This is a genomic window from Delftia sp. UME58, assembly GCF_014170385.1.
GTDB lineage: Bacteria > Pseudomonadota > Gammaproteobacteria > Burkholderiales > Burkholderiaceae_C > Comamonas > Comamonas acidovorans.
Genome location: NZ_LZZV01000055.1, coordinates 340,047 through 396,269 on the forward strand (window position 1 = coordinate 340,047; position 56,223 = coordinate 396,269).

Sequence of the window (56,223 nt, forward strand, 5' to 3'; positions counted from 1 at the left end):
CGCCGGGCGCCTGCAGCCCGGCACGGCCACCGGCGCCAAGGCCGCCGTGCAATGCCTGGACGACCTTCACGCCGCAGCCCTGCAGGGCAACCCCGCTGCGTGGCGCGAGGCCTGGAAGGCGCTGGACGCCGGGCTCATCGCCCGCCTGCTGGAGCGCGTACGCGCAGGCCACCCGCTCACGCTGACGCTGTGCGGCGAACGCCATGCCATCGCGTGGAGCAGCCGCCCGCCGCGCTGGCTGGACAGGCTGACGGGCCTCTTCGGCCCCCGCGCCCTGCCCGATCTGGGCCGCATGCTCTGACACATTTCCCATGAAAATCATCCCCCGCGAGATCCCTGCACAGCAGGCCTCGGCACTGCGCCAGGCCGGCGTCCACCCGCTGCTGGCCCAGCTCTACGCCGCGCGCGGCGTGTGCTCCGCCGACGAACTGGAAGACACGCCTGCGCGCCTGCTGCCACCCTCGGGCCTGCTGGGCATGGAGGCCGCCGTGCGGCTGCTGGCCGACGCCATAGAGCGCGGCCTGCGCCTGTGCATCGTGGCCGACTACGACTGCGACGGCGCCACTGCCTGCGCCGTGGGCTGGCGCGGCCTGCGCATGCTGGGCGCGGCCCACGTCAGCTACCTGGTGCCCGACCGCGTGGTGGACGGCTACGGCCTGACGCCGCCCATCGCACGCCGCGTCAAGGAAACCGGCGCCGAGGTGATGGTCACCGTGGACAACGGCATTGCCAGCGTCGAAGGCGTGGCCGAGGCCAAGGCCCTGGGCCTGCAGGTGGTCGTCACCGACCACCACCTGCCCGGCAACCACCTGCCGCTGGCCGATGCCATCGTCAACCCCAACCAGCCCGGCTGCAGCTTCGAGAGCAAGTCCATGGCCGGCGTCGGCGTGATGTTCTACGTGCTGCTGGCCCTGCGCGCCGAGCTGCGCACGCGCGGCCGCTTCGACAAGGCCAGCCAGCCCCGGCTGGAGGCCCTGCTGCCCCTGGTCGCCCTGGGCACCGTGGCCGACGTGGTCCGGCTGGACGCCAACAACCGCCGCCTGGTCGCCCTGGGCCTGAAGCAGATCCGCCGTGGCCAGATGCAGCCGGGCCTGCTGGCCCTGTTCGAGGCCGCTGGCCGCAAGGCCTTTGCGGCCACCACCTTCGACTTCGGCTTTGCCCTGGGCCCGCGCATCAATGCCGCAGGCCGGCTGTCCGACATGACCATCGGCATCGAGTGCCTGACCACGGACGATGCGGGCCGCGCCGCCAACCTGGCGCAGATGCTGGACGCCATCAACCGCGAACGCCGCGAATTGGAAGGCGGCATGCGAGAGCAGGCCCTGCTCATGGCCGAAGGCCTGTGCGAGGACGGCATGACGCCGCCGGCCGCCATCAGCGTGTTCGACCCGGATTTCCACGAGGGCGTGGTCGGCATCGTGGCCTCGCGCATCAAGGACCGCATGCACCGGCCCAGCTTCGTCTTCGCGGCCAGCGGCGCGCCGGGGCACGAGCATGAACTCAAGGGCTCGGGCCGCTCCATTCCGGGCTTTCACCTGCGCGACGCGCTGGACCTCGTATCCAAGCGCCACCCCGGCCTGCTGCTGCGCTTTGGCGGCCACGCCATGGCGGCCGGCTGCACCATTGCCGAGGCCGGTTTCGCGGTATTCGAGAAGGCCCTGGCCCAGGTGGCCCAGGAATGGCTGGACGCAGCCACGCTGACGCGCCGTATCGAAACCGACGGCCCGCTGGACCCGGATTTCCGCAAACCCGAAATGGTCGAGCAACTCAATCTCGCGGTCTGGGGACAAGGCTTTGCACCACCGACCTTCAGCGAACAGCTGGAAGTATTGTCACAGCGCCTGGTCGGTGAAAAGCACCTGAAACTGCAATTGCGCCATCAGGGCGAAACCGTGGACGGCATCTGGTTCGGCCATACCGACCCGCTGCCGCCATCGGCCTGCATTGCCTTTCGCATGGATATCAATGAATGGCGCGGAGAGCGCAAGGTTCAGTTCCTGATAGAGGGCGTGCATTCGGATGCGTCCTAGACGTCATTGCGGCGATTCAAACCACAGTCAGGTACCATCCCCGGCTTTGCAACAAATTATTGCAAATTCATTCCAATAAACGGGGAAACCATTCATGACTTCTCGCATCTGGCCATGCGCGGCCATTGCCATCACCTTGGCCGCAGGCCTTTCCGGCTGCTCCACCACCGAGCAATCGCGCACGCTTGAAACAGCCAAGCCCGCTTCTGCATCCAGCCCCTATCAAGGCCCGCGCAGCCCCATTTCCGTGGGCAAATTCGACAACCGCTCCAGCTTTCAACGCGGCATTTTCTCGGACGGCGTCGATCGTCTCGGCGGCCAGGCCAGGACCATCTTGGTAACCCATCTGCAGCAAAGCGGCCGATTCAGCGTGCTGGACCGCGACAACATGTCCGAGACCCGCCAGGAAGCGGGCTTCAACAGGCAGGAGCAGTCGATCAAGGGTGCGACCTATGTCGTGACCGGCGACGTGAGCGAATTCGGCCGCAAGGTGGTCGGGGACCGCCAGTTCTTCGGCGTGCTCGGCCGTGGCAAGGAGCAGGTGGCCTATGCCAAGGTCAGCCTGAACATCGTCAGGGTGCAGACCTCCGAAGTCGTCTATTCGGTGCAGGGTGCCGGCGAATACAGCCTGTCGAACCGCGAAATCGTGGGATTCGGCAGCACGGCCGGCTATGACTCCACGCTCAACGGAAAGGTACTGGATCTGGCCATCCGCGAAGCCGTGGACAAGCTGGCGGCCGGCATTGACAGCGGCGCATGGAAGCCCGCGCAATGAAGCGCCCCGTTCATTCGGCAACGGCCCTGGCCGCGCTGGCCGTTTGCGCCACGTTGGCCGGCTGCGCCGCGCCGCGCCAGCCGCTGTATGCCTGGAATGACTACCAGCCCCAGGTCTACCAGTACCTCAAGGACGACGGCAGTACCGGCGCCGAGGACCAACTGCTCAAGCTGGAAGAGACCCGCCTGAAGGTGCAGGCCGAGGGAAAGGCGCTGCCGCCCGGCTACCGCGCCCATATGGCCATGCTCTATTCCCGGACCGGCAACAACGAAAAGACGGTGGAGCAATTGGCCGAGGAAAAACATCATTTCCCCGAGTCCGCCATCTTCATGGACACGCTGCTGCAAACCTTCACGGCCCGCAAGAATTGACATGCGCCTGACCGACCACATCAAGACCCTGGCACTTGCCATGACCGTGGCGCTGACCGGGTGCGCCACCACCGCGCCCTATGACTATTCGGCGCTGCGGGCATCCAAGCCTGCCTCCATCCTGGTCATGCCTGCGCTGAACCAGTCCCCGGAAGTGAATGCACCGGCGGGCGTGCTGTCCCAGATCACGCTGCCGCTGGCCGAGGCCGGCTACTACGTTCTGCCCGTGGCTGTCACCGAGGAAATGTTCCGCCAGAACGGCATCGTCAGTGCCGACGACGCCCAGGAGCTGCCCGTGGCCAAGCTCAGGGAAATCTTTGGCGCCGATGCGGCCCTGTACCTGAACATCCGCAATTACGGCACCAGCTATGCGGTGATCAGCAGCGCCTCCGTGGTCACGCTGGAGGCCAGGCTGCTGGACCTGCGCACCGGCACCCAGCTGTGGGATGGCAGTGCCACGGCCTCCAGCGCCGAAGGACAAAGCTCAGGCGGCGGACTGGTCGGCATCCTGGTGACGGCACTGCTCAACCAGATCCTGGACACCATGAACGACCGCAGCGTGCAGATCGCCTCCATCGCCAACCAGCGCCTGCTGTCGCCCATGGCGCAGCGGGGACTGCTGCCAGGCCCGCGCTCGCCCGACTACGGCAAGCCGCGCAACTGACGAAGGCCTGCAGGCCGGCGCTGACTTGCACGCCGGCCTGCATCCCCGCTCCTCCCGCTCAGAAGGTCTCCCAGTCGTCATCCGCCCCGGCCTTGGCCGCTGTCCTGGCGGGTGCCTTCGCCACGGGCTGCTGGATCTGGGGCGCCGGTGCATTGCGCACGGCGGGCGCTGGACGTGCGGGTGCCGCAGGCGCAGGGCGCACCGCAGCAGTTGCACCGGTTGCACCGATAGATGCCGGCCGGCGTGCCGCTGCGGTGGCTGGCACCTGTGCCCTGGCCGGCGCCAGTGCGCTGCCCTCCTGCCCCAGCTTGAACACCGCCACCACCTCGGACAGGCGCCGCGCCTGGTCCTGCATGGCCAGCGCAGCCGCGCTGGATTCCTCGACCAGGGCCGCGTTCTGCTGGGTCATCTGGTCGAGCTGGGTCACGGCCTGGTTGACCTGGCCGATGCCGTCGCGCTGCTCGGTGGACGAGGCCGTGATCTCGCCGATGAGGTCGCTGACGCGGCGCACGCTGGAGACGATTTCCTCCATGGAACGCCCCGCCTGCTCCACCTGCTTCGAGCCCGACTGCACGTTGTCCACGCTGGTAGTGATCAGCAGCTTGATTTCCTTGGCGGCCTCGGCGCTGCGCTGGGCCAGCGAGCGAACCTCGCCCGCCACCACGGCAAAACCACGGCCCTGCTCGCCCGCGCGGGCCGCTTCCACGGCGGCGTTCAGCGCCAGGATATTGGTCTGAAAGGCAATGCCGTCGATCACGCCGATGATGTCGGCGATCTTGCGGCTGCTGTCCGTGATCTGCTGCATGCTGGTGACCACCTGGGCCACCACGGCACCGCCCTGCTCGGCCGCCTGTGCGGCCGTGGCCGCCAGCTGGTTGGCCTGGCGCGCCGTATCGGCCGACTGGGTGACGGTGGCCGTCAGCTCTTCCATGCTGGCAGCCGTCTCCTCCAGGTTGGCCGCTGTCTGCTCGGTGCGCGAGGACAGGTCCTGGTTGCCGCTGGCGATCTGGTTGGAGGCCGTGGACACGGACTCCACGCCAGAGCGCACTTCGCCCACCACGCCGCGCAGCCGCTGCGCCATGCCGTTGAGTGCGCCCAGCAGATGGCCCAGTTCATCGCCCCGGCTGCTTTGCACCGAGCCCGTGAGGTCGCCTGCGGCAATGCCGTCGGCCAGGGCCACGGCCTGGTCCAGCGGCCGCGTGATCGACCGCATGATGGCCACCCCCATGAGCAGGCCCAGGACCACGATGACCGCACTGGCCAGCGCGCCGATCCAGTACGCCTGGCGCCGATGGGCCACGCCTTCCTCGCGCCCCAGCTCGCTTTGGCGCTCCAGTTGCTGCACGAAGGCCTCCTGCGCGCTGTTGTAGCGCTCGGCTGCCGGGCGCAGCTGCTTTTCAACGATGTCGAACGTGGTGGCGAAATCGCTGGCCTTGCGCGCCTCCTGGGCTGCCGAGTTGGCCTTGAGCGTCTCGCGGCGCTCGGCCGCCACGGTGTCCAGCGCCTGCTTGGACTGCGTGCCCAGTTGCAGATCGCCCACCTGCTTTTGCAGCACGTTGATGCGCTCTATGCCCTTGCTCATCAACGCGCGCTGCTGCGCGGCCAGCGTCTCGTCGGGCGACATGGCCGCGACGATGGAACGCTCCACGCTCATCTGCGTCAGATGCCGCCACTCGCGCGCCAGCGTGGCGCCGCTTTGCGCGGTCATCACATCGGTGTTGATCTTCTCGTTGACCCCATGCAGATAGACCAGGATGCCGCCGTTGACCACCAGCATGCTCAACAGCAGTCCCAGCACCAGGGCCCACAGCTTCTGGGCGACCGTGATTTGATTCAAATTCATGGAAAAACCGATCTTTTTTATAACAATGCCGGAGCCAGGCCATGGCGCCCCTGCCGCCCATCGCTCCGGAAACCATTCTTGTCCACCCTTGACGGCGCCTGGCTGATCATCGTCATGCATCCGTCACTATTGAGCCCTGTTAACCCGCACTCAGGGAAGTCCCCCAGCCGCACTGCCCGGCTCGGAAAAGCACCGACACCTACAATGGACCGGTGCCCAAGTCCTATCTGAACGCCGATCTGCATAGCCACTCCGTGGTCTCGGATGGAACGCTGACGCCGGAGCAACTGGCCGAACGCGCCGCCTCCCGGGGCGTGCAGCTGTGGGCGCTGACCGACCATGACGAAGTCGGCGGCCAGCACCGCGCCGCCGCCGCTGCGCGCGCCTGCGGCATGGACTACCTGACGGGCGCCGAGATCTCGGTGAGCTTTGCAGGTGCCACCGTGCACATCGTGGGGCTGGGCTTTGACGCGGACGACCCCGCCCTGCTCGAAGGGCTGCACGCCACGCGCGACGGGCGCGGCCCACGCGCCCGCGAGATGGCCCGCCAGCTGGAGCTGGCCGGCATCGAAGGCAGCTACGAAGGCGCGCTGCGCTTCGCCGGCAATCCCGGCCTGATCTCACGCACCCATTTCGCACGCTTTCTCGTGGAATCCGGCCGCTGCCGCGACACGGGCGAGGTGTTCCGCCACTACCTGACCGAAGGCCATCCCGGCTACGTGCCCCACACCTGGGCCCGCCTGGCCGACGCCGTGCGCTGGATCACGCAGGCCGGCGGTGTGGCGGTGATCGCCCATCCGGCCCGCTACGCGCTCACCGCCAACGAGGAATACGCGCTGTTTTCCGAATTCAAGGCCCATGGCGGCCAGGGCGTCGAGGTCGTCACCGGCAGCCACCGGCCCAGCGAATACGCCATCTATGCCGACATGGCGCGCGAGTTCGGCCTGGCCGCATCGCGCGGCAGCGACTTCCACAGCCCCGAGGAATCGCACACCGATCTGGGCGACCTGCCCTACCTGCCGGGCCAGCTGACGCCGGTATGGGAATTGCTGGGCGAGCGCATACAGCTGGCCTGAGCCCCTCCCGCCAACAACGCACACCATGGTCCTACGCTTCGAAGCCCACCCCGACAATCCCCAGCCCCGTCTCATCAAGCAGGCCGCCGACATGCTGCGCCAGGGCGCCATCCTGGCCATTCCCACGGATTCCAGCTACGCGCTGGTCTGCCACCTGGACGACCGCCCTGCGGTGGAGCGGCTTCGCCGCATCCGGCAGATCAACGACAAGCACCATCTCACGCTGCTGTGCCGCGACCTGTCTGAACTGTCCAGCTATGCGCGCGTGGACAACCGCCAGTACCGCCTGCTCAAGCTGGCCACGCCGGGGCCGTACACCTTCATCCTGGAAGCCTCCAAGGAAGTGCCCAAGCGCCTGAGCCATCCCTCGCGCAAGACCATCGGCCTGCGCGTGCCGGACCGCAAGGGCACGCAGCTGCTGCTGGAGCAACTGGGCGAGCCGCTGATCGCCACCACGCTGATCCCGCCGGGCGAGACCGAGGCCTTGCACGACGCGGACGCCATCCTGGAGCGCTTTCCCCACGAGCTTGACGCCATCGTCGATGCAGGCGCCTGCCCTTCGGAGCCGACCACCGTGATTGACCTGGTTCCCATGGCCCTGGGCAATCCACCCACCGTGGTGCGGCAAGGCCGGGGCAGCCTGGAAGCCTTGGGCCTGGAGATGGCCTGAACACGGCCACACGCCGCCACACGCCGCACAAAAACAAACGCCGGACATGCCCGGCGTTTGTTCTTGGAAATTGCCGCAGGCAGCCGCTCAGTGCTGTGCCCACTCCAGCGGCCGGGCAGCGGGAACGGGAGCGCGCTGCACAGGCCTTGTCGCGGCTGCGGACAAGGCCGAGGCCGGCGCCATCGATGGCCTGTCCTGTATCGTCGGCGCACCAGTAACCGCAGCCTCCTGCGGTTCGTCGTCGAGCTTGAAGGCACCCACCGCCTGCTCCAGATCCTGGGCGCGCTCGCTCAACGCCGAAGCCGCACGCGAGGCCTGCTGCACCAGGGCGGCGTTCTCCTGGGTGGCGCTGTCCATGTGGCCCACGGCGGCGTTGACCTGGGCAATGCCCTCGCTTTGCTCGCGCAGCGCCTGCGACATTTCGCCCAGCAGGCCCGAGACCTGGCCCACGGCGCCGACAATCTCCTGCATGGTGGCGCCCGCCTGGTTGACCAGGCCCGCGCCGCTTTCCACCTGGCGCACGCTGGTGGTGATCAGTTCCTTGATCTGCTTGGCAGCCTCGGCCGAACGGCCGGCCAGGCTGCGCACCTCGCTGGCCACCACGGCAAAGCCCCGGCCCTGCTCGCCCGCACGTGCCGCCTCCACGGCCGCGTTCAGCGCCAGGATATTGGTCTGGAAGGCAATGCCTTCGATGACCTGGATGATGTCCACGATCTTGCGCGAGCTGCCGCTGATGGCCTCCATGGTCTGCACCACCTCGCCCACCACGGCCCCGCCGCGCCTGGCGGTGGACGAGGCATCGACGGCCAGGCCGCTGGCCGAATGCGCGCGGTCGGCGTTCTGGCGCACGGTGGCGGTGAGCTGTTCCATGCTGGCCGCCGTCTGGGCCAGCGCCGAGACCTGGGCCTCGGTGCGGCGCGACAGGTCGGAGTTGCCGGCGTCGATCTCGCCGGCAGACAGGCCGATGGAGTCCGTGGATTGCTTGATGCGGCCGACCAGCTCGGTCAGCGTGTCCTCCATGGTGCCCAGCGCGCCCAGCAGGCGGCCGAAGTCGCCCTGCAGCTCGGTAGAGAACTCCTGGCTCAGATCGCCGGCCGCCACCGTTTCGGCAATCAGGATGGCCTGGCCCAGCGGCTGCACGATGCCGCGCCGCAGGCTGAACCATGCCACCAGGGCCAGTGAGCAGACGGCCGCCCCCAGGCCCAGCACCCACCAGCGCGTGTGCACCAGCGCCTGCTCGGCCACCGTGGTCGCCCCTCCGGCCGCCAGCGCCTGTTCGGCCTGCCCCAGTGAAAACACCGTGACCGCCATCATCGTGAACACCAGCAGATTGATACCGCCGAACGCAATCACCAACCGCCAGCCTATCGGCAGCCTGCCCAAGCCCAGTACGCCCACGTGCCACCTCTTGTACATATGGCCCGAGGGCCTTGGTGAAAAACCTGTTGAGGAAACCATCTCATCGGTGTTTCATTTTGCAACACAGAACCGGGCATTGCCAATCTGCGGGAAACCACCATATCCACGCAGCCAGAGCGCAGCGCACGGGCTCTGGCGGCTGCCAGCGGCAAGGGTGGCCAGCGTCTGAGACAATGCCCGCCGTGGACATCTCCAACCTCATCCAGACCGTACTCATCTACGCCCTGCCCGTGCTCTTCGCGATCACGGTGCACGAGGCGGCCCATGGCTATGCCGCGCGCCACTTCGGCGACAACACGGCCGCCATGATGGGACGCATCACGCTCAACCCCATCAAGCACATCGACCCCATCGGCACCATCCTGATGCCGCTGCTGCTGTACTTCGCCACCTCGGGCGCCTTTCTGTTCGGCTACGCCAAGCCCGTGCCCGTGCGCTTCGACCAGTTGCGCAACCCCAAGCGCGACATGATCTGGGTGGCCCTGGCAGGCCCGGCCTCCAATTTCGTGCAGGCCCTGCTGTGGGGCGTGCTGCTGGTGGTTCTGGTGGGATCGGGCGTGGGCGAGCGCTTCTTCATTGAAATGTGCCGCGCCGGCATCCTGGTCAATCTGGTGATGTGGGCCTTCAACCTGTTTCCACTGCCGCCGCTGGACGGTGGCCGCATCCTGGTCGGCCTGCTGCCCTGGCGCCAGGCGCAGTGGGTGGCGCGCATCGAGCCCTGGGGCTTTTTCATCGTCATGGGCCTGGTCATCGCCGGCGTGGTCGGCAGCCTGTGGCTGCGCCCGCTGATGGACCTGGGCTACGCCGTGATCGACTTCGCGCTGACCCCGCTGATCGCGCTGCTGCGCTGAACGTGCCGCAGAACGGCCCAACGGCTGTCTCTGCGGCTCCCTGTTTTTCTCTCTTGCCTGTCGAAGTCTCCCGTCATGAGCACCATCCGTTTCCTCACCGGCATCACTCCCAGCGGAACCCCGCACCTCGGCAACTATGCCGGCATGCTGCGCCCGGCCATCGCGGCCAGCCGCTCGCGCGAGGTCGAGAACTTCTACTTCCTGGCCGACTACCACGCCCTGATCAAATGCCAGGACCCGGCACGCGTGCAGCGCTCCACCATCGAGATCGCGGCCAGCTGGCTGGCGGCCGGCCTGGACCCCGAGCATGTGACCTTCTACCGCCAGTCCGACATTCCCGAGATCCCCGAGCTGTGCTGGCTGCTGACCTGCGTGACCGGCAAGGGCCTGCTCAACCGCGCCCACGCCTACAAGGCGGCCGTGGACAAGAACCATGCGGACGGCACCGAGGCCGATGACGGCGTGACCGCCGGCCTGTTCATGTACCCCGTGCTCATGGCGGCCGACATCCTGGCCTTCAACGCGCACAAGGTGCCTGTGGGCCGCGACCAGGTCCAGCACATCGAGATGACCCGCGACATGGCCTCCAGCTTCAACCACATCTACGGCGGCGAGTTCTTCACGCTGCCAGAGGCGCAAGTCGAGGAGAACGTGGCCACGCTGCCCGGCCTGGATGGCCGCAAGATGAGCAAGAGCTACAACAACACCATCCCGCTGTTCTCCTCGCGCGAGCAGCTGCGCAAGCTCATCGGCAGCATCACCACCGACTCGCGCACGCCCGGCGAGCCCAAGGAAGTCGAGGGCTCGGCCCTGTTCCAGATCTACCAGGGCTTTGCCAGCGAAGAGGAAACCGGGGCGCTGCGCCGCCAGTACGCCGAAGGCATTGCCTGGGGCGATGCCAAGCAGCAGTTGTTCGAGCGCATCGACCGCGAGCTGGCACCCATGCGCGAGCGCTACGAGCACCTGGTGGCCCATCCTGCCGAGCTGGAGGACATCCTTCAGGCCGGCGCCGCCAAGGCCCGCCGCGAGACCCTGCCCCTGATCCGCGAACTGCGCTCGGCCGTCGGGCTGCGCAGCCTGGCACAGGCCCCCGTGGCCGCCAAGGCCAAGGCCGCCAGGCAGGCCCTGCCCCAGTTCAAGCAATACCGCGAAGCCGACGGCAAGTTCTACTTCAAGCTCGTCGCCGCCGACGGCCGGCTGCTGCTGCAAAGCCTGGGCTTCGACGCACCCAAGGAAGCCGGCCAGGCCATCGGCCAGTTGCAAAGGGAAGGCGAGGCGGCCCTGTCCGCACTGCAGCCCCGCCTGCAGCCCGCAGACCCCCAGTTGGTGCTGGCCGCCCTGCAACAACTGCGCGATGCCGCAGAGTAAGGGTAAGCTTCGCTTGAGAAACCGCCTATTTGCGGGCAGTCTTGCCCGCGGGCCCTGCGCCGGGATTGCGGCGCGTGCGTGAAAGGACATTTGGATGCGTATAGCTGCTCTGGACGATGATCCGCTGCAACTGGAGATGCTGCGTCAGGTCGCGCTGGAGACGGGCCACAGCTGCCACACCTACCAGACGGGCTCGGCCCTGCAACTGGAGCTTCGCCGCGAGAGCTTCGACCTGCTGATCGTGGACTGGCACCTTCCGGACATGGAAGGAACGGACCTGGTGCGATGGGCGCGCGGCCATGTCAGCCGCGAACTGCCCATCCTCATCATCACCCACCGCAGCGAAGAGGCCGACATCGTCGAGGGCCTGTCCTGCGGCGCCGACGACTTCATGGTCAAGCCCGTGCGCCATGGCGAGCTGCGCGCGCGCATGGCCGCCCTGTTGCGCCGCGCCTACCCGGTGAACACGCAAAGCGTGCTGGAGTTCGGACCCTACCGGTTCCTCACCACCACCAACAGCCTGGAAATGCACGGCCAGCCCATCGAAGTGACGCACCGCGAGTACACGCTGGCCCTGACCCTGTTCCAGAACCAGGGCCGCCTGCTGTCGCGCGAGCACTTGCGCGAAGCAGTGTGGGGGCACAACGCAGAAGTGCAGTCGCGCTCGCTGGACACGCATATCTCGCGCCTGCGTGCCCTGCTGAACCTGCGCGCCGGACAGCCCTATGCCATCAGTGCCGTGTACGGCTATGGCTATCGCCTCGATGTGCCCGACGCAGCCCTGCAGGCGCTGCAGCAGGCATCATGACCGTACGCATGGCTGCCACCCTGGGCAGGCCCGTATCACGGGCCTGCATGCTTGCCGCCCTCGGCCTGCTGGGCCTGGGCAGCGCACAGGCCCAGATCAAGCCCGTGGGCCGCAACGGCGACACGATGGCGCACCGGGTCGTCGCCGGCGACACGCTGGAGCAGCTGGCGGCGCGCTACCTGGGCGATGCCCGCCAGTGGACCGATCTGCAGCAGCACAACGGCGTGGCCAATCCCTACCGCCTGCGGCCTGGCTCCGTGCTGGAGATCCCCGTGCGCCTGCTGCGCGCCGCCGTGGCCTCCGTGGAATTCGTGCAGGGCGATGCGCGCAGCACGCGCCCGCTGGACCACCTGGCCGATACGCAAGGCGCGGCCGGAGACGATGCGAGCCAGCCCCTGCGCAAGGGACAGACGCTGCAGGAAGGCGAACGCCTGCAGTTGGCCCCGGACGCATTCGTCGCCGTACGCCTGGCCGATGGCTCCCTGGTGCGCGTGCAGTCGCAGTCCGATGTGGTGCTGCGCCAGATGCGCCGCAAGGGCCGTGCCGGCAGCCTGCAGTCCGTACTGGACCTGCGCGAGGGCGGCGTCGAGGCCTCGGTGCCGCCTGAACCCGCCAACGCCCAGCGCCGCTTCGAGATCCGCACGCCCGCTGCATCGACCAGCGTGCGCGGCACCCGTTTCCTGGTCCAGGCCGATGCCGCCGGCAGCACGGCGGCCGCCGTCGATGAGGGCACCGTCGCCGTGGGCTCCGACGCCTCGGGCGCAAACACTGGCGATGCGCTGCTGCGCCCGGGCCAGGGCGTGGCAGTTGCTGCCAATGGCAGCGTGGGCGAGCCCCGCCCCATGCTGGGTGCACCCGACATCACGGCGTGGCCCGCGCTGGCGGAAGACGCCAACTGGATCAGCCTGCCCCTGCCCGGCTTGCCGGGCGCCGTGCGCTACCAGTTGCAGCTGTCGCGCGATGCCGACATGACCCAGGTGCTGCGCAGCGCCAGTTTCCAGGCCACGGCATCGCCGCTGCGCCTGGCGGGTGTGGAGGACGGCGACTACGTGCTGTCCCTGCGCGGCATCGATGCCCAGGGCATTCCGGGCGCAGCCAGCCGCCGCGCCCTGCGCGTCAAGGCCCATCCCGTGCCGCCGCTGTATGAATCGCCGCAGGCCGACGCCACCGTGGGCCTGGGTCGCGCCAGCCTGCAATGCACCCAGGTCGTGGGCGCTGCGCGCTACCGCATCCAGGTCGTCTCTGCCGATGCGCAGGCCGGCTTTGCCGAGCCCGCCATCGATGCACGCGACCTGCACGACTGCGCACTGCCCGCCACCACGCTGGCACGCCTGCCGGCCGGACGCTATCTCTGGCGTGCCGCCAGCATTCGCACGCTGGCCGATGGCCAACCCGACCAGGGTCCGTTCGCCCCCGCCCAGACCATGCAACTGGCTGCCGTTCCTGCCCAGCCCTCGGCCAGCGCGCTGCAGTTGGGCGACGGCCCGGCCGAAGGCAGCCGCCAGATCCGCTGGAGCGGCGAGCCCGGCCAGCGCTACCACGTGATGGTGGCGCGCGACCAGGAGTTCACCGCGCCGCTGGTTGACCTCTGGACCGACCAGCCGCAATGGAGCACCGAGGACCTGCCCGCAGGCAGCTACTACCTGCGCCTGCAGATCGAGGATGCCAACGGCCTGCGCAGCGACTTCTCGGCCGCGCGCCAGTTCCGCACCGGCCGCTGGATCGTCGATGCCAGCGGCGAGATGATGCATTCGGGCAACGGAGAGCGCCTGCAGCGCCAGTAGCCGTGCCCGTTCATTCCCTGACCGCGCTTGTCCACCCTGCCGCCCCCGCCTGACAGCCCCGCCACGACGGCGCAGCCAGCGCCAGCGCGTGGCCGTGGACTGCGGCGGGACTGGCTGCTGCTGGCGGCGGGCCTGCTGTCCCTGGTGTTCTGGCTCGGCGGCGACGGGCAGCTGGACCGCATCAACGGCTTCGTCCAGGACACGGCCAGCTGGCTGCACCGGCCCAAGGCATCGCAGGACATCGTCATCGTCGCCATAGACGATGCCAGCATCGACGCCATTGGCCGCTGGCCCTGGCGCCGCGCTCTGCACGCCGGCCTGCTGGAACGCATCAGCCAGGCACCGCCGCGCGCCATAGGCCTGGACGTGATGCTCAGCGAGGAAGACCTGGACTACCCCGGCGACGACCTGCTGCTGGCGCGCGTTCTGCAGCGCAGCGGCCGCACCGTCTTGCCCGTGGCGCCAGGCAGCGGCCCGCTGCCGACCTTCGCACAGGCCGCAGCGGCGCTGGGCCATACCCAGCTGCCCGTGGACGCCGATGGCGCCGTGCGCAGCTTCCATGCCGTCGAAGGCAGTGCGCAGCAGCCCTGGTGGCACATGGCGCTGGCCCTGCATTGCGTGGGCGAGAACGGGCGCGCATGCGCCCGCCCGGAGCCCGTGCCGCCCATGGACCCCGACGCACCCTCCTGGCAGCGCCGCCAGCAGGAGATCATTGCCTTTGCACAGGCCGGGCCGGAGCAAGGCGCCAGGGACCGCTCGCCCTTCACCACCTATTCCTACATCGACGTGCTGCGCGGCCGCATTCCTGCGGCCGCATTCCGCGGCAAATACGTGCTCATCGGCACGACGGCCGCCGGACTGGGCAGCCGGTTCACCGCACCACTGGGCACCAGCGCGCGGCCCATCTCCAGCGTGGAGATGCTGGCCCACGTGCTCAACGGCAGCCTGCAGGGCTCTCATGCGCATCCCGCTTCGGCCACGCTCAACCGCGCGCTCAATGCGGCAGCCGTGCTGCTGGCCCTGCTGGCCCTGGCCTGGCTGGGCCCTTCCGGCGGCATGCTGGCCTGCGCGCTGCTGGCCCTGGCCTGCCTCTCGCTGGCCGGACTTGCGCCGCGCCTGTGGCAGGTGCAGACGGCCCCTGCAGCCGGCCTGCTGGGCCTGGCCCTGGCCTATCCGCTCTGGAGCTGGCTGCGCCTGCGCGCGGCCGCGCGCTTTCTGGCGCTGGAACTGCGCGACCTGCAGGGCCAGGGCCTGCCCACCGCGCTGCGCCTGGGCGGCGACCTGCTGGACCAGCGCATCGCGGCCGTGGAGCAGGCTTCGCGCCAACTGCGCGCCCTGCACCATTTCGTCAGCGAAAGCCTGCGCCAGCTGCCCTCGCCCACCTTTGTCTGCGACCGGCAGGGCCATGTGCTGCTGGCCAATGCCGCAGCCCACGCCTATGCGCGCAGCCTGGGGCATGGCCTCAGGGCCGGCGATGCCCTGCCTCGGCTGCTCGATGGCCTGCGGGTCCTGGACACGGCAGCCGGCGCATCCGCCGGCCAGCCCTTGCTCACGCACGAGGCGCTTGCCGCCCACGGTCTGCCGCCCAGCAGCGAGGGGCGCGACCCCATGGGACGCAGCCTGATGCTGCTGACCCAGACCTTCGAGGCACCTCCCACCACGGGCTGGCTGATCACCCTGGTCGATATCAGCGATCTGCGCAGCGCCCAGGCCCAGCGCGACCAGGCCATGCAGTTCATCTCGCACGACATCCGTGCGCCCGTGGCCTCCATCATCACCTTGCTGGAGATGCAGCGCGGCGCCGCACAGGCGCCCGACCTCGGCCTCCTGCTGCCGCGCATCGAAGGCTATGCCCAGGCCTCCCTGCAGCTGGCCGACGATTTCGTGCACCTGGCACGCGCCCAGCAGCAGGCGCTGCGCCGGGAACGGCTGGACCTGGGCCTGGTGCTGGACCAGGCCGTGGAAAGCTGCTGGGCCCAGGCCTCTGCGGCCCACGTGCAGCTGGAGTTCCACCTGCCCGAACATGAATGCCCCGTGCTGGGCGATGCGGGCATGCTCCACCGCGCGGCCGTCAACCTGATCGGCAACGCCATCAAATACGGAGCGCGTGCAGATCAGGCAAACCCCGCCACGGTGCAATGCCTGCTGCAGCAGGACGCAGGCCATTGCCGCCTCACCATCCGGGACCACGGGCCCGGCATGGATGGGCAGGCCGTCGCCCGGCTGAGCCAGCCGTTCGAGCGCCTGGACCATCACCGGCACCTCGACGGCGTGGGCCTGGGCCTGGCCTTCGTGCGCACCGTGGCCGCCCGCCATGGCGGGCGGCTTGAGATAGAAAGCATGCCCGGCCAGGGCAGCGCCTTCAGCGTCGTGCTGCCGAAAGCGCAACAGGCCTGACCTGACATCCCAGGGATACGGATGCGGAAAACGAAAAAGCCCTGAAGTCTTTCAACTTCAGGGCTTTGCGTTTTTTGGTGCGGCTGGCAGGAATCGAACCCACGACCCCTTGGTTCGTAGCCAAGTACTCTATCCAGCTGAGCTACAGCCGCAACGCTTCGCATTGTAGCAGCGGGTTTTGGGGCTCCCGGACAAAAGCGCCATATTTCTGCAAAAAAACCGGCAGCCGCATCCACCGGCAACCGGGCGATGGCCCGCCATGCGGCAGCCCTGCGCCCAGCAAAAAAGCCTGCCGCCCGGAAGGGCGGCAGGCTTTCCATACCAATGGATGGTAGGGCCTCCCAGAGTCGAACTGGGCACCAACGGATTATGAGTCCGCTGCTCTAACCAAGCATGAGCTAAGGCCCCTGATTCACCAAGGCAGCGCGTATGCACGCCATGGCAAACAACTATTGTAGGGCCTAACCTGCGGGACTCAGCGCTTGTGGCTCAGCGCGTTGCTGACCAGCTTGGAGGTGATGTCCACGATCTGGATCATGCGGTCGTAGTGCATGCGGGTGGGGCCGATCACGCCCAGCGTGCCCACCACCTTGCCGTCGAGCTCGTAGGGCGCGCTGACCACGGACAGCTCCTCGAAAGGCACGACCTGGCTTTCACCGCCGATGTAGATGCGCACGCCTTCCGCCTGGCTGGAAAAATCCAGCAGCCTGAGGATCTGGGTCTTTTGCTCGAACAGGTCGAAGGCGCGGCGCAGATTGCCCATGTCGCTGGAGAAATCGCTGACCGACAGCAGGTTGCGCTCGCCCGCGATGACCACGTCTTCCTGGGCGCTGGTCATGGCCTCCGTGCCGATGTTGACGGCCGCCTGCATGAGCGTGGCCACCTCGCCGCGCAGCAGCTCCACCTCGCCCTTGAGGCGCTCGCGCACCTCTTCCATGGCCAGGCCCGCGTAGTGGCTGTTGAGGAAGTTGGAGGCTTCGATCAGCTGCGAGGCCGAGTAGTCCACATCGGTGAAGATGACGCGGTTTTGCACGTCACCGTCGGGCGATACGATGATGACCAGAAAGCGCCGCTCCGACAGCCGCACGAATTCGATGTGCTTGAACACCGAGGTGCGGCGCGGTACCAGCACCACACCCACGAACTGGGAAAGGCTGGACAGCAGGTTGGCGGCGTTGGCGATGACTTTCTGCGGCTGCTCGGGCGCGAGTTCGGGCGTCACGATATCGGCACGGTCTGCGGTGAGCATGGTGTCCACGAACAGCCGGTAGCCCCGGGCGGTCGGAATGCGGCCCGCCGAGGTGTGCGGGCTGATGATCAACCCCAGGTCTTCGAGGTCAGCCATCACATTGCGTATCGTGGCAGGCGACAATTCAAGCCCCGACGCACGCGACAGGGTTCGCGAGCCCACAGGCTGGCCGTCAGCGATATAACGCTCGATCAGCGCTTTGAGCAACAACTTGGCACGTTCGTCGAGCATGTGATGATTTTAATGATGTAATTTGCCGGAAATGACGTCCACGTTTCGCCACGTTGCCTTGATCGGGAAGTACCACGCTCCCAGCGCAAGCGCCCCGTCCGAGAATGCCAGCAACGCGCTTGAGCGCATTGCGGACTTCCTCAGGCGCCAGGGCTGCGAAGTCGTGCTCGATACCCAATCGGCCCTGCACGCAGGGCTCACAGACTACCCCACCCTCGATGTCGATGGCCTGGGCAGGCATTGCGACCTGGGCCTGGTCGTCGGCGGCGACGGCACCATGCTCGGCGTGAGCCGGCACCTGGCGCAATACGGAACGCCCCTGATCGGGGTGAACCAGGGCCGCCTGGGCTTTGTCACCGACATCGCGCTGGAGGACTTCGAGGCCACGCTCACGCCCATGCTACAGGGCGAATACGAGGAGGACCTGCGCCCCCTGATGTGCGCCCGCGTGATCCGCGACGGCCAGTGCGTGTTCGAGGCCCTGGCCATGAACGACGTGGTGGTCAACCGCGGCGGCACCTCGGGCATGGTGGAGCTGCGCATCGAGGTGGGCGGCCGCTTTGTCTCCAACCAGCGCGCCGACGGCCTGATCGTGGCCACGCCCACGGGCTCCACGGCCTATGCGCTGTCCGCGGGCGGGCCGATGATGCATCCGTCCATCCCCGCCTGGGTGATGGCACCCATTGCGCCGCACAACCTGTCCAACCGCCCCATCGTGCTGTCCGATGCCAACGAGGTCACGATCGAGGTCGTGGCCGGGCGCGATGTCAGCGCCAATTTCGACATGCAGTCCCTGGCCTCGCTGCAGCACGGCGACCGTATCCTCGTGAGCCGCGCCCACCACAGTGTGCGCTTTCTGCACCCCAAGGGCTGGAATTACTTCGCCACGCTGCGCAAGAAACTGGGCTGGAACGAGGGAGGCGCCTGACCATGGCGCTCAAGCGCATCGTTCTGCGCGACTTCGTGATCGTGCAGGCCCTTGATCTGGACTGGCAGGCGGGCTTCACCGTGCTGACCGGGGAGACCGGCGCCGGCAAATCCATCCTGATCGACGCATTGCAGCTGGCCCTGGGCGCCCGCGCCGACGCCGACGTGGTGCGTGAAGGCTGCACCCAGGCCGATATCTGCGTGGAGTTCGACGGCTGCGCACGGCTGCGCCCCTGGCTGGAGGCCGCAGGCCTGGCCTGCGAGGACAGCGGCCTGCTGCTGCGGCGCACAGTGGACGCCCAGGGCCGCAGCCGCGCCTGGATCAACGGCACACCAGCCACGGCCACGCAGCTGCGTGCCCTGGGCGAGCAGCTCATCGACATCCACGGCCAGCATGCCTGGCAAAGCCTCACGCGGCCCGATGCGGCGCGCGCCCTGCTGGACGCCTATGCCGGCATCGACAGCCGCGAGGTCCAGGGCTGCTGGAGCCGTTGGTCCCAGGCCCGGCAGGCGCTGCAGCATGCGCAATCCGCCCAGGACAGCCTGCAGCGCGAGCGCGAGCGGCTGCAGTGGCAGATCACCGAACTCGACAAGCTGGCCCCGCAGGCCGACGAGTGGGACGACCTCAACGCCCAGCATACGCGCCTGTCCCATGCCCAGACGTTGATCGATGCGGCACAGACCACGCTGCAGATGCTGGAAGACGACGAGGCCGGCGTGATCAGCCCGCTGGGCCGCGCCAGCCATCTGATCCAGAACCAGGAGCACCTGGAGCCGGACTTCCAGAACATTGCAGACGTGCTGGCCTCATGCATGGCCCAGGCGCAGGATGCGCGCCATTCGCTGCAAAGCTATCTGCGCCGCGCCGACCTGGACCCCGAGCGCCTGGCCGAGCTCGATGAGCGCCTGTCGCTGTGGATGCAACTGGCGCGCCGCTACCGCCGCACGCCCGATGAATTGCCCGCGCTGCTGGCCGGATGGCGCCAGGAACTGCAGCAGCTGGACGCCGCCGTGGACATCGAGGCCCTGCATGCCGCCGAGCAATCGGCGCAGCAGCACTACCAGGCCAGCGCCCGGGTGCTGTCGCAGCAACGCGCCCTGGCCGCGCCGCGCCTGTCGCGCGCCATCACCCAGGCCATGCAGGGGCTGGGCATGGAAGGAGGCCTGTTCGAGGCCGCCCTGTCCACGGCCGACTCCCCCGGTGCCTTTGGCGTGGACAGCGTGGCCTTTCTGGTCGCCGGCCACCCGGGCGCCAGTCCCAAGCCGATTGCCAAGGTGGCCTCGGGCGGCGAGTTGTCGCGCATTTCGCTGGCGATTGCCGTGACCACCAGCGAACTGGGCGAGGCCGGCACGCTGATCTTCGACGAGGTGGACTCGGGCGTGGGCGGCGCCGTCGCCGAGACCGTGGGCCGCCTCATGCACGCACTGGGTCGATCGCGCCAGGTGCTGTCCGTCACCCATCTGCCGCAGGTTGCCGCCTGCGCCGACCAGCACTACCTGGTGGCCAAGCAGCGCGCAAGGCAAGGCACGCTCAGCACCGTGCAGCCGCTGGACAGCGCCGCACGCGAGGCCGAGCTGGCGCGCATGCTGGGTGGCGAGCGCCAGTCCGAAACCACGATGGCCCATGCCCGCGAAATGCTGGCCATGGCGCGCCAGGCACCCGCGCCCCGCCCGCCCCCGCGACGGGCCGGCCGGCAGCGGCCACCGGCCGATGCCGAACGCGCACGATCCAAGCCGGGACGTGCGGCCAACGGCGCGCGCAACACCAATGGAGGCTGATGCCATGTCGCTTGAGATCGTGCTGATCACCGGGATGTCCGGATCGGGCAAATCCGTCGCCCTGCATGCGCTGGAGGATGCCGGCTACTACTGCGTGGACAACCTACCCCCCGAGCTGCTGTCCGCCTTCGTCGAACTGGAGCATGGCCGCCACAGCAACAAGGTGGCCATCGCCATGGATGCGCGCAGCGCCGGCGGACTGCCCCACCTGCCCGGTCAGCTGGAACGGCTGCAGCGCCAGGGCGTCGTGCCCCACCTGGTCTTTCTGGACGCCACCACGGGCACCCTGGTGCGGCGCTTCTCCGAAACCCGGCGCCGCCACCCGCTGTCCCAGGGGCCGGTCGCCGAAGGCCGCCGCGCCCTGGTGCAGGACATAGAAAACGAGCGCGAGCTGCTGGGCGACCTGCGCGAGAAGTCGCATGTCATCGACACCAGCCACCTGCGCTCGTCCCAGCTGCAAAGCTATATCAAGGAGCTGATTGCGGCCCCGGTGGGCCAGATGACCCTGGTCTTCCAGTCCTTCGGCTTCAAGCACGGCCTGCCCTCGGATTCCGACTATGTGTTCGATGTGCGCATGCTGCCCAACCCGCACTACGAACCCCAGCTGCGCCCGCTGACCGGCATGGATGCACCCGTGGCCGAGTTCCTGCGCCAGCAGCCCGGCGTGGACCAGATGCGGCGCGACATCCAGCAGTTCCTGGAGTCCTGGCTGGACATGATGGCCAGCAACCACCGCAGCTATGTCACCGTGGCCATAGGCTGCACCGGGGGACAGCACCGCTCGGTCTTCCTGGTCGAGGAGCTGGCACGGCACTTCGCCCCGCGCTGGCCCACGCTGTGCCGGCACCGATCGCTGGACAGCCGGCCCACGCTCAAGCCTGCCGACTTGCTTGCGCACGACATCTGAGCGCCAGGCCCCGCCTCCGGAACACTGCGATGCAAGGCACGCCGTTGACGAATGCCCCCCGTGTGCTGCTTGTGGAGGACGACCCCGCCATCGCGCGCACCGTCTGCTATGCGCTGGAGCGTGACGGCATTGCCGTGCGCCACTGCCTGCAGCTGGCCGATGCACGCGCGCAATGGCAGGCGCAGCCGCCCGATGCCCTGCTGCTGGACGTGGGCCTGCCCGATGGCAACGGCCTGGACTGGTGCCGCGAGCTGCGCCAGGCCGGCGCCGTCGTGCCCCTGCTGGTGCTCAGCGCACGCGGCGAGGAAATGGACCGCGTACTGGGCCTGGAGCTGGGCGCCGATGACTACCTGACCAAGCCCTTCAGCCCGCGCGAGCTGGTGGCCCGCACCCGCGCCCTGCTGCGGCGCGCACAGCGCCTGCAACCCGCTGCAGCGACCAGCCCGACGCCCGCCGGCACCCTGTTCAGCATCGACCAGCAGGGCCAGCGCGTACGCATGCAGGGTGTGGCGCTGGATCTCACGCGGCGCGAGTACCAGCTGCTGCGCTGCCTGCTGGAGCGCCCCGGGCGCATCCTCAGCCGCGAGTTCCTGCTCGACAGCATCTGGGGCCAGGACAGCGACAGCACGGACCGCACCGTGGATACGCACGTCAAGACCCTGCGCGCCAAGCTGCGCGCCCAGGCGCCGCAGCAGGACTTCATCACCACCCACCGCGGCATGGGCTACAGCCTGACGCTGCCGGGCTGAGCCACCGCAGCACGCCATGCGCCTCGGACTGCGGCTGTTCTTCGCCTTTTTCGTCATCAACGGCCTGGCCGCATTCTTCGTGCTGCGCGTCTTCATGGTCGAGGTCAAGCCCAGCGTGCGCAAGGTGACCGAGGACACCCTGGTCGAGACCGCCTACGCCCTGGCCGCGCTGGCCAGCGACGACATGGCCAGCGGCGTGCTGCAGCAGCGCCCCGCCGACAGCCGCTTCGCGCACCACATGCAGGCCTATGCGAACCAGTCCGTCAAGGTCTGGATCTGGGACGCACGCAAGACCAGCCTGGACATGCGCGTCACCGTCACGGACCAGAAGGGCCTGGTGCTGTTCGACTCCGCCGGGCTGGACCAGGGCGCCGACTACTCGCGCTGGCGCGACGTGTACCGCACGCTGCGCGGCGAATACGGCGCACGCACCACGCGCGAGGTGCAGAACGACGAGGCCAGCAGCGTCATGTATGTCTCGGCACCCATCATGGTCGATGGCCGCGTGGCGGGCGTGCTCACCGCCTCCAAGCCCGCCCACTCGGTGCAGAAGATCGTGGACAGCGCGGAAAGCAAGATGCTGCGCGGCGGCCTGCTGTTCCTGCTGCTGTCGGCCGGCGTGGGCTTTGCCGTCACCTGGTGGCTGGTCATCCATGTGCGGCGCCTGCGCAGCTATGCCCAGCAGGTACAGGCTCCCACACTCAACGAGGCTGCCTCGCCCACCACGGCGCCCCCCATGCCCGAGGCCCCGCGCATGCCCGGCGAACTGGGCGAGCTGGCCCGCGCCATGGAGAACATGCGCAGCCGCCTGGAAGGGCGCGACTACATCGAAGGCTATGTGCGCGCCCTCACGCACGAGCTCAAGAGCCCCGTGGCTGCCATCCGTGGCGCAGGCGAGCTGCTGCAGGAAGACCTGCCATCGGCCGACCGCGAACTGTTCGCGCGCCAGGTGGTGGACCAGTGCCAGCGCCTGCAAAACCTCGTGGACCAGTTGCTGCGACTGAGCCAGCTGGAGCAGCGCCGCGCCCTGCACCCGCACACGGCCTGCAGCCTGCAGGCCTGTGCCGGGCAAGCCATGGCACAAGTGCACGGCGCAGCGCACCAACGCCGCATCCAGCTGGTGCTGCAAGGCCAGGACAGCAGCGGCCCCTGGGAGCAGGATCTGGTGGTGCTGGCCCTGAGCAACCTGCTCAGCAACGCCATCGACTTCGCCCCCGAGGGCAGCAGCATCCACGTGGACCTGGAGCCCGGCCGCGTCAGCGTGCGCGACCACGGCCCCGGCGTGCCCGAGGCCCTACTGGGCCGGCTGGGCGAGCGCTTTTTCACCACCCCCCGCCCCAACGGGGAGCGCAGCGGCACTGGACTGGGCCTGTCCATCGTGCTGCGCATCATGCTGCTGCACGGCGGCAGCATGCAGGCCACCAACGCCCAGCCCGGGCTGCGTGTCACGCTGAACTGGCCACTGCGGGCACACTGACGCCCACATACGCCCCCACACACACCCACATCGGCCCTGCGAATCCGACTTCACACCCGCTTCACACACTTCATTCCGGCCACACAGCCCCCGCCCAGACTGCGTCCACGATCAACGAACGGGATGTGGAATGAAGAACCGACTGCTTGCCAAAGGCGTGGCCCTGCTGGTCATGCTGGGCCTTTTGATGCTGGGCCTGGGCCTGATACACGACGTGGTGCGGGACCGCATACGCAACCGCGACAACGCCGTGCAGGGCGTGGTCGCCAGCCTGGCCGGCCGCCAGACGCTGATGGGCCCGGTGCTGGTGCAAAACTGCACCGAGACCACGGGCGTGGAAAAAGGCAGCAAGACCGAATGGACCACGCGCCAGTTCCAGCGCATGCTGCTGCCCGACCAACTGCGCCACCAGGCCACGGCGCGCATGGAAGAGCGCTCGCGCGGCCTGCACCAGGTCAGCACCTATGCCATGCAGGACAGCATCAGCGCCAGCTTCACGAACGCCGCCCAGTATCTGGAAAAGCCCTCCATCGAAACGGCTGCCAACCAGACCGTGCGCTGCGGCGCCCTGCGGGTGGCGCTGTCGCTCACCGATCCGCGCGGCATACGCTCGGCCACCATCGAAGCCGATGGCAAGAGCCTGGACGTGGGCCCCGGCACATCACTGGAGCGCTACTCGCAGGGCCTGCAGGCGGAACTGGCGCCGGCCCTGCTCAAGAAGGACGGGCCCCTTGAACTGAAGATCGCCCTGGAACTGGTGGGCACCGAAAAGCTGGCCTTCGTGCCGCTGGGCAGCCACAGCCAGGTCCAGTTGTCGGCCGACTGGCCCCATCCCTCGTTCGGTGGAAGCTTTCTGCCCAACCGGCGTGAGATCAGCGACAAGGGCTTCGAAGCCAGCTGGAACCTCTCGGCCCTGGCCTCGTCCGCACGCCAGGCCTTCACCGACCAGCAGCCGCTGTGCCAGCCCGGCCGCCGCGACATGGAGGAATACGCGGCCACCGCCCATACCCCCAACAGCGGCCCTTGCCTGGAATCGCTGGACACCGACTTCGTGGACCCCATCAACGCCTACTCGTTGAGCGACCGCGCCACCAAGTACGGCCTGCTCTTCGTTGTGCTGACCTTCGTGGCCGTCGGCCTGTTCGAGGTACTCAAGCAGCTGCGCGTGCATCCCATCCAGTACCTGCTGGTGGGATCGGCGCTGTGCAGCTTCTTCCTGCTGCTGATCAGCCTGTCGGAGCACATGGGATTTGCCAGCGCCTACGGCATTGCCGCCTCGGCCTGCGTGCTGCTGCTGGCCTACTACGCCAGCCACATCCTGGGCAGCCTGCGCCGCGGCCTGCCGTTTGCGGCGGGCATCGCCGCACTCTACGGCCTGCTGTACGTGCTGCTGCAACTGGAGCAAAGCGCGCTCATCGTGGGATCGATCGCGCTGTTCGCGGTGCTGGCCCTGATCATGGTCTGCACGCGGCATGTGGACTGGTATGCCTTCGGCCGGCAGGATGGCGACCGCGGAGGTGAAGACGCGGGCACCCCACCCACCGTGGGAGCGCTGCAGCCATGAGCACCATCACCGCCATCAGCGATATTCGCAGCCCGGACAATCAGGCGCTGGAGCGCCAGCGCTGCGAGCAGGCCTGGCAACAGGCCGTGCAAAGCGGGGACCGCCATGCCCTTGGCTCCCTGCGCCTGCACATTGCCGACGCCACCGCACGCGCCAGGCGCACGCCCGGCGCGCGGGAGCAATGGCTGGCCTGGATGCTGCTGCGATGCGCCCTGCTGCTGCCGCGCCGCAGGTTCTAGCCAGCCGGTCCGGCCGTGGCCTCAGCCCGCGAATTGCGCATCCAGCAGCTTGCGTACCGGGGCTGGCAGGCCCATGTCGGCCCAGGCCCCGGCATCGGCCCAGCAGCCCTGGCCGTCCGGCGTGGCGGCATCGATGCCGCCGCTCTGCACGCGCACGCGCACCGGATGCAGGTGCAGATCGCGGTGGGTGAGCACATGCAGGAAGGCGGGCAGATCGGTCCAGTCCAGGGGCTCCGTTCCCGGCCAATGCTGTGCCGCCGCCTGCTCCAGCGCCTCGCGCCCGTTGAACACGGGCGGCGCATAAAGCCCCGCCCATATGCCCTGCTGAGGACGGCGCTCCAGCCAGACGCGGCCTTGCCCGTCCACGGCGATCAGCAGCCACCAGGCCTCGGCACTGCGCTTGAGCTTGCGCGTTCGCACGGGATAGTTTTCGGGATTGCCAAAGCGCGCCGCGCGGCACTGCGGCTGCAGCGGGCAGACCAGGCAGCTGGGCTTGCGCGGCGTGCAGATGGTGGCGCCCAGGTCCATCAGGCCCTGGGTGTAGCGCGGCATGGCCTGCTGCAGGTCCTCGATGGGGCACAGCTGCTGGGCCAGGTCCCACAGTTCGCGCTCATTCCGGGCGACGGCCAGATCCGCATCGAAAGCCAGCACGCGCGTGAGCACGCGCCGCACGTTGGCGTCAAGGATGGGCACGCGCTCGGAAAAGCAAAAGGAGGCGATGGCGCCGGCCGTGGACCGACCTATGCCGGGCAGCGTGGCCAGATCCTCGGCCCTGCCGGGAAAGGCACCACCCCAGTCCTCGACCACGGCCTGGGCACAGCGGTGCAGGTTGCGCGCACGGCTGTAGTAGCCCAGGCCGCTCCACAGCGCCAGCACCGCGTCCTGCGGCGCGGCCGCCAGGCTGGCGACATCGGGGAAGGCATCGAGAAAGCGCTGGTAGTAGCCCAGCACGGTACTCACCTGGGTCTGCTGCAGCATGATTTCGGAAAGCCAGACGCGGTAGGGATCGCGCGTCTGCTGCCAGGGCAGGTGATTGCGTCCATGCGACGCCTGCCACTGCACGACGGGCGTGGCAATCGAGGGGAAAGTCAAGATATCAAGCAGTCAATGAGGTTTCCTGTGCCGCCCTCGCCAGGCCGGGGAAGGCGGGCGTCGGGGACAGGGGTTGCAGCAGTTCCATGGTGGACTGCCCCAGCTGCAGCTGCAAGGCCGTGAGCTGTTCGTCAGCGGTCTCGATCTCGGCAATGCGCTCCACCAGGCCCGAGGCCGCATTCTGGATGCGGTCCACCGCTTCGATGCGGCGGGCAAAGCTGCGCTTGCGCTCCTTCAATTGGGCATCCAGCTGGGCCGTGGCGGACTTGCTCCACATGTCCACGTCGTTGGCCGCAGACTCGAACACCGTGCGCAACCGCATCGCCAGCGCCTTGATCAGGCGCTGCGCAAACGCAGGATTGCTGCGCCTGAGCGCATGGCCCAGGCCCAGGTACTGGGTGTAGCTGGCCTCGATGCGCTGCAGGTCGCCGCCGAACTCGGCCAGCTCCAGCTGGGCCGGAGCCTGCAGCGAGAAGCCGAACTCGGCATTGAGTTCCTTGAAGGTCGCACCCAGCATGGACTGGATCTCTCCGGCCTGGGCCTGGGCCCGGGTTGCCACGGTGCGCAGGCGCTCGAAGGTTTCGGCATAGACCTTGCGGGCGCCCAGCTTCAGGCCGCGCTGCTCCAGCGCGTCCTTGAGATCGACCAGCTCCTGCTTGAGCGCGCTGGAGCCCAGCTGGCGGAAGATGTCGCGCAGCATGCGCATGTGCACCAGCCGCACGGCCTGGATCCTGGCGGCGCTGGCATCGAAATCCCGCTGCTCGCTCTCGATGCGGTGGCGCATGGAGGCGATGACGCTGGCATTCTTGCCGCGCAGGCTGCGCAGCTCGGCCATCTGGTCATCCAGGTCGCGGCGGCGGATGTTGAGCACGCGCTCCACCTCGACCTGCAACTGCTGCACATTGGCCCTGACGGCCGTCTGCAGCACCTTCTGGCGCTGGCCCATGATGCCCTCGGCCAGCATATTCTCGAAAACGGGCAGTCCGCTGGCCTGCAGCAGCGCATCGTTGCTGGAGACCTTGGCCACCAGGCCCTTTTGCGCCGACACGGGCAGCACCCTCTCCACAGGCAGGCCCAGCATCTGGGCCGACTCCTGGCGCTGGCGCTGCAGCTGGGACTGCACCTGCGACGCGGAACTCAGGCTGTCCCAGAGCGTGTCTATCTTGTTGAGCACCACGAGGCGGGAGTCGGCCAGCGCATGCTGGCCAGAAGCCACATCGGGCGGCAGCACATGGTCGCGCCAGATGGCCAGATCGGACTTGGTCACGCCGGTGTCGGCCGCCAGCACGAACACCACCGCATGGGCCTGGGGGATCAGGTTGACGGTCAGCTCGGGCTCGGCGCCCACGGCATTCAGGCCGGGCGTATCCAGAATCACCAGTCCCTGCTTGAGCAGCGGGTGGGGCATGTTGATCAGCGCATGGCGCCACATGGGCACCTCGACCAGGCCCTGGTCATCGACGAAGGGATTGCCGCCCTGGTCCTCGTCATGCCAAAAGCCCCAGGTCCGGGCCAGCTCCACGGAAACCTTGCGCACCTCGGCCACCTTGGCCAGCGTGTCGGCGATCTGCTGGGCATTGTTCACGTCGAGCGGCAGCTGCAGCCAGGCCTCGGGACGGGCGCGCCACTGGCCCAGGCTTTCCAGCGATTCGCGCGTATCGATGGGCAGCAGGCGCAGGCTGGGCTGCAGCTCGGCTTCCCAGCCCAGCTCGGCGGGGCACATGGTCGTGCGCCCGGCGCTGGCCGGCATGAGGCGGCGACCATAGTGGGCGAAGAAGACCGCATTGATCAGCTCGGACTTGCCGCGCGAGAACTCGGCCACGAAGGCCACCATGACCTTGTCGCCACGCACCTGGGCTTCCAGCCGCTGCAGCCGCTCCTGCACCGCGACATCCAGCAGCTCCTGGGACTGCAGCCATTCCCGCAGCGCATGCAATTGCTGCGCGAAGCCACGACGCCATGCGCCGTGCTGGTCGAACTGCTCGTTGAATGATGGTCCCACGTGTTTCCCCCGCCATTGCATCGCCAATGGCTGCCGATGCCTAGTGATCGCCTCGACATTGCGCCGCAAGCGTGCTGCCTGTTCTATTCAAAATATAGCACCGTCGCCCCGGTTTGCCTGCTGCGGCGTCCCAAGGCCGGCTCCTGGAGCGGGGGGATTAAGGGCAAAACATCTTTTATTTACAAATGAAACAATATTTCACCATCAATCCACCGAGATTGGTGCCTGAAATTTGCAGAAACAGGCGCTTTATGCAGATGCTTCGCGGGACCTCCCGCAATGCAACCGCAACAGGCGTTACGAGACGTTTGGAGTTCGCTCCGTTTTTTGGAGCAATCATCCCGCCTTCTGGCAGCGCGCGCAGAAGTAGGTGCTGCGCTGCCCCTGGCGCAGCATTTGCACAGGCGAGCCGCAATGCGTGCAAGGCAGGCCTTCTCGGCCATAGACCTTGGCCTGCAGTTGGAAGTGGCCGGCCATGCCGTCGGGCGCAGAGAAATCGCGCAGTGTCGTGCCGCCCTGCTCCACCGCCAGGGCCAGCACCCGGCGGATCTCCTCGAACAACCGGCGCACCTTGCGCGGCCCGACCTCGCAGGCCGGCTGCGTGGGCGCGATGCGTGCCATGAACAGCACCTCGGACGCATAGATATTGCCCACGCCCACGACCACGCTGCCGTTCAGCAGCAATTGCTTGATGGGCGTGCGGCTGGCCTTCAGGCCGGCCCGGAAGGTCTCGAACGAGAAACTGTCATCCAGTGGCTCCATCCCCAGATGGTCCAGCAGCCTGCGCGCCCAGGGATCGCTCTCGGCCGCCACATACATCACCGCACCAAAGCGCCGCGGATCGTGCAGCCGCAGCAGGCCCTTGCTGGTCTGCAGGTCGAAATGGTCATGCGTCCCTGCAGGCCCCAGCGGTGCTTCATGGGGGGCCACGAAACGCAGGCTGCCCGACATGCCCAGGTGCAGCATCAGCAGGCCCTCGCTCAGCTCCATCAGCAGATACTTGCCGCGCCGGCGCACGCCGCGCACATCGCGCCCGGCCAGCAGTTCGGGGGCAATGCCCAACGGCCAGCGCAAGGGCTTGCCCAAGGCCACGGATTCAATGCGCGCTCCGGCGATCTGCGCGGCAAAAGCGCGCCGCGTGACTTCTACTTCTGGCAATTCAGGCATGCGATCCGGGTTGTGCTGTAGTTGTGCGAAATGTGGTCTGGGCTTCGATTATTATGGTTCGATGGATCATCGCCTTCGCCTTCAGGGACTTGCCGTGGCAGCAGCCCTGGCCATGGGTTCCGCCACTGCCTGGGCACTCCCGGGCAAGACCGCAGCCACCATAGAGACGGAATCCCCCGAACCTCCCTCGTCGGCCGCCGCCTCCGCAGAGGACGATCGCGCCGCGCTCAATGCCGAGTTGTTCTACGAGATCCTGGTCGGCGAGATCGCCGCCAGCGAAGGCGCTCTGGGCGACGCCCAGGCCATGATGATGGAGGCCGCACGCACCAGTGGCAGCGAGCAGTTGTACCGGCGCGGCACCGAATTGGCACTGCAGTCGCGCTCCGGTGAACGCGCCCTGGCCAATGCCCGCGCCTGGCTCGACGCCTTCCCACAGTCCCGCGACGCCAACCGCTTCGTACTCCAGATCCTGGTGGCACTGAACCGCATCGCCGATACCGGCACCTATCTCAAGCGCGAGATCGAGGCCACGCCTGCGCCCTCCAAGCCCGCAACCTACCTGGGCATCACCCAACTCTACAACAACGCCAGCGACAAGGCGCTGGCGGCCGATGTGGTCGAGCAGGCCATGGCTGGCGAGACCGACAACCCCGCCAGCGGCCCCCTTGCCTGGGCCACCATCGGCCACATGCGCCTGGGCGCCGGGCAGAAGGCTGCCGCCATGCAGGCCGTGCAAAAGGCACAGGCGCTGACGCCCGATACCGGCCCCGTGGCCCTGCTGTCCATGGAGCTGCTGGAAGCCGGCTTGCCCGAGGCGGAGCCCATAGTCAAACGCTACCTGGCCAAGAACCCTTCGGCCCAGATGCGCATGGCCTATGCCCGCGTGCTGCTGGGGCAGCAGCGCATGGACGAGGCCCGCCAGCAGCTGGTCTCCATCACCGTGGATTCCCCCGAATACGCCGAAGCCTGGGCCACGCTGGCCGCGCTGCAGCTGCAATCCAACGACGTGGATGCAGCCCAGGCGTCCACCGAGCGCTTTGGCAAGCTCGTGCCGCAGATTCCCGCCGGTGTGGCGCGCAGTGCGGCCCAGTCCCAGTACTACCTGCTGCAGTCCCAGCTTGCAGAAAAGCAGGGCAAGTTCGCCGAGGCCGACGCCCTGCTGCGCCGCATCGACGACGCCCCCAACCTGTTGAGCGTGCAGGCGCGCCGCGCCGCCTTGCTCGCGCGCCAGGGCAAGCTCAAGGAAGCCCGCGCCCTCATCGAGGCCGTGCCCGCCAGCGGCCCCAGCCAGCAGCGGCTCAAGCGCCTGGCCGAGGTGCAGTTGCTGCGCGATGCCAATCAGAATGCCCAGGCCTACGCGCTGCAGGCAGAGCTGCAAAAGCAGGCTCCCGAAGACGCCGAGCTGGCCTACGACACGGCCTTGCTGGCGGAGCGTATCGGCAAATATGACGAAATGGAGCGGCTGCTGCGTGGCATCATCGCGCGCCAGCCCGATTTCCAGCACGCCTACAACGCGCTGGGCTACTCCTTCGCCGAACGCGGCATTCACCTGGACGAAGCCGAAAAGCTCGTCGGCAAGGCGCTGGAAATGTCGCCTGGCGACCCCTTCATCACCGACAGCCTTGCCTGGGTGAAATTCCGCCGGGGTGATCTGGACGAAGCCCTCAGGCTGCTCGAAGGCGCCTACGCATCCCGCCCCGACGTGGAGATCGCCGCACACCTGGGCGAAGTGCTCTGGGCCAAGGGCGATCGTGAACGCGCGCAGAAGATCTGGCGCCAGGGCCTGGCCACCAGCCCCGACAACACGACCCTGCGCGAAACCCTGCGCCGCCTGGGCGTCTCGCTTTGAGCCACCGCGCCGTGCCCGGCCTGCCGCATCCCACTTTTGCACGCCGGCAACTGTGCACCACGGCGGCCGCCGCCGCACTGCTGGCCCTGGCCGGCTGTGCCCTGCCCCCCCGCCAGCTGCAGGCCGACACAACCGCACCCGCCGCTGCAGGCCACTGGGCGGGCCGGCTGGCGCTGCAGGTGGAAGATGCGCAAAACCAATCCTTCAGCGCAGGCTTCGAGCTGCTGGGCACGCCCCAGCGCGGCGAGCTGCTGCTGTTCACACCCCTGGGCTCGACACTGGCGCGTCTGCTTTGGGAGCCGGGACAGGCAAGCCTGCAGCAAGGCGAGGAGCGCAAGACATCGGACTCGCTGCCGACACTGGTGCAGGAGCTGACGGGCAGCGATCTTCCCATTTCCGCCCTGTTCGACTGGCTGCAGGGCCGGGCCACCGCAGCCGCAGGCTGGCAGGTCGATCTCTCCCGCATGGAGCAGGGCCGCCTGTCCGCCCGGCGCCATGACCCGCAGCCGCCGGCTGCGCTGCGCATCGTGCTCGACACGCCCTGATTTCCGCCGGGCGCGCCTGCTCCATCCCCAGCTGCCGCCCCTGCCTCTTTTTCCTCATCCTCTCCAGCCCATGCGCTCGCTCCACGACGTGCCGGCTCCGGCCAAGCTCAACCTGTTCCTCCACATCACCGGTCGCCGCGCCGATGGCTATCACCTGCTGCAATCGGTCTTCATGCTGCTGGACTGGCATGACACGCTGCACTTCGACAGGCGCGGCGATGGCCGGATCAGCCGCGAGGACCTGTCGGGCATGGCCCTTCCTGCCGACGATCTCATCGTGCGGGCCGCACGGGCCCTGCAGCAGGCCACCGGCTGCAGCGCGGGCGTGCACATCGGCGTGGAAAAGCGCCTGCCGGCGCAGGCCGGAATGGGCGGCGGCTCGTCGGACGCGGCATCGACCCTCATCGCACTGAACCGCCTGTGGCAGTTGAACCTGACGCGGCGCGAGCTGCAGCGCATTGCACTGGACCTGGGCGCCGATGTGCCCTTCTTTCTGTGCGGCGGCTCCGCCTGGGTGGAAGGCATAGGCGAGCACATCAGGCCGCTGGAACAGGACCATGCCCTGCCGCCCCAGCGGTTCGTGGTGGTCAAGCCCGAGGCAGGGCTGGAGACCCTGTCCATCTTCCGCGACGCAACCCTCAAGCGCGATCATGCCCATGCTACAATCGAAGACTTTGCTGCAGATCACTATGGCTTTGGCCAAAACGACTTGCAGCCTGTCGCCGAAAGGCTGCAGCCTGAAGTGAAAAAAGCCATTGATTGGCTCAACTCATTCAAACTGCATGCTAGAATGACGGGCTCGGGAAGTGCAGTATTTGCACCACTGACGCAAACGATTGACTTAAAGGATGCCCCTGGCGCCTGGAGTGTCAGAGTTTGCGGCAATCTGCAGGCCCATCCTCTCAAGGATTGGCTGGAAGATGAAAGTTTATAGGCTGTCTGCCTGCGGCAGAAGGCCTGTGTAGGGGAGTCGCCAAGTTGGTAAAGGCACCGGATTTTGATTCCGGCATGCGAGGGTTCGAGTCCTTCCTCCCCTGCCAAACGTCTTTCGCGTCAAGGCAAACCCATCGTACTGGGGCGCTCAATGCATTCACATCATCCTGACATCATGGTCTTCACCGGCAATGCCAATCCTGGCATGGCCACTGAAATCGTTCAGCACCTCGGCACCACGCTGGGTGCAGCCGACGTGGGTCGCTTCTCCGATGGGGAAGTCGCCGTCGAGATCAAGCAGAACGTGCGTACGCGCGACGTCTTCGTCGTGCAATCCACCTGCGCACCGACCAACGACAACCTGATGGAACTGCTGGTCATGGTGGACGCGCTCAAGCGTGCATCGGCCGAGCGCATCTGCGCAGTGATTCCCTACTTCGGCTACGCCCGCCAGGACCGCCGCCCGCGCTCCACCCGCGTGCCGATCACGGCCAAGGTCGTGGCCAACATGCTGCAGGCCGTGGGCGTCGAGCGCGTCCTGACCATGGACCTGCACGCAGACCAGATCCAGGGCTTCTTCGACATCCCCGTGGACAACATCTATGCCACGCCGGTGCTGCTGGGCGATCTGCGCCAGAAGAACTACGAAGACCTGATCGTCGTCTCCCCTGACGTCGGCGGCGTGGTCCGCGCACGTGCGCTGGCCAAGCAGCTCGGTTGCGACCTGGCCATCATCGACAAGCGCCGCCCCAAGGCGAATGTCTCCGAAGTCATGCATGTCATCGGCGACATCGACGGCCGCAACTGCGTGATCATGGATGACATGATCGACACCGCCGGCACGCTGGTGAAGGCGGCCGAGGTGCTCAAGCAGCGCGGCGCCAAGAGTGTCTATGCCTACTGCACGCACCCGATCTTCTCGGGTCCGGCCATCGAGCGCATCGGCAACGGCAATGCCCTGGACGAGGTCGTGGTGACCAACACCATCCCCCTGAGCGCCGAAGCACAGGCCTGCGGGAAGATCCGCCAACTGTCCGTGGCCCCCCTGATCGCCCAGACGATCCAGCGGATTTCCACCGGCGATTCGGTGCTGAGCCTGTTCTCTGAATAAAATACCGGCCCCTGTGGTCGGAACCCAGCAAACCTCCTTCGGGAGGTTTGCGCGTTCCGGAGTGGTTTCAGGACCATCCCGGGACACCGCAAGAGCAGCCTGGCCCGCATCGGACAGGCGTTCTTTTATCAACGGATGAGGCTGGTCGCGGTCCATCCATCTAGGAGTTAGTTATGCAATTCGTCGCTTTTGAGCGCGCCAAGCAAGGTACGGGTGCGAGCCGCCGTCTGCGCAATTCGGGCAAGGCCCCTGGCATCGTCTACGGCGGTGCTGCCGAAGCCCAACTGATCGAAATCGATCACAACGCCCTGTGGCACGCCCTGAAGAAGGAAGTGTTCCACTCCAGCATCCTGGACATGGAAGTCAACGGCCAGACCTCCAAGGTCGTGCTGCGCGACGTGCAATTCCACCCCTACAAGCAGCTCATCCTGCACGTGGACTTCCAGCGCGTTGACGACAAGACCAAGGTTCACCTGAAGGTGCCGCTGCACTTCGAAGGCATGGAACAGTCCCAGGCCGTCAAGGTCGAGAACTGCACGATCACTCCCCTGGTCCATGAACTGGACGTGGTGTGCATGCCCGCCCAGCTGCCCGAGTTCATCACGGTGGACCTGAGCGGCCTGACCTCCAAGTCGACCCTGGGCCTGCAAAACGTCAAGCTGCCCAACGGTGTGAAGGCTGTGGTGCGCGGCTCCAACAAGAACCCGGCCCTGATCTCCATCAAGCTGCCCGAAGTGGCTCCTGATGCATCGGCAGCTCCCGCAGCAGCCCCGGCCGCTCCGGCCAAGAAGGGCAAGAAGTAATTCTTGGCTTTCCCTTGCGGCGGCTGCGGCTGCCGCAAACCTGCAAAAGGCCCACCTCGCGTGGGCCTTTTGCATGGGGGAGGACCCTCACCCGCCTGCTGCGACCGCCATGGAGATAATCGCCCGATGATCAAATTGTTTGTCGGCCTGGGCAACCCCGGGCCGGAGTATGAGGACACCCGCCACAACGCGGGCTTTTGGTGGATTGATGCGCTGGCGCGCGAACTCAAGGTCCATCTGGTGCCCGAGCGCAGCTACTTCGGCCTCATGGCCCGTGCCAGCGTGCGCGGCGAGAACGTCTGGCTGCTGCAGCCGCAGACCTTCATGAATCTGTCGGGCAAGTCGGTGGGTGCGCTGGCGCGCTTCTTCAAGATCCAGCCCGAGGAAGTCCTCGTGATCCATGACGAACTGGACTTCGAGCCCGGCCAGGTCAAGCTCAAGCGCGGCGGCAGCCACGGCGGCCACAACGGCCTGCGCGATATCCATGCCCAGCTGGGCTCGGCCGACTACTGGCGGCTGCGCATCGGCATAGGCCACCCGGGGCACAAGGCCGAAGTCGCCAACTGGGTGCTCAAGAAGCCCGCACCCGACCAGCGCCAGCTGATCGAGGACAGCATCGCCCATTCCCTCAAGGCCTGGCCCGAACTGCAGGCCGGCAACATGGACAAGGCAACCCTGCTGATCCACACCACCAAGCCGCCGCGCCCCAAGCCGGTGCGCCCGGCCACGGCCGAGAGCGACAAGGGCTGAACGTTCAGGAAGAAGCGGGAGCCCGGGACTGGAGGCGCAGGTACTTCTGCATCAGCGTCTCGCGGTCTTCCACATGGGCGGGATTCACGGGAATGCAGGCCACCGGGCAGATCTGCACGCACTGGGGCTCATCGAAATGGCCCACGCACTCCGTGCACTTGCTGTGCTCGATCTCGTAGTACTCCTCGCCCATGGAGATCGCATCGTTGGGGCACTCGGGCTCGCAGACATCGCAGTTGATGCATTCGTCGGTGATCATCAAAGCCATGGCAGGTCCCTCGCAAGTGCCAGCCACGCTCCGGGCCGGGCGGGCCCATGCGCCCCGAACGGGCCTTGCAGCAAGGTGGCATCAGTCATGCCGCCATTATCCTGTCCGCCACATAAGCATGGAGGCTGCACGGGCAAGCCCGGCGCCCTGAAATCGATGGCCGCGTCCCCGTCCATCGGAGCCCTGCCGCGTCAAAGGCCGCTATGCTGCGCGCATGGGCCGTGCGCAGTACCATTCGGGCCCCTCCAAGAACAACCCACCCACTCCGCCGACGTGACCGCCACCCACCCTGCCGAGGCCGATTGCCCATGAGCATCTTTCTGCTCAAGCGCCTGCTGATGCTGGCAGCCACGCTGCTGGGCGCATCGGCCGTGGTTTTCGGCGTGCTGGAGGTGCTGCCCGGCAATGCCGCCCAGACGCTGATGGGCCCCGATGCCGCACCCGAGGCGGTGCAGGCGCTGGCCGTGCAGCTGGGCCTGGACCAGCCGGCCTGGCAGCGCTACCTGCAGTGGCTGCAGGGACTGTTGCACGGCGACATGGGCCAGAGCTACGCCTACAGCACACCGGTCAGCGAGCTGGTGCTGGAGCGGCTGGCCGTCACCGTGCCGCTGGCCGTGATGGCCATGCTCATCACGACCGTGCTGGCACTGGCCGCCGGCATCTATGCCGCATCGCGCCACAACCGCTGGGGCGACCTGGGCGTCATGGGCCTGGCACAGGTCGGCATCGCCATCCCCAATTTCTGGTTTGCCATCCTGCTGATCCTGGTGTTCTCGGTGAAGCTGCAATGGTTTTCCGCCGGCGGCTTTCCCGGCTGGAGCGAAGCCGACGGCGGCGGCCCGCTGCAGGCACTGCAGGCGCTGCTGCTGCCGGCCATCTCGCTGGCCGTGGTGCAGGCGGCCATCCTGGCGCGCATCACGCGCTCGGCCGTGCTGGAGGTGCTGCGCGAAGACTTCGTGCGCACGGCCCGCGCCAAGGGCCTGTCGCGCCGCTCCGTGCTCTGGGGCCATGTGCTGCGCAACGCCATGATTCCCGTGCTCACGGTCATGGGCCTGCAGTTCGCCCAGTTGCTGGCCGGCACCATCGTGGTGGAGAACGTGTTCTACCTGCCGGGCCTGGGCCGGCTGATCTTCCAGTCCATCGCCAACCGCGACCTGATCGTGGTGCGCAACTGCGTGCTGCTGCTGGCAGCCATGGTGGTGGTCATCAACTTCATCGTGGACGTGCTGTACGCGGCCATTGATCCGCGCATCGAGGCCAGCGACGTATGAGCCAGCCGCACAGCCCTCCTTCTCCCTCGCCCTCCAACCCGCCACCGGGCCAACGGACCACGCGGGCCGTCACCCTGGGCGCGCCCGCCGGAACGGGCCGGCGCATGCTGGGCCACCGCAGCTTCCTGCTGGGAGCGGTGCTGACCGCGCTGCTGCTGCTCACGGCCCTGCTGTCTTTCTGGTGGACGCCGGGCTCTGCCTACGACATGGACATGGACGCCAAGCTGGCTGCACCGGGCGCCCTGCACTGGCTGGGCACCGACGCCTATGGGCGCGATGTGGCCTCGCTGCTGTTCCTGGGCGCGCGCAGCTCCATCCTGGTCGGCGTGATTGCCGTGGGCATCGGGCTGTCGATGGGCGTGACGCTGGGTCTGGTCGCGGCAGCCTGCAGGGGCTGGGTGGAAGAGGCCATCATGCGGCTGGCCGATTTCAGCTTTGCCTTTCCCGCGCTGCTGTCGGCCATCATGCTCACGGCCGTGTTCGGCGCAGGCATCGTCAATGCCATCATTGCCATCGGCATCTTCAACATTCCCACCTTCGCGCGCATCACGCGGGCATCGGCCAAGGCCGTGTGGGCGCGCGAATACGTGCTGGCCGCACGCGCCTGCGGCCATGGCCGCGCCAGCATCACCTGGCGCCATGTGCTGCCCAACATCCTGCCGGTGCTGGTGGTGCAGGCCACCATCCAGTTCGCGCTGGCCATTCTGGCCGAGGCCGCCCTGTCCTATCTGGGCCTGGGCACGCAGCCGCCCCAGGCCTCCTGGGGCCGCATGCTCAGCGAGGCGCAGACCCTCATGTTCCAGGCACCGCTGCTGGCCGTGTGGCCGGGCCTGGCCATTGCGCTGTCGGTGCTCGGGCTCAACCTGCTGGGCGACGGGCTGCGCGATCTGCTCGACCCGCGCCTGTCGCGTCAGCGCTGAGGAAGGCACGCGCCCATGCCCCTGCTCGAAGTCTCCGGCCTCACCATCACCTTGCAGACCCCGCGCGGCCGCGCGCGCGCCGTGCAGAACCTGGAGTTCATCCTGGAGCGCGGCGCCACGCTAGGCCTGATCGGCGAGTCGGGCTGCGGCAAGTCGCTGACCGCCCTGGCGCTGATGGGCCTGCTGCCAGAGCATGCGCAGGTGGACGGCAGCATCCAGCTCAACGGCAAGGAGCTGCTGGACATGGACGAGAACGCGCTGTGCCGCCTGCGCGGCAACCGCATGGCGATGGTGTTCCAGGAGCCCATGACGGCATTGAACCCCGTGCACGGCATCGGCCGCCAGGTGGCCGAGCCGCTGCGCCACCACCTGCGCCTGGGCCGCCAGGCCGCGCGCGCGCATGCGGTGGCACTGCTGGAGCGCGTGGGCATTGCCCGTGCGGCCCAGCGCTATGACGACTATCCGCACCAGTTCTCTGGCGGCCAGCGCCAGCGCATCACCATCGCCATGGCCCTGGCCTGCGGGCCAGATCTGCTGATTGCCGACGAACCCACGACGGCGCTGGACGTGACCGTTCAGCAGCAAATCCTGGACCTGCTGCAGGAACTGGTGGCCGAGCACTCCATGGCCCTGCTGCTGATCTCCCACGACCTGGGCGTGATCGCGCAGAACGTGGAGCAGTTGCTGGTCATGTACGGCGGCAGCGTGGTCGAAAGCGGCATGACCGAGGCCATCTTCGCGCGTCGCGCCCATCCCTATACGCGCGGCCTGTTCGCGGCCAGGCCCCAGCTGGACCTGTCCGCGGCGGGCAGCCTGCCTCCGGCCCGGCTGCCCACCATCGCCGGCACCGTGCCCGAGCTGGTGGACCTGCCGGCCGGCTGCGCCTTCGCGGGCCGCTGCAGCTTCACCGAGCCGGCCTGCCACAGCGAGCGCCCGCGCCCCCTGGTACTGGAGCGTCCGCAGCGGCCCACGCCCGCATCCCTGCAGGCCTGGGCCCAGCCGCACGTGGTGCGCTGCCGGCGCCCCGAGGCCATGGCACCGGGCCAGCCTGTACAGGCATGCGCATGACAGGACACCCCCTCCAGGCGCCACCGGTCCAGACGCCACCGGCCTCCGATGTACCCCTGCTGCAAGTGACAGGCCTGGCCCGCAGCTACCAGCTGCCGCGCCGGTCGCTGTGGCGCGCGCCGGAGCAGGTGCATGCGCTGCGCGGCGTGGATTTCACGCTGACGGCAGGGCGCAGCCTGGGCGTGGTCGGCGAGTCGGGTTCGGGCAAGTCCACGCTGGCGCGCCTGGTCATGGCATTGGACACGCCCAGCGCCGGCAGCGTGCGGCTGCTGGGCCAGGAGCTGCACAGGCTCGGCAACCAGGCCCTGCGCATGGCACGCCGCGACTTCCAGATGGTGTTCCAGGACCCCTACGGCTCGCTGGACCCGCGCATGACGGTGGAGCACATCGTCTGCGAACCCCTGCTCGCCCAGCCTGCGCCGCCCGAACGCAGCGCGCGGCGCGACCTGGCCCGCGCCACGCTGGAACAGGTCGGGCTGCGCGTACAGGATCTGGACAAGTACCCGCACGAGTTCTCCGGCGGCCAGCGCCAGCGCATCGCCATTGCACGTGCCCTGGTCACGCGGCCCCGCCTCATCGTGGCCGATGAGCCCGTGAGTGCGCTGGACGTCTCGGTGCAGGCCCAGGTGCTGAACCTGCTGCACGATCTGCAGCAGCAGCTGGGCCTGTCCTATCTGTTCATCAGCCACGACCTGGCCGTGGTCCAGCACCTGTGCGACGACGCCATCGTGCTGAGCGAGGGCCGCATCGTCGAGCGCGGAGCGCCGCGGCAGCTGTTCCACGCCCCGCAGCACCCGTATACGCAGGCCCTGGTCCGGGCCGTGCCGCGCATCGCCCTGCAGCACCGGGCCTGAAAGCTGACGGCCGCCCGCGCGGGCCAAGCACCCAGGGCCGCGCACCCGTGCGCCGTGGTGTAAAAACACTGCTGCAGGCCGCAGACAGCGGCCCGAGAACCATCTGCAAGAATTTCCGGAGACCTGTTCATGTTCAACCGCCGTTCCCTGCTGGCCAGCTCCGCTGCTGCCGGCCTGCCCCTGCTGATGCCCTGGCCTGCGCTGGCCCAGAGCCGCAAGGACAGCATCACGCTGGCGATGACGCTGGAGCCCCCGGGGCTGGACCCCACGGCCGGCGCCGCATCTTCCATCGGCGAGATCGTGCTCTACAACCTGTTCGAGACGCTGACCAAGATCAACCCGGACGGCAGCGTCTCGCCGCTGCTGGCCGAGAGCTGGGAGGTCTCGCCCGACCTCAAGACCTACACCTTCCGCCTGCGCAAGGGCGTGAGTTTTCAGAACGGCGAGCCCTGCAACGCCCACAGCGTGAAGTATTCCTTCGACCGGGCGGGCGACGACAAGAGCACCAACAAGGACAAGCGAACCTTCGCCGCCCTGTCCACGCGCGTGGTGGACGACCACACCGTGGTCGTGATCAACAAGGACATCGATCCCGACTTCCTCTTCGTGCTCGGCCAGGCGACTTCCATCATCGTCGAGCCCAAGAGCGCGGCCACCAACGCCACGCGCCCCGTGGGCACGGGGCCCTACCAGTTGGGCAACTGGAGCAAGGGCGCCTCGGTCACGCTCACGGCCTGGCCGCAGCACCGCATGGCCTCCGGCCTGCGCATTCGCCGCGCCAGCTTTCGCTTCATCTCCGACCCTGCGGCCCAGGTCGCTGCGCTGCTGGCTGGCGACGTCGACGCCTTTCCGCGCGTGACGCCGCGCAGCGTGGCCCAGTTCAAGGCCAACGGGCGCTTCCAGGTCGTGGTCAGCGGCTCGCGCGCCAAGACCATCCTGGCCATGAACAACGCACGCAAGCCCCTGGGCGATGCGCGCGTGCGCCGCGCCATCGCCGCGGCCATAGACCGCAAGGCCGTGATCGACGGCGCGGGTGACGGCTACGGCCTGCCCATCGGCAGCTACTACGTGCCCACGGCCTTTGGCTATGTGGACACCACGGGCATCAACCCCTTCGACGTGGAAAAGGCCAAGGCGCTGCTGGCCGAGGCCGGCGTCAAGACCCCGCTGGAGCTGACCATGACGCTGCCGCCCACGCCCTACGCGCGCCAGGGCGGCGAGGTGATTGCCGCGCAGCTGGCCAAGATCGGCATCCGCGCCAAGCTGCAGAACGTCGAATGGGCGCAGTGGCTGTCGGGCACCTACACCCTCAAGAACTACGACCTGACGCTGATCTCCCATGTCGAGCCCTTCGATCTGGGCAACTTCGCCAAGCCCGACTACTACTGGGGCTACGAGTCTGCCCAGTTCAACGAGCTGTACGACAAGATCAAGAACGCCTCGCGCCCCGCCGACCGCTCGCGCCTGCTGGGCGATGCCCAGCGCCTGCTGGCCCAGGATTGCGTGCACGCCTTCCTCTACACGCCGCAATGGGTCACCGTGGCCAACAAGAACCTGCGCGGACTGTGGAAGGACATGCCCATCTTCGTCAACGATCTCTCGGCACTGTCCTGGGCCGCCTGAGCCGCGCGCCGCCTGAACCGCGCACCGGCTGAGCCACAGGCGACAGGCGCGCCGGTGGCCCCGGGCCACACTGCGGCAGATCTGCCGCTGGAACCACCATCCTCGAGGAAGCCGCGATGACTGGAACGACACAGGCCCTGCACGACCTACCCGCCCATGCGCTGCTGCGCGCCTACCGGGAGCGCAGCCTCTCGCCCGTCGAGGTCATGCAAGAGCTGCTGGCCCATGTGCAGCGCTGGGAGCCGGCCCTGGGCGCCACCTACCTGCTGCGCCCCGAGGCCGCACTGGCCCAGGCACGCGCCAGCGAGGCCCGCTGGCTGCGCGGCGAGCCGGCAGGCCTGCTCGACGGCGTCCCCGCCACGGTCAAGGACAACATCGCCACGCGCGGCGACCCCACCCCCGTGGGCACGGCCGCCACGCCCCAGGTCGCCGCCCCGCTGGACGCACCGCCCGCAGCACGGCTGCGCGAGGCGGGCGCCATCCTCTTCGCCAAGACCACCATGCCCGACTACGGCATGCTGTCCTCGGGCCTGTCCTCGCTGCACGGCAACACCTTCAACCCCTGGGATCCGGACAAGACGCCGGGCGGCTCCAGCGCAGGCGCGGGCGCCGCTGCGGCGGCCGGCTACGGGCCGCTGCATGTGGGCACGGACATTGGCGGCTCCATCCGCCTGCCCGCAGGCTGGTGCGGCATCTTCGGCCTCAAGCCCAGCCTGGGCCGCGTGCCCATCGACCCGCCCTATACCGGCCGCTGCGCCGGCCCCATGACGCGCAGCGTGGCCGATGCCGCGCTGATGATGCAGGCGCTGTCCCTGCCCGATGCGCGCGACAGCATGGGACTGCCGCACCAGGACATTGCCTGGAGCGGCTTCGACATGGACCCCGCCCAGGTGCGCGGCCTGCGCATAGGCCTGCTGCTGGATGCCGGCTGCGGCCTGCCCCTGCAGCCCCGCGTGCGTGCCGTGGTGGAGCAGGCTGCGGCCTGGCTGGAATCGGCCGGCGCCCATATCGAGATCATCCAGCCCTGGCTCACCCGCGACATGCTCGACGGCCTCGACCATTTCTGGCGCATGCGCTCGCATGTGGAAATGCAGTCGCTGCCGGACGCCCAGCGCAGCGTGGTCCTGCCCTTCATCCGCGACTGGGCCGACAGTGCCCGGTCCATCACCGCCACCCAGCTGTTCGTGGCCAGCCAGCAATCGCACCTGCTGCGCGTGGCCACGGTGCGTGCCACGGCGGCCTTCGACTATGTGCTGTCGCCCGTGGCGCCCATCACGGCTTTCCCGGCACACCTGCCCAGCCCCACCAACGACCCGTTGCGACCGCTGGAGCACATTGCCTTCACCGTGCCCTACAACATGTCCGAGCAGCCCGCCGCGTCCGTGCCCTGCGGGCATGACGGGCAGCTGCCCATCGGCGTGCAGATCGCGGGCCGCCGCTTTGACGACCTGGGCGTGCTGCGGCTCAGCTGTGTGCTGGAGCAGCTGCGACCGCCGCAGCCTGCCTGGCCACAGCCCCTGCAGCCTGGCCAGGACGGTGGCGACAGCGAAGACGGGGCACGGGCGCGGGCAGCGTCGGCTACTCCAGCCTGATTCCCGCCTCCTTCACGATGCGCGCCCAGCGCGGCATGTCACGCGCCATGACGGAGGCCAGCTCCTCGGGCGTGCCGCCCACCGGGCGCAGCCCCATGGCTGCCAGGCGGCCGCTGAGTTCGGGCGAGGCCACGATGCGCCGCACCTCGGCCGAGAGCTTGTCCACGATGGGCCGGGGCGTTCCCGCCGCCACGAAGGTGGCAAACCAGCCATTGGCCTCGAAGCCCGCCAGCCCCAGCTCGGCAAAGGTGGGCACCTCGGGCAGCGCCGGATGGCGCTGCATGCCGGTGATGGCCAGGATGCGGATCTTGTCGGACTTCAGGTGCGCATTGGCCGAGGACACATCGATGAAGCCCGACGACAGCTGCCCGCCCAGCACATCGTTGACCAGCGGCGCCGCGCCCTTGTAGGGAATCAGCGCCAGATCCAGCCCGGCCCGGGCACGCAGCAGCTCGCCATGCATGTGCGAGGAAGTGCCGTTGCCGTAGTTGCCGTTGCTGTACTTGCCCGGATGGGCCTTGACCAGGGCGATGAACTCCTGCAGCGTCGTGGCCGGCACGTCGCGCGGCACCACGAACAGGTCCGAGGACAAGGCCACCTGCGATACGGGGGCAAAGTCCTTGAGCACGTCATAAGGCATCCTGGCGTACAGCGCCGGCGACTGGATCATGGCCGTGATGCCCAGCAGCAGCGTATGGCCGTCGGGCGCCGACTTGGCCACCACATCGTTGCCGATGATGCCGCTGGAGCCCGGCCGGTTCTCCACCACCACCGGCTGGCCCCAGGCCTGGCTCAGTTGCTGGGCAATGATGCGGCCGATGATGTCCGTGCCGCCACCCGCCGGATAGGGAATCACCATGCGCAGCGGCCTGGACGGATAGGCTCCGCCTGCCGGCTGTGCAAAGGCGATCGGCGATGCCGTTCCCAGGGCGGCACCCAGTGAGGCGCTGGCAGCGCATGCCAGCGCTGCCCGCAGGCAGCCGCGTCGGCTCGATTCCATGGCTTGTCTCCTTGTCCTTCGGTGCTCCGCCCTCGTTGGCGGGGCGGTGTGCCCTGCCGCAGTGGCAGGGTCCATGGACAGTGTGGCCACCGGGCCTTCAGCCACCAATCGCCGATCGTCTCAAAATGATTGGCAAAAAAGATCAGCGGCCGCGATGCTGGGCCTGCCGGTAGGCGCCCGGCGGCAGGCCGGTCCAGCCCTTGAAGGCGCGGTGAAAGGTGCTGGCCTCCGCAAACCCCACGCGGGCCGCGATGTCGGCCAGGGTCAGATCCGGGAGGTTCAGCAATTCGATGGCGGCGTCGCGGCGCAGGTCGTCCTTGAGGGATTGGAAGCCCAGGCCTTCGTCGCGCAGGCGGCGGCGCAGCGTCTGCGGCGTCATGGACAGCGCGGCGCCCACCTGCTCCAGCGAAGGCAGCTCCCCCGCCAGATCGCGGCGCAGCAGGCGGCGGATGCGCTCGCCCAGGCGCGTGCGGTCGCGGTAGCGGATCACCAGGCCCATGGCCGCCTGGTCCAGGAATTCGGCCAGGCTCTCCGGGGTCTGCACCACGGGCAGCTCCAGCCAGCGCGCATCGAACTCCAGCCCCGTGAAGTCGCGGTCCCGCTGCAGCGGAGCCAGGAACAGGCGCTGCGCTTCCGTGCCATATGGCATGCTGGCTCCGGCCGGCGCACACACGCCCGTCAGTTCTATCCTGCGCGACACCAGCCAGGACATGACGCCATAGCCCAGAAAGCAAAAGGACCGCTCGGCATAGGCCAGCGGCGCATCACGCTCGCACAGCGACACCATGGCGATGCGGGCCACGCCATCCACCACCTGCAGCCGGGGAGCGAAATCGCGCAGCACCAGGCGGTAGAAACGCAGCCCGGCCTGCAATGCCTCGCCCAGCGTGCGGCAGGGCAGCATGGTGCGGCAGGCCTGGGCAAAACTGCCCACGGGCAGCGGATGGCGGCACAGGCCCCACAACTCGTCGCGGCAGACGCGGCGCAGCACGCGGATCAGCGCCGCGTACTGCGCCTGGGTCACGCGCGACAGCGGCGCATCCAGCAGGGCCGGCGCAATACCGGCGCGGCGCAGGATGGCTGGCACATCCATGCCATTGCGCTGCACGCCCTGCACGATCTGCAGGACCTGGGCAATGGCAATGGTGTGGGCCGTGGTCTGTGGCATGGGCTTGGTGGAGACGGCATCGGATGGGCCGATCAAGGCCTGCCCGCCATTGTCTCCATCAATGGCCCAGATATCGATCCAGGAATCCCAGCACCCGCTGCTCGTAGGGCTTGGGCGCGTAGTCGTACAGGTCCACATGTGCGGCGCCCTCCACCATCCACAGCGCCTTGGGTTCACGCGCCGCATCGAACAGCTCGCGGGTTTCTGCGGGCGTGGTGTGCCGGTCCTGCAGCCCGGCCGCGATCAGCACGGGAGCGCCCAGCGCCTTCACATGGTCGATGGGACGCAGTTGCGCCAGCTCCAGATGCAGGCGCAGCGGCAACTGCCACGCCAGCAAGGGCGTGACCACGTCCGCCAGCCAGCCGATGTGCGCGCGCACGCGGTTGTCTATGGCCTGCCGGATGTCGGGGAACACGGACTCCAGCACCACCGCATCCGGCCCCGGCGCCACATGGGACAGAAGCAGGGCCGCGCCCCCCAGCGAGACGCCGATCACCGCCACTTTCTCACCCGGCAGCTGTTGCCGCACATAGGCCATGGCGGCACGCACGCCCGCGCCCTCCGCCATGCCGAAGCCGATGCGCTCGCCACTGCTTTCGCCATGCGCGGGCAGGTCGATCAGGCAGACGGAGTACCCCTGCCGATGGAGCGTGCGCGCACGCGCCAGCATGGCCAGCCGGTCGGCACGCACGCCATGCAGCAGGAGCACCACGCCACGGCCGGTGCGGCCCGTGGCCAGCCACCCCCTGATCCGGCCACCGTCCTCTGTCGCCCATTGCAGGCTGTGGGCGGGCCAGTCCGCAGGCGGGACACCGACCGCCCTGCGCTGCGGCTGGCTCAGCTGACTGCCCACCAGCCAGGCGGCACCCCACAGCAGCGCCAGCCCGGACGCGGCAACCAGCAACAGGCCGGCGGACCAGCGAAGAACACGGGACAAGTCAGGCATGGCGAAAGCCGTCCATCAATAAAACCGCGCGGAAGATGGAGGCACGAGGCCCTGCGGCGGCCGGGGCATGGCGATCCTTCAGCCCCGGGGCCGCGCGATGCGCCCTCCGGACAGGAGGGACTGTGCCACGGCCATGCCCGTGCGCGGCTCCTTGCGGGAAAAACAGATTTGTCCTAGTGCCGGGCGCAGGAAGTCCATTTCAGAAAGATGCGGACAGCCGCGCACCGCCTGGCGCGACAGCACGGCGTTGTTCGTATCGCGCCGAATCAACCGCCTTCTCCCAGCGCCCGCGCGGCCTGCCGCAGCGCGGCAACGCGCGCCTGATCCTGCGTGCCATCGCGATAGACCATGGCCACGGCCGCAGGTTCGATCTCCGGCTGTACCCGCACGCGGCCGATCCGTCCCGAGCGCTCGGCATCACCCATCGTCAATGCGGGCACGCTGGCGATGCCCAGCCCCTGGGCCACCATGCCGAGATTACCGACCGGGCTGTTGGAGACGATCCAAGGCACCGGCGCGGCGATGCCCGCAGAGACGAAACGGGCCTCCACCGCCTGACGCAGGAAGGAGCCGGGGCTGGGCAGGATCCAGTCCTCGCCGGCGAGCTCGGACCATCCCACGCGGCGCCGGCGCGTCAACGCATGCCCCGCAGCGGCCACAACGACAAAGCGTTCTTCGGACAGCTTGTCGTAGCGCAGGCGCTGGGTCCCGCTGCCCGAGATCGTCGCCGCGCTGTAGCCGCTGAGTGCCGCATCGAGGTCGCCGCGCAGCACCGCGTCAAAGAGATCCTTGACGCTGCCTTCGGCGAGCTCGACCTGCCACGCCTCGGACCCCTTGTGCAATCGGGTCAGCAGCTTCGGCACCAGCACCTGCGCCGTGAAGGGCAACGCGCCGAGGCGGATGGTGGTCCGGGCCTTCGGGCCGGCCTGCTGCGCATCGGCCAGCATGTGGGCCAGCTCCGTCATCAATACGGCTGCCCCACTCAACACGACCTCGCCCTTGAGCGACGGCTTGAGGCCCCGGGCGCCGCGGATGAACAGTTCGAAGCCGAACGCCCGCTCGACTTCGCCGAGTGCTTTGCTGACGGCGGGCTGGCTCAGGTTCAGCGCCTCTGACGCAGCCCGGACGCTACCCCGTTGCTGGAGTTCGACGAGCATCTGCAGATGGCTGAAGCGCATGCGCCTGACGAGGTCCTTGATCGCGTCCATTGATGCATATCCAAAAGCTATTGCCATATCAGAATACGTCACTTTTCGGAACACCAGGCGCCACGTACTCTTTGGTCATTCGGAAGCGATGGCGCTCCGAGATGATCAAAGGAGTGCGGACCATGGTCTCGAAACTGGCAGGGTTGATCGTCGCTCTTTGCGCTGGCTCCTGCGCGGTGGCCTCATCGCCATCGTTCCCGCAACCCGGCAAGCCGATCCGCATCCTGGTGGGCGTGGCCGCTGGCGGCGGCACCGACATCACGGCCCGCCTGGTGGCCGAGAAGCTGCAGGCACTGGCCGGTGTACCGGTGGTGGTCGAGAACCGGCCCGGCGCCAGCATGATGCTGGCCGCCGCCGAGACCGCGCGCTCCGCGCCGGACGGCCATACGCTGCTGTACACGCCGGACTCCGCGCTGACACAGGCACCGCACGTGCATGACAGCGTGCCCTACAACCCGATGAAGAGCTTCACGCCGATCTCGCTGGGCGCCGTCGGCAGCGTGGTCCTTGTGGCCCACGAAAGTCTCGGGGTGAACACGGTGAAGGAGTTCGTCTCGTATGCCAAGGCGCACCCTCGCACGCTAACCTACGCGTCGGCCGGCATCGGGACCGCGTTCCACATCTACGGCGAGATGCTGAACCGGCAGGCCGGCCTCGACATGGAGCACATCCCGTACAAAGGCGCGGGCGATGTCGGAAAGGATCTCCTCGCGGGCCGGATCCAGGCGATGTTCGCCGCAGGCAGCGGGGCGCTGCAATTCACCAAAACCGGCAAGGTGAAGATGCTGGGCGTGGCTGCCCCCAGGCGCAACGATCTGCTGCCGGGCGTGCCGACGCTCGCCGAGCAGGGCTACCGCGACTTCGACATCGACACCTGGCTCGGCTGGTTGGGCCCGGCGCACATGCCGCCCGAGATCGTCGACAAGCTCCATCGCATGTTCGCGCAGATTCTGGCCGAGTCCGATATCCGCAAGCGCTTCCGCGAAGCGGCCTATGAGGCGCAGGCCTCCACGCCCGCCGAGATGGCGAGCCTGCTGCAGGCTTCGTATGACCGGTGGGGCAGCCTGATCCGGCAGGTCCGCCCAGCGAAGTAGCACGCTCCGTTCCGCATCCCTTTCCTGAACCTCACGCAGCGCCCAGGGCGCCGCGCGGGCCGACTCGTCTTTCCATCAAGACCCCGCATCATGAAGATCACACGGCTGGGCACCCACCCCATCATCCTCCCCGCATTGCACCCAAGCTTGGGCGGCAATATCAACGGCCCGTCGCTGATCCGCGTCCCCGCCTGGGTGGACGCACCGCTGGGCCGCTACTACCTGTACTTCGCCCATCACCACGGCCGGCACATCCGGCTCGCCTACGCCGACGACCCGGAAGGCCCGTGGACCCTCCACGCGCCCGGGGCGCTGCAGTTGCAAGAGTCGACCTGCCTGGATCACGTGGCCTCGCCGGACGTACACATCGACGAGGCAAGCCGTTCGATCCGCATGTACTTCCACGGCGTGGCCTTTGCCGATCGCGACGCCACCGACGGCCACGAGAAGCTGTTCGGCGAGGCGAGCTGGTGGATCGGCAACCAGCGCACCAAGGTCGCTACTTCGTCTGACGGCCTGCACTTCAGCGCACGGCCCGAGCCGCTGGGCGCATCGTACTTCCGCGTGTTCCGCTACGGCGATTGGACCTATGCGCTGGCGATGCCGGGCGTGCTCTACCGCTCGCGCGACGGCCTGGGCAGCTTCGAGGTGGGGCCGATCTGCTTCGGGCCCGCGTTCCGCCACTGCGCGGTGATCGTTCGCGACGACCTGCTGCACGTCTTCCACACCGAGGTCGGACACACGCCGGAACGCATCCTGCACTCGACGATCGACCTGCGCCCCGACTGGCAGCACTGGTGCGCCACGTCGGCTGCCACCGTGCTGCAGCCCGAGACCGCCTGGGAAGGCGCCACGCTGCCGCTGAAGCCGTCCGTGCGCGGAGCTGTCTACGAGCCGGTGCGCGAGCTGCGCGACCCGGCGCTGTTCGAGGAAGACGGCCGCCTCTTCCTCCTGTACTCGGTGGCAGGCGAAAGCGGCATCGCGATCGCCCGTGTGGACCTGTAGCTGCGGCCGCTGCATTTTTTGGGAGGTTTCGACATGAACATGATCAATGACTGCCTGCGCGAAGACGCGCGCGACGTGCGCATCGCCGCCCGATCCGACGTGGTGGTGGTGGGCGGCGGCCCGGCCGGGCTGTCGGCCGCCTTGGGCGCGGCACGCAACGGTGCCCGTGTCACGCTACTAGAACGTTACAACCACCTCGGCGGTCTGGCCTCGGGCGGCATGGTGCTGGTGCTAGACGACATGTGGGACAGCCACCTGCACGAGATATCGGTGCGCGGCACATGCCTGGAGATGATCGCGCGCATGGAATCGCTCGGTCTGGCACGCTTCCCGCGGCAGTCCGAGTGGGGTGGGGCGCCCGACAACATCGCGCGCTGGAAGCGCTGGGGCGCGCACGACTTCCACAGCCACCGCAAGCCACAACCGGTGTGCTTCGCCGCGGCCTTCGACCCGGAGGCGTGGAAGCGTGTCTCGCTCGACCTGGTAAAGCTGCACGGCATCGATCTGCGGCTGCATTCCTGGTTCTCGCGCACGCTGGTCGAGGACGGCAGGGTCAAGGGCGTGGTCTGCGACACCAAAAACGGCCGCGAGGCGATCCTCGGCGACGTGGTGATCGACGCCACGGGCGACCTTGATGTGGCGGCCGCAGCCAACGCGGCGAACATCAACGGCAACTACATCATGACCACGGTGTTCCGCCTGGGTGGCGTTGACACGGACGAAGCGGAACGCTTCGAGCGCGAAGAACCCGAGGTCTTTGACGCGCTCGACCGCGAGATCAAGCGGGTGCTGGGCGGAAGCTGGGCCAACTGGTGGCTGAAAACGCCCCTGCCCGGCATCGTGTGGTGCAACTGCCCGCACATCACCGGGCTGGACGGCACCAAGGTCGAGGATCTGACGCGCGCCGAGATCCTGGGCCGCGAGGCGATCTACCGCACGGTGGACTTCATCCGCGCGCGGCTGCCCGGCTTCTCGAAATGCTTCGTGATCGATGTCGCGCCGCAGACCGGCGTGCGCCAGACGCGGTTGCTCGAAGGCGAGTACGTGATGACCAAGGAAGACGTGATGCAGCGCACCCGCTTCGGGGACAGCGTGGCGCGCGGCCGCGACTACTACTACCCCTACCGTTCGCTGCTGCCGCGCGGCATCGACAACCTGCTGGTGGCTGGGCGCCACTACTCGGCCACGCACGCGGCACAGAAGATCTCGCGCGAGATCCCCCCGTGCATGGCGATGGGCGAGGCCGCCGGCGTCGCGGCGGCGCTGGCGCTGGATGCCGGCGTGCTCGTGCGCCACGTCGATGTGCACTCGGTCCAGCGCACCTTGCGCGCGCAAGGCGCCGACCCCGGCGACCGCGCCGGCCCCAACCCCGACGTGCCCGCGATCGCGCTCGGCGATCGGTCGACGCCGCATACAGCGGCTTGAGCACCCAGGCGACATGTCATGCCACACGTCATCACGGCCGCCTGCGTTGATTGCAAGGACAGTGCGTGCACGCAGTGCTGTCCTGTCGACTGCATCTACGAAGGACCGCGTACCTTCTACATCCATCCCGACGAATGCATCGACTGCGGCGTGTGCGTGTCGTTCTGTCCGCCTCAGGCGATCTACGAAGACGTGCGCCTGCCGCCGGCACAGGCCCAGTTCCTTGCCATCAACCGAGAGTTCTTCTCGCCGCAGGTGAGCGCCCGGGGTTCACCCGGCGGCGCCGCCGGTTCAGGACCGGCGCCGCTCGATCACCCCGTGGTGGCAGGCATGGCGCCACGCCACGGCATTGCAAACAACAGGAGGCCCCTCTCATGAACAGTTCGACCCTCATTTCCGCCGCGCTGCTCTGCGCCGTGGCCTCCCCCCCGGCATCGGCGCAATCATCAACGCAATCGTCCGTGGAGATCTACGGCAAGATCAGCATGGGCTTCGGCAGGGCCAATCCCGGCACGTCCAGCGCCGCCAACACAGGCCAGGGCAAGCCGGGTGCCTCGGCGATGCAGCAAGGCCAGGCCTCGCTGCTCGGCTTTCGAGGCCGGGAAGACCTGGGCGACGGCCTCTATGCGCGCTTCAAGATCGAGCACCGCTTCTCGCCGGACACCGGAACACCGACCTTTCCGACCTTCTGGCAAGGTGGCTCCATCGTGGCCATCGGTCACAAGCGCTGGGGCGAAGTCTACCTGGGGCGGGAGAACACGCCGGCGTACAACGTCGCGATCACTGCGGACCCGACCTTCTGGAGCTATGTGAGCCAGCTGGGTGCCCCGTACACCTACGCGGGCTTCAATGCCAGCGCCATCAACAACGGCGGCGTGCTGACCAGCATGGACGGCACCGCCATCCGCCACAGCAACACGGTGGGCTACAAAAGCCCGTCGTTCGGCGGTTTCAGCGGCGAATTCGCCGTCGCCGCAGGCGAGGGCAACCGCAAACGCGTCTACGGCTTGAACCTGCAGTATCGGCAGGGTCCGGTCATGGCGGGCTTGGGGTTCGACGGCTGGGACGCCCACAACCGGCTTTACATCGCCAGCGCCTCCTACAACTTTGGCGTGCTGCGCCCCATCGTGAGCGTCGGGAGCGCGAAAGGCGGGGCCATCGCGACCTACGCGGCCAGGAGCGCGACCTTCTCGGTCGAGGCACCGCTCAAGGGAGTCGGTCGGGCTTATGGCGGCATTGGCCGACTCGATCCAGCCGGGACACGCAACACCTCCGTCAAGCTGTTTGCCGGCTACGAGCATTCGCTGAGCCAGCGGACCAGCCTGTACGTCAACGTCGGCTCGGCCAAGACCGAAATGCTCACGCGGGCCACCGCCTGGGACATCGGCATGACGCACTCGTTCTGACATGCCCATGAAGCGCAACCACATCGACCATGAATGGGTGGATGATCCGCAAGCATAGGACCACATCAACCCGCCGGACATCGACGACGTGATCGGACCGTACGCACAGGCTGATATGCAGCAACTGGCCCTGTCCGTCGGCGTGCTGGCAGGCTGCTTCCCTTCGGGTTGCCCGGTTGCGGGCCCTCTGCGACGCTGCCCGCGCTTGCAAGGCACGTAGCTATTGCGAGGATTTGCAACGCAGTATGGTGGCGATTCTCGGCATCTTTTATGCTTCCAAGAAACTCCAACTCACGACACTAACGCTGCACCAGGGCCAGCCGCACAGCCATGCCCAGGAAGACCAGCCCGGCCACGCGGTTGAGCCAGTTCTTCGCACGCACGGATCGCTGCAGCAGCACGCCGAACCAGCCGGAGCAGCAGGCGATGGCGCCGAACACCAGCAGCGCCGCCAGCATGAACACGCAGCCCAGCACCATCACCTGGGTGGCCACGCTGCCGCGCGCAGGGTCCGCGAACTGCGGCAGAAAGGCCAGGAAGAAGATCAGCACCTTGGGATTGGTGAGGTTCATCACCACGCCACGCCCCACCCAGCGCAGCGCCCGTGCGGGGGTCAGCGGGTCGGCTGCGCCAGCGGGCGGCATCTCGCCCGGCCGGGCCACGGCGCGCAGCGCGCCCCAGGCCAGCCAGGTCAGGTAGGCTGCTCCGCACAGTTTGATGGCCATGAACAGCAGTGGCGATGCGGCCACCAGCGCCGCCAGCCCCAGCGCGACGGCCGCCGTATGCACCACCAGCCCCAGGCACAGGCCCAGCACCACGCACAGTCCCACGCGCCAGCCGCGCTGGGCAGATTGCATGAGCACGAACAGGTTGTCGGGCCCCGGGCTCAGGCCCAGCAGCACGGCCACGCCGAAAAAGGCCAGCAAGGTTTCAAAGGTGGGCATCGCTTCTCTCTTTTCTATTCATCGCATGTTCCAGCGCGGCTTGGGTCAGGCTTGCGCCGTGACGATCCAGCCTTCCAGCGGGTCCAGGTCGTGCGGCAGCCCGTAGAGCGCATCGCCCTGCGCATGGCGGGCCGCCGCCCAGGCGGCCTGCAGCATGCAGATTGCGGCGTCCAGCCGGTCTGCGCTGCCGTCTGCCAGCAACTGGTTGCGGGTTTCTTCTGCGTCGATACGCAGGCGCAGGGCCAGCGGGTTGTCGCCGCGCTCCAGCGCCGCCAGCAATTGCACGCGCGCCTGATGGCGTTCGGGCGTTTGCCGCGCGGGTTCGTCGCTTTTGTAGCTGAGGCGGCCGATCACGGCACGCGCCAGCATGCCCGGGTAGGCTTCCAGCGCCACGCGGCGCGCATCGCCTTCGCCTGGCCGTTGCAGGCCGGGCAGATGCACGCCGGCCGCGCGCAGCAAGGGCAGCCCCGCATGCAGCATGTAGGCCACGGGCGGGTTCACCCATTTCATGGAAGGGCTGGCACCGGCAGGCCCGTCCGTGGCCCGGTGCGCGAACTTGCCGCCTACGGGCCGCGCCGCGCAAAAGGCCTTGAACTGCTCGCGTATGGCCTGGCGCGTGAGGCCGGCGTAATGGTCCATGCAGGCCGCCCAGTCCGTGGGCCAGCCCAGTTGCTCCACCAGCTCGCGGGGCAGGCCGAAAGGCAGGTCGAAGCCACCCACCCAGGCGCCCTGCTTGGCGTCGGCGGGCCGGGCCAGCCAGGCGGACCATTCTTGCAGCGAGGCGAACTCCAGCAACTCCTGCAGGACCACCTGGCCATCAGCCAGCCAATGGCCCAGGGCCATGGTGATGGGCTTGCGCGCCGTAGGCCGGCTGCTGAAATCGCAGCCCAGAACCTGCATCGCGGCCATGGCGCTCAGCCCAGGCCCAGCGCGGTCACGCCCACCGCGATGCACACCGCGCCCGCAATGCGTGCCAGGCGATCGCCTTCGCGCAGCATGTGCCCGCCGATCAGCGCCGCGAACAGCATGGAGACCTCGCGGGCAGGCGCCACGTGCGACATGGGCGCATCCTGCATGGCATAGAGCACGAGAACGTAGGCGATGGGGCTGATCAGCGCCACCAGGGCCGCGAAGCGCCACTGCGCGCGCCACAGATGCCGGGCCGTGGGCAGGTCGCGCAGCACCACGGGCGCCAGCAGGAACACGCGCACGAAGTTGCCCATGTAGTCGATGAGAATGGGCGACATCAGCAGCAGCTTCACGCCATAGCCGTCCACCACGGTGTAGCTGGCGATGAAAGCGCCCGTCAGCAGGCCGTACCACAGGCCCATCCTGAGCCGTTCGCGGGCTTCGGGATCATGGCGCGCGCGCAGCAGGCCGGGGCCTCCCGCGATCAGGAACACGCCAACCACCACGCCGGCAATGCCCAGCACGCCCAGCGAGGAAATCTGCTCCCCCAGAAAGACCACCGCCACCATGGACGACAGCAGCGGCCCCGAGCCGCGCGCCAGCGGATAGACCACGGTGAGGTCCGCGCTGCGGTAGCCGCGCAGCAAGGTCACGTAGTAGGCCACGTGCAGCAGGCCGCTGGCCAGCACCACCAGCCATTCGCTGCGCCCCCATGTGGGCACCACATCGCGCCCCACCCACCAGCCCAGCGGTGCCCAGATCACCATCATGATGACCGAGGTGAAGAAGGCAAAGCGCGAATCACCGCCTGCCTTCTTGGCCACGATGTTCCAGCCGGCATGGATGAGGCCGGCGACGATGATCAGGGCAAAGGCTTGCAGCGACATGGGCAGGTCCGGGGGAAAGCGGGGCGTGGCGCAGGAAAGAAAAAAGGCCGCGCACTGCGCAGCCTGGGGTGTTGTGTGAGGCGTCCGAGGACGCCACCCCGGGGGTTTACCTGCGGCTGGACACCAGCGAGAGGAACTCGCGGCGCAGTTCAGGATTGGTGAGGAAGGCGCCGCGCATGACGGAGTTCAGCATCTTGCTGTCCATCTCGCGCACACCGCGCCAGGACATGCAGAAGTGCGAAGCCTCCATGACCACGGCCAGGCCGTCGGGGCGGGTCTTGTCGAGGATCAGGTCGGCCAGCTGGATGATGGCCTCTTCCTGGATCTGGGGGCGGCCCATGATCCAGTCCACCAGTCGCGCGTACTTGGACAGGCCGATGACATTGGTGTTCTTGTTGGGCAGCACGCCGATCCAGATCTTGCCGATCACCGGGCACAGATGGTGGCTGCAGGCGCTGCGCACCGTGATCGGGCCGACGATCATCAGCTCGTTGAGGTGCTCGGCGTTGGGGAACTCGGTGATGGCGGGCTGCGCCACGTAGCGGCCCCGGAACACCTCGTTGACATACATCTTGGCCACGCGGCGCGCCGTGGCGCGCGTGTTGTGGTCGTGCGTGGTGTCGATGACCATGCTGTCGAGCACGCCCTGCATCTTGTCCTGGACTTCGTCGAGCAACAGCTCGAGTTCACCAGGCTCGATGAATTCGGAGATGTTGTCGTTCGCATGAAAGCGCTTTTGCGCCTGCTTCAACCGTTCGCGGATCTTGACCGAGACGGGGCTGCCCTCGGCCTGGCTGTCTTGTTTCATGTCGACGAGTTCTCTGAACATGGCTGGCATGGTAACAGCGAAACCCACGGCATGGCACGCAAGGGATTTTCCACCCAAACGCAGGTTCTGCCCGCGCCGAAAGCTATCATTTCAATAGCGAAAGAATGGCTTGTGTGACAGAACCCGGGGCTAGAGGCGGAATTCGGCAATCAGCGGCAGATGGTCGGACATGCGCCACCAGATACGTCCCTTGGGCACATGCAGGCCCAGCGGGGTGAGGCCGCGCACGTAGACGTGGTCCAGCTGGGCCAGCGGCAGGCGCGAGGGATAGGTGGGCACGCTGGGCAATTCGTCGTACTCGTACAGGCCGAAACCGCCGAGCATGCGCTTGATCTGGCCACCCCAGTCGTTGAAGTCGCCAGCCACCACCACGGGC

The 56,223-nt window shown here is 67.9% G+C and carries 52 protein-coding genes and 3 tRNA genes (2 of these 55 running past the window's edge); 37 read left to right on the forward strand and 18 right to left on the reverse strand.

Going from position 1 to position 56,223, the window contains the following annotated elements:
- The 5 genes from A9976_RS17105 to A9976_RS17125 form a co-directional block, all read left to right on the forward strand.
- Positions 1 to 301, forward strand: partial view of a phosphoglycerate mutase gene (locus A9976_RS17105; protein WP_183019975.1) — the final stretch only. It extends 698 nt beyond the left edge of the window; the window shows 301 of its 999 coding nt (coding positions 699-999); the start codon falls outside the window, past its left edge; the stop codon is at positions 299 to 301.
- Between the two features lie 10 nt (positions 302 to 311).
- Positions 312 to 2,030 (forward strand): single-stranded-DNA-specific exonuclease RecJ, encoded by a 1,719-nt coding sequence (recJ, locus tag A9976_RS17110; RefSeq protein WP_183019976.1) that lies wholly within the window; start codon positions 312 to 314, stop codon positions 2,028 to 2,030.
- A gap of 94 nt (positions 2,031 to 2,124) precedes the next feature.
- A complete protein-coding gene (locus A9976_RS17115; protein WP_183019977.1) occupies positions 2,125 to 2,805 on the forward strand; it encodes a CsgG/HfaB family protein in 681 nt (226 codons plus the stop codon).
- Positions 2,802 to 3,176: a DUF4810 domain-containing protein gene (locus A9976_RS17120; protein WP_183019978.1), complete on the forward strand. Its 375-nt coding sequence runs from the start codon at positions 2,802 to 2,804 to the stop codon at positions 3,174 to 3,176. Before A9976_RS17115 ends, A9976_RS17120 begins: the two co-directional genes overlap by 4 nt.
- 1 nt (position 3,177) lies before the next feature.
- Positions 3,178 to 3,840, forward strand: a complete 663-nt coding sequence (locus A9976_RS17125) for a DUF799 domain-containing protein (RefSeq protein WP_183019979.1) — start codon at positions 3,178 to 3,180, stop codon at positions 3,838 to 3,840.
- Positions 3,841 to 3,898: 58 nt separating this feature from the next.
- On the opposite strand, the gene A9976_RS17130 is transcribed toward A9976_RS17125, so the two are convergent.
- On the reverse strand, positions 3,899 to 5,683 hold the full coding sequence (locus A9976_RS17130; RefSeq protein WP_183019980.1) for a methyl-accepting chemotaxis protein: 1,785 nt from the start codon (positions 5,681 to 5,683) through the stop codon (positions 3,899 to 3,901).
- Between the two features lie 212 nt (positions 5,684 to 5,895).
- On the opposite strand from A9976_RS17130, the gene A9976_RS17135 reads away from it, so the two are divergent.
- A complete protein-coding gene (locus A9976_RS17135) occupies positions 5,896 to 6,759 on the forward strand; it encodes a 3',5'-nucleoside bisphosphate phosphatase (RefSeq protein WP_183019981.1) in 864 nt (287 codons plus the stop codon).
- A gap of 25 nt (positions 6,760 to 6,784) precedes the next feature.
- The gene (locus A9976_RS17140; RefSeq protein WP_183019982.1) at positions 6,785 to 7,429 is read left to right on the forward strand and encodes an L-threonylcarbamoyladenylate synthase; all 645 of its coding nucleotides are present in this window, start codon (positions 6,785 to 6,787) and stop codon (positions 7,427 to 7,429) included.
- Positions 7,430 to 7,516: 87 nt separating this feature from the next.
- On the opposite strand, the gene A9976_RS17145 is transcribed toward A9976_RS17140, so the two are convergent.
- Entirely contained in the window at positions 7,517 to 8,845 is a 1,329-nt protein-coding gene (locus A9976_RS17145; protein WP_183019983.1) for a methyl-accepting chemotaxis protein, read from the reverse strand.
- 176 nt (positions 8,846 to 9,021) lie between these two features.
- Here A9976_RS17145 and A9976_RS17150 point away from each other — a divergent pair, with 176 nt between their 5' ends.
- The 5 genes from A9976_RS17150 (at position 9,022) to A9976_RS17170 (ending at position 16,056) form a co-directional block, all read left to right on the forward strand.
- On the forward strand, positions 9,022 to 9,699 hold the full coding sequence (locus A9976_RS17150) for a site-2 protease family protein (RefSeq protein WP_013800873.1): 678 nt from the start codon (positions 9,022 to 9,024) through the stop codon (positions 9,697 to 9,699).
- A gap of 75 nt (positions 9,700 to 9,774) precedes the next feature.
- The gene (locus A9976_RS17155) at positions 9,775 to 11,067 is read left to right on the forward strand and encodes a tryptophan--tRNA ligase (RefSeq protein WP_183019984.1); all 1,293 of its coding nucleotides are present in this window, start codon (positions 9,775 to 9,777) and stop codon (positions 11,065 to 11,067) included.
- Between the two features lie 94 nt (positions 11,068 to 11,161).
- On the forward strand, positions 11,162 to 11,875 hold the full coding sequence (locus A9976_RS17160) for a response regulator transcription factor (RefSeq protein WP_183019985.1): 714 nt from the start codon (positions 11,162 to 11,164) through the stop codon (positions 11,873 to 11,875).
- A complete protein-coding gene (locus tag A9976_RS17165) occupies positions 11,872 to 13,659 on the forward strand; it encodes a FecR domain-containing protein (RefSeq protein WP_259649234.1) in 1,788 nt (595 codons plus the stop codon). The genes A9976_RS17160 and A9976_RS17165 overlap by 4 nt, the downstream gene beginning before the upstream one ends.
- Positions 13,660 to 13,686: 27 nt before the next feature.
- Positions 13,687 to 16,056: a CHASE2 domain-containing protein gene (locus A9976_RS17170; protein WP_183019986.1), complete on the forward strand. Its 2,370-nt coding sequence runs from the start codon at positions 13,687 to 13,689 to the stop codon at positions 16,054 to 16,056.
- Positions 16,057 to 16,131: 75 nt separating this feature from the next.
- On the opposite strand, the gene A9976_RS17175 is transcribed toward A9976_RS17170, so the two are convergent.
- From A9976_RS17175 to hrcA, 3 genes are all read right to left on the reverse strand, one after another.
- Positions 16,132 to 16,208 (reverse strand) — tRNA-Arg (locus tag A9976_RS17175).
- A gap of 177 nt (positions 16,209 to 16,385) precedes the next feature.
- Positions 16,386 to 16,464, reverse strand: a tRNA-Ile gene (locus A9976_RS17180).
- 67 nt (positions 16,465 to 16,531) lie between these two features.
- Positions 16,532 to 17,536 (reverse strand): heat-inducible transcriptional repressor HrcA, encoded by a 1,005-nt coding sequence (gene hrcA, locus A9976_RS17185; RefSeq protein WP_096913886.1) that lies wholly within the window; start codon positions 17,534 to 17,536, stop codon positions 16,532 to 16,534.
- Between the two features lie 31 nt (positions 17,537 to 17,567).
- Here hrcA and A9976_RS17190 point away from each other — a divergent pair, with 31 nt between their 5' ends.
- The 7 genes from A9976_RS17190 to A9976_RS17220 all read left to right on the forward strand — a co-directional run bounded on the left by A9976_RS17190 (position 17,568) and on the right by A9976_RS17220 (position 25,178).
- Positions 17,568 to 18,464, forward strand: a complete 897-nt coding sequence (locus A9976_RS17190) for an NAD kinase (protein ID WP_012207218.1) — start codon at positions 17,568 to 17,570, stop codon at positions 18,462 to 18,464.
- A 2-nt stretch (positions 18,465 to 18,466) separates the two neighbouring features.
- Positions 18,467 to 20,242 (forward strand): DNA repair protein RecN, encoded by a 1,776-nt coding sequence (recN, locus tag A9976_RS17195; RefSeq protein WP_183019987.1) that lies wholly within the window; start codon positions 18,467 to 18,469, stop codon positions 20,240 to 20,242.
- Positions 20,243 to 20,246: 4 nt separating this feature from the next.
- Positions 20,247 to 21,149 (forward strand): RNase adapter RapZ, encoded by a 903-nt coding sequence (gene rapZ / locus A9976_RS17200; RefSeq protein ID WP_183019988.1) that lies wholly within the window; start codon positions 20,247 to 20,249, stop codon positions 21,147 to 21,149.
- Positions 21,150 to 21,178: 29 nt separating this feature from the next.
- Positions 21,179 to 21,898, forward strand: a complete 720-nt coding sequence (gene creB, locus A9976_RS17205; RefSeq protein WP_183019989.1) for a two-component system response regulator CreB — start codon at positions 21,179 to 21,181, stop codon at positions 21,896 to 21,898.
- A 16-nt stretch (positions 21,899 to 21,914) separates the two neighbouring features.
- A complete protein-coding gene (gene creC / locus A9976_RS17210) occupies positions 21,915 to 23,375 on the forward strand; it encodes a two-component system sensor histidine kinase CreC (protein ID WP_183019990.1) in 1,461 nt (486 codons plus the stop codon).
- A 130-nt stretch (positions 23,376 to 23,505) separates the two neighbouring features.
- The gene (gene creD / locus A9976_RS17215) at positions 23,506 to 24,939 is read left to right on the forward strand and encodes a cell envelope integrity protein CreD (RefSeq protein WP_183019991.1); all 1,434 of its coding nucleotides are present in this window, start codon (positions 23,506 to 23,508) and stop codon (positions 24,937 to 24,939) included.
- Positions 24,936 to 25,178, forward strand: a complete 243-nt coding sequence (locus A9976_RS17220) for a hypothetical protein (protein ID WP_012207224.1) — start codon at positions 24,936 to 24,938, stop codon at positions 25,176 to 25,178. Before creD ends, A9976_RS17220 begins: the two co-directional genes overlap by 4 nt.
- A gap of 21 nt (positions 25,179 to 25,199) precedes the next feature.
- On the opposite strand, the gene mutY is transcribed toward A9976_RS17220, so the two are convergent.
- From mutY to mutM, 3 genes are all read right to left on the reverse strand, one after another.
- Positions 25,200 to 26,270 (reverse strand): A/G-specific adenine glycosylase, encoded by a 1,071-nt coding sequence (mutY, locus tag A9976_RS17225; RefSeq protein WP_183019992.1) that lies wholly within the window; start codon positions 26,268 to 26,270, stop codon positions 25,200 to 25,202.
- Positions 26,271 to 26,274: 4 nt separating this feature from the next.
- On the reverse strand, positions 26,275 to 28,272 hold the full coding sequence (locus A9976_RS17230; protein WP_183019993.1) for a dynamin family protein: 1,998 nt from the start codon (positions 28,270 to 28,272) through the stop codon (positions 26,275 to 26,277).
- A gap of 336 nt (positions 28,273 to 28,608) precedes the next feature.
- Positions 28,609 to 29,439 (reverse strand): bifunctional DNA-formamidopyrimidine glycosylase/DNA-(apurinic or apyrimidinic site) lyase, encoded by an 831-nt coding sequence (gene mutM / locus A9976_RS17235; RefSeq protein ID WP_183019994.1) that lies wholly within the window; start codon positions 29,437 to 29,439, stop codon positions 28,609 to 28,611.
- Between the two features lie 61 nt (positions 29,440 to 29,500).
- Here mutM and A9976_RS17240 point away from each other — a divergent pair, with 61 nt between their 5' ends.
- The 7 genes from A9976_RS17240 (at position 29,501) to pth (ending at position 35,430) form a co-directional block, all read left to right on the forward strand.
- Entirely contained in the window at positions 29,501 to 31,288 is a 1,788-nt protein-coding gene (locus A9976_RS17240) for a tetratricopeptide repeat protein (protein ID WP_183019995.1), read from the forward strand.
- 11 nt (positions 31,289 to 31,299) lie between these two features.
- Complete coding sequence (locus A9976_RS17245; RefSeq protein ID WP_183020048.1) at positions 31,300 to 31,833, forward strand: outer membrane lipoprotein LolB; 534 nt, start codon at positions 31,300 to 31,302, stop codon at positions 31,831 to 31,833.
- Between the two features lie 70 nt (positions 31,834 to 31,903).
- A complete protein-coding gene (ispE, locus tag A9976_RS17250; protein ID WP_183019996.1) occupies positions 31,904 to 32,767 on the forward strand; it encodes a 4-(cytidine 5'-diphospho)-2-C-methyl-D-erythritol kinase in 864 nt (287 codons plus the stop codon).
- A gap of 29 nt (positions 32,768 to 32,796) precedes the next feature.
- Positions 32,797 to 32,873 (forward strand) — tRNA-Gln (locus A9976_RS17255).
- 44 nt (positions 32,874 to 32,917) lie between these two features.
- On the forward strand, positions 32,918 to 33,877 hold the full coding sequence (locus A9976_RS17260; RefSeq protein WP_012207231.1) for a ribose-phosphate pyrophosphokinase: 960 nt from the start codon (positions 32,918 to 32,920) through the stop codon (positions 33,875 to 33,877).
- 173 nt (positions 33,878 to 34,050) lie between these two features.
- A complete protein-coding gene (locus A9976_RS17265; protein ID WP_183019997.1) occupies positions 34,051 to 34,680 on the forward strand; it encodes a 50S ribosomal protein L25/general stress protein Ctc in 630 nt (209 codons plus the stop codon).
- A 126-nt stretch (positions 34,681 to 34,806) separates the two neighbouring features.
- Positions 34,807 to 35,430 (forward strand): aminoacyl-tRNA hydrolase, encoded by a 624-nt coding sequence (gene pth, locus A9976_RS17270; RefSeq protein WP_183019998.1) that lies wholly within the window; start codon positions 34,807 to 34,809, stop codon positions 35,428 to 35,430.
- 4 nt (positions 35,431 to 35,434) lie between these two features.
- Here the strand turns inward: pth and A9976_RS17275 are convergent, their stop codons facing one another.
- The gene (locus A9976_RS17275; RefSeq protein ID WP_183019999.1) at positions 35,435 to 35,698 is read right to left on the reverse strand and encodes a YfhL family 4Fe-4S dicluster ferredoxin; all 264 of its coding nucleotides are present in this window, start codon (positions 35,696 to 35,698) and stop codon (positions 35,435 to 35,437) included.
- A gap of 308 nt (positions 35,699 to 36,006) precedes the next feature.
- On the opposite strand from A9976_RS17275, the gene A9976_RS17280 reads away from it, so the two are divergent.
- The 6 genes from A9976_RS17280 (at position 36,007) to A9976_RS17305 (ending at position 43,026) form a co-directional block, all read left to right on the forward strand.
- Complete coding sequence (locus tag A9976_RS17280; RefSeq protein ID WP_183020000.1) at positions 36,007 to 36,969, forward strand: ABC transporter permease; 963 nt, start codon at positions 36,007 to 36,009, stop codon at positions 36,967 to 36,969.
- Entirely contained in the window at positions 36,966 to 37,889 is a 924-nt protein-coding gene (locus A9976_RS17285) for an ABC transporter permease (RefSeq protein ID WP_183020001.1), read from the forward strand. The genes A9976_RS17280 and A9976_RS17285 overlap by 4 nt, the downstream gene beginning before the upstream one ends.
- A 15-nt stretch (positions 37,890 to 37,904) precedes the next feature.
- The gene (locus A9976_RS17290; RefSeq protein WP_183020002.1) at positions 37,905 to 38,957 is read left to right on the forward strand and encodes an ABC transporter ATP-binding protein; all 1,053 of its coding nucleotides are present in this window, start codon (positions 37,905 to 37,907) and stop codon (positions 38,955 to 38,957) included.
- A complete protein-coding gene (locus A9976_RS17295; protein WP_183020003.1) occupies positions 38,954 to 39,811 on the forward strand; it encodes an ATP-binding cassette domain-containing protein in 858 nt (285 codons plus the stop codon). The genes A9976_RS17290 and A9976_RS17295 overlap by 4 nt, the downstream gene beginning before the upstream one ends.
- 129 nt (positions 39,812 to 39,940) lie before the next feature.
- A complete protein-coding gene (locus A9976_RS17300; RefSeq protein ID WP_183020004.1) occupies positions 39,941 to 41,434 on the forward strand; it encodes an ABC transporter substrate-binding protein in 1,494 nt (497 codons plus the stop codon).
- 116 nt (positions 41,435 to 41,550) lie between these two features.
- Positions 41,551 to 43,026 (forward strand): amidase, encoded by a 1,476-nt coding sequence (locus A9976_RS17305; protein WP_183020005.1) that lies wholly within the window; start codon positions 41,551 to 41,553, stop codon positions 43,024 to 43,026.
- On the opposite strand, the gene A9976_RS17310 is transcribed toward A9976_RS17305, so the two are convergent.
- The 4 genes from A9976_RS17310 to A9976_RS17325 form a co-directional block, all read right to left on the reverse strand.
- Entirely contained in the window at positions 43,013 to 44,026 is a 1,014-nt protein-coding gene (locus A9976_RS17310; protein ID WP_183020006.1) for a tripartite tricarboxylate transporter substrate binding protein, read from the reverse strand. The two genes, A9976_RS17305 and A9976_RS17310, sit on opposite strands and share 14 nt — an antisense overlap.
- A gap of 142 nt (positions 44,027 to 44,168) precedes the next feature.
- Entirely contained in the window at positions 44,169 to 45,194 is a 1,026-nt protein-coding gene (locus A9976_RS17315; protein ID WP_183020007.1) for an AraC family transcriptional regulator, read from the reverse strand.
- Positions 45,195 to 45,252: 58 nt separating this feature from the next.
- Complete coding sequence (locus A9976_RS17320; protein ID WP_259649235.1) at positions 45,253 to 46,140, reverse strand: alpha/beta hydrolase; 888 nt, start codon at positions 46,138 to 46,140, stop codon at positions 45,253 to 45,255.
- Between the two features lie 266 nt (positions 46,141 to 46,406).
- Positions 46,407 to 47,348, reverse strand: a complete 942-nt coding sequence (locus A9976_RS17325; protein WP_183020008.1) for a LysR family transcriptional regulator — start codon at positions 47,346 to 47,348, stop codon at positions 46,407 to 46,409.
- 122 nt (positions 47,349 to 47,470) lie between these two features.
- Between A9976_RS17325 and A9976_RS17330 the strand changes: the two genes are divergently transcribed.
- From A9976_RS17330 to A9976_RS17350, 5 genes are all read left to right on the forward strand, one after another.
- The gene (locus tag A9976_RS17330) at positions 47,471 to 48,442 is read left to right on the forward strand and encodes a tripartite tricarboxylate transporter substrate binding protein (protein ID WP_183020009.1); all 972 of its coding nucleotides are present in this window, start codon (positions 47,471 to 47,473) and stop codon (positions 48,440 to 48,442) included.
- Between the two features lie 90 nt (positions 48,443 to 48,532).
- Positions 48,533 to 49,447, forward strand: coding sequence for a hypothetical protein (locus A9976_RS17335; protein ID WP_197955247.1), 915 nt, complete (start codon positions 48,533 to 48,535; stop codon positions 49,445 to 49,447).
- Between the two features lie 33 nt (positions 49,448 to 49,480).
- Positions 49,481 to 50,872 (forward strand): FAD-dependent oxidoreductase, encoded by a 1,392-nt coding sequence (locus tag A9976_RS17340; protein WP_183020010.1) that lies wholly within the window; start codon positions 49,481 to 49,483, stop codon positions 50,870 to 50,872.
- An 18-nt stretch (positions 50,873 to 50,890) separates the two neighbouring features.
- Entirely contained in the window at positions 50,891 to 51,250 is a 360-nt protein-coding gene (gene fdxA, locus A9976_RS17345; protein ID WP_183020011.1) for a ferredoxin, read from the forward strand.
- Positions 51,247 to 52,278, forward strand: coding sequence for a porin (locus A9976_RS17350; RefSeq protein WP_183020012.1), 1,032 nt, complete (start codon positions 51,247 to 51,249; stop codon positions 52,276 to 52,278). Before fdxA ends, A9976_RS17350 begins: the two co-directional genes overlap by 4 nt.
- A gap of 299 nt (positions 52,279 to 52,577) precedes the next feature.
- Here A9976_RS17350 and A9976_RS17355 read toward each other — a convergent pair whose 3' ends face one another.
- The 5 genes from A9976_RS17355 to A9976_RS17375 form a co-directional block, all read right to left on the reverse strand.
- A complete protein-coding gene (locus A9976_RS17355) occupies positions 52,578 to 53,222 on the reverse strand; it encodes a LysE family translocator (protein WP_183020013.1) in 645 nt (214 codons plus the stop codon).
- Positions 53,223 to 53,267: 45 nt separating this feature from the next.
- A complete protein-coding gene (locus A9976_RS17360) occupies positions 53,268 to 54,131 on the reverse strand; it encodes a DUF429 domain-containing protein (RefSeq protein WP_259649236.1) in 864 nt (287 codons plus the stop codon).
- Positions 54,132 to 54,136: 5 nt separating this feature from the next.
- Positions 54,137 to 55,018, reverse strand: coding sequence for an EamA family transporter (locus A9976_RS17365; RefSeq protein WP_183020014.1), 882 nt, complete (start codon positions 55,016 to 55,018; stop codon positions 54,137 to 54,139).
- Positions 55,019 to 55,124: 106 nt separating this feature from the next.
- The gene (gene folE / locus A9976_RS17370; protein WP_183020015.1) at positions 55,125 to 55,847 is read right to left on the reverse strand and encodes a GTP cyclohydrolase I; all 723 of its coding nucleotides are present in this window, start codon (positions 55,845 to 55,847) and stop codon (positions 55,125 to 55,127) included.
- A 129-nt stretch (positions 55,848 to 55,976) separates the two neighbouring features.
- Positions 55,977 to 56,223, reverse strand: partial view of an endonuclease/exonuclease/phosphatase family protein gene (locus A9976_RS17375; RefSeq protein ID WP_012207248.1) — the final stretch only. It continues 527 nt past the right edge of the window; the window shows 247 of its 774 coding nt (coding positions 528-774); the start codon falls outside the window, past its right edge; its stop codon occupies positions 55,977 to 55,979.

Bases quoted from the DNA above. Each gene is read 5' to 3' on its own strand.
- recJ (WP_183019976.1), top strand. From the start codon at position 312: ATGAAAATCATCCCCCGCGAGATCCCTGCACAGCAGGCCTCGGCACTG.
- A9976_RS17115 (WP_183019977.1), top strand. From the start codon at position 2,125: ATGACTTCTCGCATCTGGCCATGCGCGGCCATTGCCATCACCTTGGCC.
- A9976_RS17120 (WP_183019978.1), top strand. From the start codon at position 2,802: ATGAAGCGCCCCGTTCATTCGGCAACGGCCCTGGCCGCGCTGGCCGTT.
- A9976_RS17125 (WP_183019979.1), top strand. From the start codon at position 3,178: ATGCGCCTGACCGACCACATCAAGACCCTGGCACTTGCCATGACCGTG.
- A9976_RS17130 (WP_183019980.1), bottom strand. From the start codon at position 5,683: ATGAATTTGAATCAAATCACGGTCGCCCAGAAGCTGTGGGCCCTGGTG.
- A9976_RS17140 (WP_183019982.1), top strand. From the start codon at position 6,785: ATGGTCCTACGCTTCGAAGCCCACCCCGACAATCCCCAGCCCCGTCTC.
- A9976_RS17145 (WP_183019983.1), bottom strand. From the start codon at position 8,845: ATGTACAAGAGGTGGCACGTGGGCGTACTGGGCTTGGGCAGGCTGCCG.
- A9976_RS17150 (WP_013800873.1), top strand. From the start codon at position 9,022: ATGCCCGCCGTGGACATCTCCAACCTCATCCAGACCGTACTCATCTAC.
- A9976_RS17155 (WP_183019984.1), top strand. From the start codon at position 9,775: ATGAGCACCATCCGTTTCCTCACCGGCATCACTCCCAGCGGAACCCCG.
- A9976_RS17160 (WP_183019985.1), top strand. From the start codon at position 11,162: ATGCGTATAGCTGCTCTGGACGATGATCCGCTGCAACTGGAGATGCTG.
- A9976_RS17165 (WP_259649234.1), top strand. From the start codon at position 11,872: ATGACCGTACGCATGGCTGCCACCCTGGGCAGGCCCGTATCACGGGCC.
- hrcA (WP_096913886.1), bottom strand. From the start codon at position 17,536: ATGCTCGACGAACGTGCCAAGTTGTTGCTCAAAGCGCTGATCGAGCGT.
- A9976_RS17190 (WP_012207218.1), top strand. From the start codon at position 17,568: ATGACGTCCACGTTTCGCCACGTTGCCTTGATCGGGAAGTACCACGCT.
- recN (WP_183019987.1), top strand. From the start codon at position 18,467: ATGGCGCTCAAGCGCATCGTTCTGCGCGACTTCGTGATCGTGCAGGCC.
- rapZ (WP_183019988.1), top strand. From the start codon at position 20,247: ATGTCGCTTGAGATCGTGCTGATCACCGGGATGTCCGGATCGGGCAAA.
- creB (WP_183019989.1), top strand. From the start codon at position 21,179: ATGCAAGGCACGCCGTTGACGAATGCCCCCCGTGTGCTGCTTGTGGAG.
- creC (WP_183019990.1), top strand. From the start codon at position 21,915: ATGCGCCTCGGACTGCGGCTGTTCTTCGCCTTTTTCGTCATCAACGGC.
- creD (WP_183019991.1), top strand. From the start codon at position 23,506: ATGAAGAACCGACTGCTTGCCAAAGGCGTGGCCCTGCTGGTCATGCTG.
- A9976_RS17220 (WP_012207224.1), top strand. From the start codon at position 24,936: ATGAGCACCATCACCGCCATCAGCGATATTCGCAGCCCGGACAATCAG.
- mutM (WP_183019994.1), bottom strand. From the start codon at position 29,439: ATGCCTGAATTGCCAGAAGTAGAAGTCACGCGGCGCGCTTTTGCCGCG.
- A9976_RS17240 (WP_183019995.1), top strand. From the start codon at position 29,501: ATGGATCATCGCCTTCGCCTTCAGGGACTTGCCGTGGCAGCAGCCCTG.
- ispE (WP_183019996.1), top strand. From the start codon at position 31,904: ATGCGCTCGCTCCACGACGTGCCGGCTCCGGCCAAGCTCAACCTGTTC.
- A9976_RS17260 (WP_012207231.1), top strand. From the start codon at position 32,918: ATGCATTCACATCATCCTGACATCATGGTCTTCACCGGCAATGCCAAT.
- A9976_RS17265 (WP_183019997.1), top strand. From the start codon at position 34,051: ATGCAATTCGTCGCTTTTGAGCGCGCCAAGCAAGGTACGGGTGCGAGC.
- pth (WP_183019998.1), top strand. From the start codon at position 34,807: ATGATCAAATTGTTTGTCGGCCTGGGCAACCCCGGGCCGGAGTATGAG.
- A9976_RS17275 (WP_183019999.1), bottom strand. From the start codon at position 35,698: ATGGCTTTGATGATCACCGACGAATGCATCAACTGCGATGTCTGCGAG.
- A9976_RS17280 (WP_183020000.1), top strand. From the start codon at position 36,007: ATGAGCATCTTTCTGCTCAAGCGCCTGCTGATGCTGGCAGCCACGCTG.
- A9976_RS17285 (WP_183020001.1), top strand. From the start codon at position 36,966: ATGAGCCAGCCGCACAGCCCTCCTTCTCCCTCGCCCTCCAACCCGCCA.
- A9976_RS17290 (WP_183020002.1), top strand. From the start codon at position 37,905: ATGCCCCTGCTCGAAGTCTCCGGCCTCACCATCACCTTGCAGACCCCG.
- A9976_RS17295 (WP_183020003.1), top strand. From the start codon at position 38,954: ATGACAGGACACCCCCTCCAGGCGCCACCGGTCCAGACGCCACCGGCC.
- A9976_RS17300 (WP_183020004.1), top strand. From the start codon at position 39,941: ATGTTCAACCGCCGTTCCCTGCTGGCCAGCTCCGCTGCTGCCGGCCTG.
- A9976_RS17305 (WP_183020005.1), top strand. From the start codon at position 41,551: ATGACTGGAACGACACAGGCCCTGCACGACCTACCCGCCCATGCGCTG.
- A9976_RS17310 (WP_183020006.1), bottom strand. From the start codon at position 44,026: ATGGAATCGAGCCGACGCGGCTGCCTGCGGGCAGCGCTGGCATGCGCT.
- A9976_RS17315 (WP_183020007.1), bottom strand. From the start codon at position 45,194: ATGCCACAGACCACGGCCCACACCATTGCCATTGCCCAGGTCCTGCAG.
- A9976_RS17320 (WP_259649235.1), bottom strand. From the start codon at position 46,140: ATGCCTGACTTGTCCCGTGTTCTTCGCTGGTCCGCCGGCCTGTTGCTG.
- A9976_RS17325 (WP_183020008.1), bottom strand. From the start codon at position 47,348: ATGGACGCGATCAAGGACCTCGTCAGGCGCATGCGCTTCAGCCATCTG.
- A9976_RS17330 (WP_183020009.1), top strand. From the start codon at position 47,471: ATGGTCTCGAAACTGGCAGGGTTGATCGTCGCTCTTTGCGCTGGCTCC.
- A9976_RS17335 (WP_197955247.1), top strand. From the start codon at position 48,533: ATGAAGATCACACGGCTGGGCACCCACCCCATCATCCTCCCCGCATTG.
- A9976_RS17340 (WP_183020010.1), top strand. From the start codon at position 49,481: ATGAACATGATCAATGACTGCCTGCGCGAAGACGCGCGCGACGTGCGC.
- fdxA (WP_183020011.1), top strand. From the start codon at position 50,891: ATGCCACACGTCATCACGGCCGCCTGCGTTGATTGCAAGGACAGTGCG.
- A9976_RS17350 (WP_183020012.1), top strand. From the start codon at position 51,247: ATGAACAGTTCGACCCTCATTTCCGCCGCGCTGCTCTGCGCCGTGGCC.
- A9976_RS17355 (WP_183020013.1), bottom strand. From the start codon at position 53,222: ATGCCCACCTTTGAAACCTTGCTGGCCTTTTTCGGCGTGGCCGTGCTG.
- A9976_RS17360 (WP_259649236.1), bottom strand. From the start codon at position 54,131: ATGGCCGCGATGCAGGTTCTGGGCTGCGATTTCAGCAGCCGGCCTACG.
- A9976_RS17365 (WP_183020014.1), bottom strand. From the start codon at position 55,018: ATGTCGCTGCAAGCCTTTGCCCTGATCATCGTCGCCGGCCTCATCCAT.
- folE (WP_183020015.1), bottom strand. From the start codon at position 55,847: ATGTTCAGAGAACTCGTCGACATGAAACAAGACAGCCAGGCCGAGGGC.